The organism is Agromyces terreus, from assembly GCF_009749465.1.
Lineage (GTDB): Bacteria > Actinomycetota > Actinomycetes > Actinomycetales > Microbacteriaceae > Agromyces > Agromyces terreus.
This window is the reverse complement of record NZ_WBIS01000001.1, coordinates 171,283-226,507: the sequence shown is the minus strand read 5'-3', so window position 1 is coordinate 226,507 and position 55,225 is coordinate 171,283. Positions and strand designations below refer to the sequence as shown.

Annotated in this window: 55 protein-coding genes and 2 tRNA genes (2 of these 57 running past the window's edge); 29 read left to right on the top strand and 28 right to left on the bottom strand. The window is 71.6% G+C overall.

Annotation, left to right across the window (positions count from 1 at the left end):
- A protein-coding gene (locus tag GQQ92_RS00990) for an aldo/keto reductase (protein ID WP_156997379.1) crosses the window boundary here: on the bottom strand, positions 1-798 show its 5' portion. The gene continues 39 nt to the left of window position 1, outside the view; 798 of the gene's 837 nt are visible here — the first part of the coding sequence; the start codon lies at positions 796-798; its stop codon lies beyond the left edge, outside the window.
- A gap of 67 nt (positions 799-865) precedes the next feature.
- Between GQQ92_RS00990 and hrpA the strand changes: the two genes are divergently transcribed.
- The 9 genes from hrpA to GQQ92_RS00950 all read left to right on the top strand — a co-directional run bounded on the left by hrpA (position 866) and on the right by GQQ92_RS00950 (position 12,846).
- A complete protein-coding gene (gene hrpA, locus GQQ92_RS00985) occupies positions 866-5,032 on the top strand; it encodes an ATP-dependent RNA helicase HrpA (protein ID WP_156997378.1) in 4,167 nt (1,388 codons plus the stop codon).
- Between the two features lie 180 nt (positions 5,033-5,212).
- Complete coding sequence (locus GQQ92_RS00980) at positions 5,213-6,421, top strand: MFS transporter (protein ID WP_156997377.1); 1,209 nt, start codon at positions 5,213-5,215, stop codon at positions 6,419-6,421.
- An 11-nt stretch (positions 6,422-6,432) separates the two neighbouring features.
- Positions 6,433-7,269: an aldo/keto reductase gene (locus tag GQQ92_RS00975; RefSeq protein ID WP_156997376.1), complete on the top strand. Its 837-nt coding sequence runs from the start codon at positions 6,433-6,435 to the stop codon at positions 7,267-7,269.
- A 337-nt stretch (positions 7,270-7,606) separates the two neighbouring features.
- Positions 7,607-8,683 (top strand): DUF4349 domain-containing protein, encoded by a 1,077-nt coding sequence (locus GQQ92_RS00970; RefSeq protein ID WP_156997375.1) that lies wholly within the window; start codon positions 7,607-7,609, stop codon positions 8,681-8,683.
- Positions 8,684-8,722: 39 nt separating this feature from the next.
- Positions 8,723-9,880, top strand: coding sequence for an acyl-CoA dehydrogenase family protein (locus GQQ92_RS00965; protein ID WP_156998104.1), 1,158 nt, complete (start codon positions 8,723-8,725; stop codon positions 9,878-9,880).
- A 94-nt stretch (positions 9,881-9,974) separates the two neighbouring features.
- Positions 9,975-10,151, top strand: a complete 177-nt coding sequence (locus GQQ92_RS16455) for a hypothetical protein (RefSeq protein ID WP_197738020.1) — start codon at positions 9,975-9,977, stop codon at positions 10,149-10,151.
- A gap of 9 nt (positions 10,152-10,160) precedes the next feature.
- Complete coding sequence (locus GQQ92_RS00960; RefSeq protein ID WP_156997374.1) at positions 10,161-11,033, top strand: metal-dependent hydrolase; 873 nt, start codon at positions 10,161-10,163, stop codon at positions 11,031-11,033.
- A 108-nt stretch (positions 11,034-11,141) separates the two neighbouring features.
- Positions 11,142-11,636 carry a cation:proton antiporter regulatory subunit gene (locus GQQ92_RS00955; RefSeq protein ID WP_156997373.1) on the top strand — a complete coding sequence of 165 codons (495 nt, stop codon included), beginning with the start codon at positions 11,142-11,144 and terminating at the stop codon, positions 11,634-11,636.
- Between the two features lie 16 nt (positions 11,637-11,652).
- Positions 11,653-12,846, top strand: a complete 1,194-nt coding sequence (locus GQQ92_RS00950) for a cation:proton antiporter (RefSeq protein WP_156997372.1) — start codon at positions 11,653-11,655, stop codon at positions 12,844-12,846.
- 6 nt (positions 12,847-12,852) lie between these two features.
- On the opposite strand, the gene GQQ92_RS00945 is transcribed toward GQQ92_RS00950, so the two are convergent.
- Positions 12,853-13,974: an LLM class flavin-dependent oxidoreductase gene (locus GQQ92_RS00945; protein ID WP_156997371.1), complete on the bottom strand. Its 1,122-nt coding sequence runs from the start codon at positions 13,972-13,974 to the stop codon at positions 12,853-12,855.
- Between the two features lie 153 nt (positions 13,975-14,127).
- Between GQQ92_RS00945 and GQQ92_RS00940 the strand changes: the two genes are divergently transcribed.
- From GQQ92_RS00940 to GQQ92_RS00930, 3 genes are all read left to right on the top strand, one after another.
- Positions 14,128-14,787: an NADPH-dependent F420 reductase gene (locus GQQ92_RS00940; protein WP_197738019.1), complete on the top strand. Its 660-nt coding sequence runs from the start codon at positions 14,128-14,130 to the stop codon at positions 14,785-14,787.
- Positions 14,788-14,860: 73 nt separating this feature from the next.
- Positions 14,861-16,213 (top strand): M20/M25/M40 family metallo-hydrolase, encoded by a 1,353-nt coding sequence (locus GQQ92_RS00935; protein WP_156997369.1) that lies wholly within the window; start codon positions 14,861-14,863, stop codon positions 16,211-16,213.
- Between the two features lie 140 nt (positions 16,214-16,353).
- Positions 16,354-17,841, top strand: coding sequence for an MFS transporter (locus GQQ92_RS00930; protein ID WP_156997368.1), 1,488 nt, complete (start codon positions 16,354-16,356; stop codon positions 17,839-17,841).
- 9 nt (positions 17,842-17,850) lie between these two features.
- Here GQQ92_RS00930 and GQQ92_RS00925 read toward each other — a convergent pair whose 3' ends face one another.
- The 5 genes from GQQ92_RS00925 to galU all read right to left on the bottom strand — a co-directional run bounded on the left by GQQ92_RS00925 (position 17,851) and on the right by galU (position 22,198).
- Positions 17,851-19,329, bottom strand: a complete 1,479-nt coding sequence (locus tag GQQ92_RS00925; RefSeq protein ID WP_156997367.1) for an MFS transporter — start codon at positions 19,327-19,329, stop codon at positions 17,851-17,853.
- Positions 19,330-19,458: 129 nt separating this feature from the next.
- Positions 19,459-19,534, bottom strand: a tRNA-Ala gene (locus GQQ92_RS00920).
- Between the two features lie 58 nt (positions 19,535-19,592).
- Complete coding sequence (locus tag GQQ92_RS00915) at positions 19,593-20,582, bottom strand: hypothetical protein (RefSeq protein ID WP_156997366.1); 990 nt, start codon at positions 20,580-20,582, stop codon at positions 19,593-19,595.
- A 51-nt stretch (positions 20,583-20,633) separates the two neighbouring features.
- Positions 20,634-21,296, bottom strand: a complete 663-nt coding sequence (locus GQQ92_RS00910; RefSeq protein ID WP_156997365.1) for a GNAT family N-acetyltransferase — start codon at positions 21,294-21,296, stop codon at positions 20,634-20,636.
- Positions 21,297-21,298: 2 nt separating this feature from the next.
- Positions 21,299-22,198, bottom strand: a complete 900-nt coding sequence (gene galU / locus GQQ92_RS00905) for a UTP--glucose-1-phosphate uridylyltransferase GalU (protein ID WP_156997364.1) — start codon at positions 22,196-22,198, stop codon at positions 21,299-21,301.
- A gap of 94 nt (positions 22,199-22,292) precedes the next feature.
- On the opposite strand from galU, the gene GQQ92_RS00900 reads away from it, so the two are divergent.
- The 3 genes from GQQ92_RS00900 to mscL are packed head-to-tail and all read left to right on the top strand — an operon-like array spanning position 22,293 to position 23,702.
- Positions 22,293-22,871, top strand: a complete 579-nt coding sequence (locus GQQ92_RS00900; protein ID WP_156997363.1) for a 5-formyltetrahydrofolate cyclo-ligase — start codon at positions 22,293-22,295, stop codon at positions 22,869-22,871.
- 31 nt (positions 22,872-22,902) lie between these two features.
- Positions 22,903-23,235 carry an FmdB family zinc ribbon protein gene (locus tag GQQ92_RS00895; RefSeq protein ID WP_156997362.1) on the top strand — a complete coding sequence of 111 codons (333 nt, stop codon included), beginning with the start codon at positions 22,903-22,905 and terminating at the stop codon, positions 23,233-23,235.
- A gap of 29 nt (positions 23,236-23,264) precedes the next feature.
- Complete coding sequence (gene mscL, locus GQQ92_RS00890) at positions 23,265-23,702, top strand: large conductance mechanosensitive channel protein MscL (protein WP_156997361.1); 438 nt, start codon at positions 23,265-23,267, stop codon at positions 23,700-23,702.
- Positions 23,703-23,741: 39 nt separating this feature from the next.
- Here the strand turns inward: mscL and GQQ92_RS00885 are convergent, their stop codons facing one another.
- Together GQQ92_RS00885 and GQQ92_RS00880 are read right to left on the bottom strand one after the other, a co-directional pair.
- Positions 23,742-23,948, bottom strand: coding sequence for a hypothetical protein (locus tag GQQ92_RS00885; protein ID WP_156997360.1), 207 nt, complete (start codon positions 23,946-23,948; stop codon positions 23,742-23,744).
- A complete protein-coding gene (locus GQQ92_RS00880) occupies positions 23,945-27,628 on the bottom strand; it encodes an AAA family ATPase (RefSeq protein ID WP_197738018.1) in 3,684 nt (1,227 codons plus the stop codon). Before GQQ92_RS00880 ends, GQQ92_RS00885 begins: the two co-directional genes overlap by 4 nt.
- A 240-nt stretch (positions 27,629-27,868) precedes the next feature.
- Here GQQ92_RS00880 and GQQ92_RS00875 point away from each other — a divergent pair, with 240 nt between their 5' ends.
- Positions 27,869-28,177 carry a rhodanese-like domain-containing protein gene (locus GQQ92_RS00875; RefSeq protein WP_156997359.1) on the top strand — a complete coding sequence of 103 codons (309 nt, stop codon included), beginning with the start codon at positions 27,869-27,871 and terminating at the stop codon, positions 28,175-28,177.
- A 96-nt stretch (positions 28,178-28,273) separates the two neighbouring features.
- Here GQQ92_RS00875 and ald read toward each other — a convergent pair whose 3' ends face one another.
- The gene (ald, locus tag GQQ92_RS00870) at positions 28,274-29,374 is read right to left on the bottom strand and encodes an alanine dehydrogenase (protein WP_156997358.1); all 1,101 of its coding nucleotides are present in this window, start codon (positions 29,372-29,374) and stop codon (positions 28,274-28,276) included.
- Between the two features lie 129 nt (positions 29,375-29,503).
- Between ald and GQQ92_RS00865 the strand changes: the two genes are divergently transcribed.
- The gene (locus tag GQQ92_RS00865) at positions 29,504-30,007 is read left to right on the top strand and encodes an Lrp/AsnC family transcriptional regulator (protein WP_156997357.1); all 504 of its coding nucleotides are present in this window, start codon (positions 29,504-29,506) and stop codon (positions 30,005-30,007) included.
- 58 nt (positions 30,008-30,065) lie between these two features.
- Here the strand turns inward: GQQ92_RS00865 and GQQ92_RS00860 are convergent, their stop codons facing one another.
- Positions 30,066-31,130, bottom strand: coding sequence for an ATP-dependent DNA ligase (locus tag GQQ92_RS00860; protein ID WP_156997356.1), 1,065 nt, complete (start codon positions 31,128-31,130; stop codon positions 30,066-30,068).
- A 241-nt stretch (positions 31,131-31,371) separates the two neighbouring features.
- Here GQQ92_RS00860 and GQQ92_RS00855 point away from each other — a divergent pair, with 241 nt between their 5' ends.
- A complete protein-coding gene (locus GQQ92_RS00855) occupies positions 31,372-31,644 on the top strand; it encodes a hypothetical protein (protein ID WP_156997355.1) in 273 nt (90 codons plus the stop codon).
- Between the two features lie 56 nt (positions 31,645-31,700).
- On the opposite strand, the gene GQQ92_RS00850 is transcribed toward GQQ92_RS00855, so the two are convergent.
- A tRNA-Arg gene (locus GQQ92_RS00850) sits at positions 31,701-31,772 on the bottom strand.
- A 97-nt stretch (positions 31,773-31,869) separates the two neighbouring features.
- Between GQQ92_RS00850 and GQQ92_RS00845 the strand changes: the two genes are divergently transcribed.
- Positions 31,870-32,907, top strand: a complete 1,038-nt coding sequence (locus GQQ92_RS00845) for a lactonase family protein (RefSeq protein ID WP_156997354.1) — start codon at positions 31,870-31,872, stop codon at positions 32,905-32,907.
- Between the two features lie 29 nt (positions 32,908-32,936).
- On the opposite strand, the gene GQQ92_RS16905 is transcribed toward GQQ92_RS00845, so the two are convergent.
- The 5 genes from GQQ92_RS16905 to GQQ92_RS00825 all read right to left on the bottom strand — a co-directional run bounded on the left by GQQ92_RS16905 (position 32,937) and on the right by GQQ92_RS00825 (position 37,025).
- Positions 32,937-33,065: a hypothetical protein gene (locus GQQ92_RS16905; protein WP_269149144.1), complete on the bottom strand. Its 129-nt coding sequence runs from the start codon at positions 33,063-33,065 to the stop codon at positions 32,937-32,939.
- Between the two features lie 137 nt (positions 33,066-33,202).
- Entirely contained in the window at positions 33,203-34,156 is a 954-nt protein-coding gene (locus tag GQQ92_RS00840) for a CHAP domain-containing protein (RefSeq protein WP_156997353.1), read from the bottom strand.
- 131 nt (positions 34,157-34,287) lie between these two features.
- Positions 34,288-34,785, bottom strand: a complete 498-nt coding sequence (locus GQQ92_RS00835; RefSeq protein WP_156997352.1) for an HNH endonuclease — start codon at positions 34,783-34,785, stop codon at positions 34,288-34,290.
- A gap of 389 nt (positions 34,786-35,174) precedes the next feature.
- Positions 35,175-36,029 carry a C40 family peptidase gene (locus GQQ92_RS16450; protein WP_232057420.1) on the bottom strand — a complete coding sequence of 285 codons (855 nt, stop codon included), beginning with the start codon at positions 36,027-36,029 and terminating at the stop codon, positions 35,175-35,177.
- Between the two features lie 297 nt (positions 36,030-36,326).
- On the bottom strand, positions 36,327-37,025 hold the full coding sequence (locus GQQ92_RS00825; protein WP_156997351.1) for a metal-dependent transcriptional regulator: 699 nt from the start codon (positions 37,023-37,025) through the stop codon (positions 36,327-36,329).
- A gap of 71 nt (positions 37,026-37,096) precedes the next feature.
- Between GQQ92_RS00825 and serC the strand changes: the two genes are divergently transcribed.
- Positions 37,097-38,212 carry a phosphoserine transaminase gene (gene serC / locus GQQ92_RS00820; RefSeq protein ID WP_156997350.1) on the top strand — a complete coding sequence of 372 codons (1,116 nt, stop codon included), beginning with the start codon at positions 37,097-37,099 and terminating at the stop codon, positions 38,210-38,212.
- 5 nt (positions 38,213-38,217) lie between these two features.
- Positions 38,218-38,505, top strand: a complete 288-nt coding sequence (locus GQQ92_RS00815; RefSeq protein WP_156997349.1) for a DUF2530 domain-containing protein — start codon at positions 38,218-38,220, stop codon at positions 38,503-38,505.
- A 6-nt stretch (positions 38,506-38,511) separates the two neighbouring features.
- Here the strand turns inward: GQQ92_RS00815 and GQQ92_RS00810 are convergent, their stop codons facing one another.
- On the bottom strand, positions 38,512-39,315 hold the full coding sequence (locus tag GQQ92_RS00810) for a DUF3027 domain-containing protein (protein ID WP_197738017.1): 804 nt from the start codon (positions 39,313-39,315) through the stop codon (positions 38,512-38,514).
- A complete protein-coding gene (locus GQQ92_RS00805) occupies positions 39,308-39,688 on the bottom strand; it encodes a cold-shock protein (RefSeq protein ID WP_156997348.1) in 381 nt (126 codons plus the stop codon). The genes GQQ92_RS00810 and GQQ92_RS00805 overlap by 8 nt, the downstream gene beginning before the upstream one ends.
- Positions 39,689-39,794: 106 nt before the next feature.
- On the opposite strand from GQQ92_RS00805, the gene GQQ92_RS00800 reads away from it, so the two are divergent.
- Genes GQQ92_RS00800 through GQQ92_RS00790 form a run of 3 tightly spaced genes read left to right on the top strand, consistent with a single transcriptional unit; the run spans position 39,795 to position 43,649 of the window.
- Positions 39,795-40,070 (top strand): multidrug ABC transporter ATPase, encoded by a 276-nt coding sequence (locus tag GQQ92_RS00800; RefSeq protein WP_156997347.1) that lies wholly within the window; start codon positions 39,795-39,797, stop codon positions 40,068-40,070.
- A 9-nt stretch (positions 40,071-40,079) separates the two neighbouring features.
- Positions 40,080-41,948 carry a helicase-associated domain-containing protein gene (locus tag GQQ92_RS00795; protein WP_156997346.1) on the top strand — a complete coding sequence of 623 codons (1,869 nt, stop codon included), beginning with the start codon at positions 40,080-40,082 and terminating at the stop codon, positions 41,946-41,948.
- A gap of 57 nt (positions 41,949-42,005) precedes the next feature.
- Complete coding sequence (locus tag GQQ92_RS00790; RefSeq protein ID WP_156997345.1) at positions 42,006-43,649, top strand: DNA repair helicase XPB; 1,644 nt, start codon at positions 42,006-42,008, stop codon at positions 43,647-43,649.
- Positions 43,650-43,690: 41 nt separating this feature from the next.
- Here the strand turns inward: GQQ92_RS00790 and GQQ92_RS00785 are convergent, their stop codons facing one another.
- Genes GQQ92_RS00785 through GQQ92_RS00775 form a run of 3 tightly spaced genes read right to left on the bottom strand, consistent with a single transcriptional unit; the run spans position 43,691 to position 46,499 of the window.
- Positions 43,691-44,410, bottom strand: a complete 720-nt coding sequence (locus GQQ92_RS00785) for a pyrimidine reductase family protein (protein ID WP_156997344.1) — start codon at positions 44,408-44,410, stop codon at positions 43,691-43,693.
- Positions 44,407-45,270 (bottom strand): dihydropteroate synthase, encoded by an 864-nt coding sequence (folP, locus tag GQQ92_RS00780; RefSeq protein ID WP_156997343.1) that lies wholly within the window; start codon positions 45,268-45,270, stop codon positions 44,407-44,409. The genes GQQ92_RS00785 and folP overlap by 4 nt, the downstream gene beginning before the upstream one ends.
- Positions 45,267-46,499, bottom strand: a complete 1,233-nt coding sequence (locus GQQ92_RS00775) for an NAD(P)/FAD-dependent oxidoreductase (RefSeq protein WP_156997342.1) — start codon at positions 46,497-46,499, stop codon at positions 45,267-45,269. The genes folP and GQQ92_RS00775 overlap by 4 nt, the downstream gene beginning before the upstream one ends.
- A 134-nt stretch (positions 46,500-46,633) precedes the next feature.
- Between GQQ92_RS00775 and GQQ92_RS00770 the strand changes: the two genes are divergently transcribed.
- From GQQ92_RS00770 to GQQ92_RS00760, 3 genes are all read left to right on the top strand, one after another.
- Entirely contained in the window at positions 46,634-47,329 is a 696-nt protein-coding gene (locus tag GQQ92_RS00770; protein ID WP_156997341.1) for a response regulator transcription factor, read from the top strand.
- Between the two features lie 31 nt (positions 47,330-47,360).
- Positions 47,361-49,136 (top strand): sensor histidine kinase, encoded by a 1,776-nt coding sequence (locus GQQ92_RS00765; protein ID WP_156997340.1) that lies wholly within the window; start codon positions 47,361-47,363, stop codon positions 49,134-49,136.
- A gap of 112 nt (positions 49,137-49,248) precedes the next feature.
- Positions 49,249-49,539, top strand: coding sequence for a WXG100 family type VII secretion target (locus GQQ92_RS00760; RefSeq protein WP_156997339.1), 291 nt, complete (start codon positions 49,249-49,251; stop codon positions 49,537-49,539).
- Between the two features lie 196 nt (positions 49,540-49,735).
- On the opposite strand, the gene groL is transcribed toward GQQ92_RS00760, so the two are convergent.
- From groL to GQQ92_RS00735, 5 genes are all read right to left on the bottom strand, one after another.
- Positions 49,736-51,355: a chaperonin GroEL gene (groL, locus tag GQQ92_RS00755; protein ID WP_156997338.1), complete on the bottom strand. Its 1,620-nt coding sequence runs from the start codon at positions 51,353-51,355 to the stop codon at positions 49,736-49,738.
- A 132-nt stretch (positions 51,356-51,487) separates the two neighbouring features.
- Positions 51,488-52,543, bottom strand: coding sequence for a DUF3048 domain-containing protein (locus GQQ92_RS00750; protein ID WP_156997337.1), 1,056 nt, complete (start codon positions 52,541-52,543; stop codon positions 51,488-51,490).
- A 146-nt stretch (positions 52,544-52,689) separates the two neighbouring features.
- On the bottom strand, positions 52,690-52,893 hold the full coding sequence (locus GQQ92_RS00745) for a cold-shock protein (RefSeq protein ID WP_156997336.1): 204 nt from the start codon (positions 52,891-52,893) through the stop codon (positions 52,690-52,692).
- Between the two features lie 204 nt (positions 52,894-53,097).
- On the bottom strand, positions 53,098-53,643 hold the full coding sequence (locus GQQ92_RS00740; protein ID WP_156997335.1) for a LytR C-terminal domain-containing protein: 546 nt from the start codon (positions 53,641-53,643) through the stop codon (positions 53,098-53,100).
- A gap of 25 nt (positions 53,644-53,668) precedes the next feature.
- A complete protein-coding gene (locus tag GQQ92_RS00735) occupies positions 53,669-53,968 on the bottom strand; it encodes a DUF3263 domain-containing protein (protein WP_156997334.1) in 300 nt (99 codons plus the stop codon).
- 180 nt (positions 53,969-54,148) lie between these two features.
- Between GQQ92_RS00735 and msrB the strand changes: the two genes are divergently transcribed.
- Both msrB and GQQ92_RS00725 read left to right on the top strand, forming a co-directional pair.
- Entirely contained in the window at positions 54,149-54,550 is a 402-nt protein-coding gene (gene msrB / locus GQQ92_RS00730) for a peptide-methionine (R)-S-oxide reductase MsrB (protein ID WP_156997333.1), read from the top strand.
- Positions 54,551-54,552: 2 nt separating this feature from the next.
- Positions 54,553-55,113 (top strand): nitroreductase family protein, encoded by a 561-nt coding sequence (locus GQQ92_RS00725; RefSeq protein WP_232057419.1) that lies wholly within the window; start codon positions 54,553-54,555, stop codon positions 55,111-55,113.
- Here the strand turns inward: GQQ92_RS00725 and GQQ92_RS00720 are convergent.
- Positions 55,097-55,225 carry the final stretch of a DMT family transporter gene (locus GQQ92_RS00720; protein WP_156997331.1) on the bottom strand. It continues 927 nt past the right edge of the window, so the window shows 129 of its 1,056 coding nt (coding positions 928-1,056); the start codon falls outside the window, past its right edge; the stop codon is at positions 55,097-55,099. The two genes, GQQ92_RS00725 and GQQ92_RS00720, sit on opposite strands and share 17 nt — an antisense overlap.

The window sequence follows — 55,225 nt, the reverse complement described above, 5'->3', positions numbered from 1 at the left end:
GCGTTCGAGGCCCGTGATGGCGGCGACCTCGTCTTCGCTCAACTCGAAGCCGAGCACGTCGAAGTTCTCGGCCATGCGCTCGCGACGGTTCGACTTCGGGAACAGGATGTGCCCGCGCTGCAGATGCCAGCGGATCACGACCTGCGCCGGGGTCACGTCGTGGGCGGCGGCGGCGCCCGTGATCTCGGGCAGGTCGAAGAGCGGGTACTTGCCCTGCCCGAGCGGCCCCCAGGCCTCGATGCGGATGTCGTGCTCGTCGGCGAACGCGGCCGTCGCGGGCTGCTGGTGGTACGGGTGCAGCTCGATCTGGTCGACCGCGGGCACGACCTCGGTCTCGGCGAGGAGCCGTTCGAGGTGATGGGTCAGGAAGTTCGACACGCCGATCGAGCGCACGCCGTCGGTCTCGCGGAGCTGCTCGAGGGCCTTCCAGGTCTCGACGTAGCGGTCGCGCGCGGGCGACGGCCAGTGGATGAGGTAGAGGTCGACGTAGTCGAGCCCGAGGCGCTCGCGGCTCTGCTCGAACGCGACGCGCGCCGACTCGGCGCCCTGGTCGTCGTTCCAGAGCTTGGTGGTGATGAAGAGCTCTTCGCGCGGAATGCCGGAGGCTGCGATCGCACGCCCGACCCCCGCCTCGTTGCCGTAGATGCGGGCGGTGTCGAGGTGCCGGTAGCCGACCTCGAGGGCATCGCTCACGATGCGCTCGGTCTCGTCGGGATCGACCTTGAACACGCCGAACCCGAGCTGCGGGATCGAGTAGCCGTCGTTGAGCTGGACACGGGGTACGAGCTGATCGGTCATGGCTCCATCCCATCACGCGCCTGCGACACACGACAGGGGGTTGCGCCCGACATACGATGGAGGGCTGATGACCGCGCCTTCGCCGATCCCCGTGATCACGTATCCCCCCGAGCTGCCCGTCTCCGGGCAGCGCGAGGAGATCGCGCGCGCCCTGCGCGAGCACCAGGTCGTCATCGTCGCCGGCGCGACCGGGTCGGGCAAGACCACGCAGCTGCCGAAGATCTGCCTCGAGCTCGGCCGGGAGTCGATCGCGCACACGCAGCCGCGTCGCATCGCGGCCCGCACCATCGCCGAGCGCATCAGCGACGAGCTGGGCGTCGAGCTCGGCGGGCTCGTCGGCTACCAGGTGCGCTTCACCGACCAGGTGAGCGACGCCACGCGCATCAAGGTGATGACCGACGGCATCCTGCTGAACGAGATCCACCGCGACCGCGACCTCCGCAAGTACGACACGATCATCATCGACGAGGCGCACGAACGCAGCCTCAACATCGACTTCCTGCTCGGGTACCTGAAGCGCCTGCTCCCCCGCCGCCCCGATCTCAAGGTGATCGTCACGAGCGCGACGATCGATCCCGAGAGCTTCGCGCGGCACTTCGCGAGCGAGACGGATGCCGCGGGCGCGCCGCTGCCCGAACCCGTGCCCGCCCCCGTGATCGAGGTGTCGGGGCGCACGTACCCCGTCGAGGTGCGGTACCGGCCGCTCGTGGCGGAGGGTCTCGAGACGCGTCCTCCTTCGTCGGGCGCTCCTCGACCGGCGGAGGACAGCGACGACGAGGGCGCCGCAGCCGACGACAAAGACGTGCAGCGCGGCATCCTCGACGCCCTCGACGAACTCGACCGCGAGTCATCCGGCGACGTGCTCGTGTTCCTCTCGGGTGAGGGCGAGATCCGCGACGCCGAGGCCGCGGTGCGCGCGCACTACGGGGTTTCGACAGGCTCAACCGGCAGACGAGGCGAGACCGAGGTGCTGCCGCTCTACGGCCGGCTCTCCTCGGCCGACCAGCACCGGGTGTTCGAGCCCTCGAGGGTCGCGGGCCTGCGCCGACGCGTCGTGCTCGCCACGAACGTCGCCGAGACGAGCCTGACCGTGCCCGGCATCCGCTACGTCGTCGACGCCGGCACGGCGCGCATCAGCCGCTACTCGGTGCGCTCGAAGGTGCAGCGCCTGCCGATCGAGGCGATCTCGCAGGCCTCGGCGAACCAGCGCTCCGGCCGGTCGGGGCGCACGAGCGACGGCATCGCGATCCGCCTCTACTCCGAAGACGACTTCGAGCGCCGCCCCGAGTACACCGACCCCGAGATCCTGCGCACGAACCTCGCGGCCGTCATCCTGCAGATGGCCTCGCTCGGTCTCGGCCCGATCGAGGAGTTCCCGTTCCTGACCCCGCCCGACGGGCGCGGCATCCGCGACGGCCTCGATCTGCTGCGCGAGCTCGGCGCCCTCGAGGACGACCGCGGCGACCGGGCCGGACGAGCGGATCGGGCAGGGCGAGCGGATGCCGCGGCCGCACGCGGTCCCCAGCTCACCCGCATCGGGCGCCAGCTGTCGCGGCTGCCGATCGAGCCCCGCTTCGCGCGCATGGTGCTGGAGTCCAAGACGCAGGGCGTCTCGCGCGAGGTGCTCGCGATCGTCGCCGGACTCACCGTCCAGGACCCGCGGGAGCGCCCGCTCGAGCGGCGCGAGCAGGCCGACCAGTTCCACGCCCGGTTCGTCGATCCGACGAGCGACTTCCTCAGCCTGCTGAACCTCTGGAACCACCTCGAGGCCAAGCAGCGCGAGCTCTCGGGCAGCGCCTTTCGGCGCATGTGCAAGAGCGAGTACCTCAACTACCTGCGTGTGCGCGAGTGGCAGGATCTGGTGCGCCAGCTCGTGCGGCTCGCGAAGCCGCTCGGGCTCCACGTCGCGAAGGAGGCGGGCGAGCCCAACGGCGACGGCATCCACCGGGCGCTGCTCGCAGGCCTGCTCTCGCACATCGGCCTGCGCGACGACAGCAAGACCTCGAGCGGGCGCGGCGGCGCCGGCTCGGCTCGCGAGTCCGAGCGCAAGGGACGCCGCCAACAGGCCGAGTTCGTCGGCGCGCGCAACGCGAGGTTCGTGGTGTTCCCCGGATCCGCGCTCGCGAAGAAGCCGCCGGCCGCGATCATGAGCGCCGAGCTCGTCGAGACGAGCCGGCTCTTCGCCCGCACGAACGCGGCCATCGATCCGGCGTGGGCCGAGCAGCTCGCCGGTCCGCTCGCCAAGCGCTCGTTCAGCGAGCCGCGCTGGGAGCGCCGCCAGGGTTCGGCCGTCGCCGACGAGAAGGTGACGCTCTTCGGGGTGCCGATCGTCGCGAAGCGCCGCATCCTGCTCGGCCGCGTCGACCCGGCGCTCGCGCACGAGCTGTTCATCCGGCATGCGCTGGTCGAGGGCGACTGGGACTCCGACCGGCTCGACCGCCGCGTGTTCGGCTTCCTGCGGGCGAACGCGGCGCTCCGCCGCGAGCTCGGCGAAGTCGAGGAGCGCACACGCCGCCGCGACCTCCTCGTCGGCGACGAGACCGTCGTGCGCTTCTACGAGGCGCGGGTGCCGGCGGATGTCTCGGACACCCGTTCCTTCGAGCGCTGGTGGCGAGGCGAGCACCGCAGCCGCCCCGACCTGCTCACCATGACGCGCGCCGACCTGCTCGACGAGGACGCCGTGGCCGACACGGGCGACGCGTTCCCCGACCGCTGGCGGCAGGGCGACCAGACGTACTCGCTGTCGTACCGGTTCGAACCGGGCACCGAGGACGACGGCGTCACGGTGGTCGTGCCGATCGTGCTGCTGCCGCGCATCAGCGCCGCCGGCTTCGACTGGCAGGTGCCAGGCCTCCGCGACGAGCTCATCACCGCGCTGCTGCGCACCCTGCCGAAGGTCATCCGCCGTCAGGTCGTGCCGGCCGCCGAGTGGGCCGCGAAGATCGCCGCCGAACTGCCCGCGGGCCCCGAGGGCGGTGAAGATCGCGACCCGTTCCCGCTCGCCGTCGGACGCATCATCCGCGCGCTCACCTACGCGACCGTCGACCCCTCCGACTTCGACCTCGAACGCGTGCCGCCGCACCTTCGCGTCACCTACCGTGCGGTCGACGAGCGCGGCCGCACCCTCGGCGCCTCGAAGGACCTCGGCGCCCTGCAGGCCTCGCTCGCCGACCGCACGCGCGAGGCCGTCGCGAAGGCGGTGACCTCGATCCCGGATGCCGGTGGCCGCCGTGACGCCGCCGGTCGAGGAGGCCGCCCCGACGCCGCCGGTCGAGGAGGCCGCCCCGACCCCGCCGGTCGAGGACGCCGCCCGTGGCCGTCTCGAGACCACTCCGACGCACCCCCCGCCGCCGCAAACCCCGCCCTCGCCGAGCGCTCGGGCATCACCGCCTGGGAGTGGGACGATCTGCCCGCGCACCTCGACACCCGGCAGGCGGGCAACGTGATCCGCGCGTATCCCGCGCTCGTCGACGAGAAGGCGGGGGTCGCGCTGCGACTCCTCGCCACGGCGGAGGAACGCGACCGCGCGTCGCGCCGCGGCATCCGTCGTCTGCTCGTGCTCGCCACCCCCACGCCCGTGGCGTACGTGCAGGAGCACCTCTCGAACGAGGAGAAGCTCGCGCTCGCCACGAGCAGCTACCCCGGAACGCGCGCCCTGCTCGACGACTGCGTCGCGGCCTGCGTCGACGCCGAGCTCCGAGCCCGCCACCCCGACGGCCTGCTGCGCACGCGCGCCGAGTTCGAGGCCGTGCGCGACGCGGTCGCGGCGTCGATCGTGGACCGCATGTTCGCGACCGTGGCGCTCGTGGCCCGTATCCTGCGCACGGCGCGCGAGGTCGACCGGGCGATCGCGAAGGCGTCGAACATCCAGCTCATGTCGGCCCTCGGCGACGCGCGCGCGCAGCTCGAGGGACTCGTGCCGGCGGGATTCGTCTCGGCGACGGGCCTCGAGCGGCTGCGGCACCTGCCCCGCTACCTCGACGCGCTCGTCGCACGCCTCGGCAAACTCGTCGAGAACCCTGGTCGCGACCGCCAGGCGATGAACCAGTTCGAGCCGTCGCTCGAGGCGTTCGAGGCGGCCGGCGGCCGGATCCCGATCGACCCCGAGGCGCCCGAACGGCTCGTGCGCGTGCGCTGGATGCTCGAGGAGCTGCGCGTCAGCCTCTTCGCGCAGGAGCTGCGCACCGCCGAGCCCGTCTCGCCGCAGCGCATCGCGAAGGCGCTCGCCGCCTGAACCGGTCGGCGCGACGCCGGTCGAGGAGCGGCGCCGGTCGAGGAGCGACGCCGGTCGAGGAGCGACGAAGGAGCGTCTCGAGACCCGCGAACCCGCCCGCCCGAAGGTCTCGAGACGGCGCTGACGCGCCTCCTCGACCGGCATCCGCCCGCGGCATCCCATCGATAGAGTGGTGCCACCGTGGGAAGCTACACCGACCTTCTGAAAACCTCGGGCGTCGCTCGCATCATCGCCGCCCAGCTCACTGCGCGCTTCCCGTCGGGCATGCTCTCGCTCGCGTTCCTGCTGCACGTCGAACGCGAGACCGGCTCCTACGGCTCGGCCGGCCTCGTGCTCGCCGCGACCTCGATCGGCCAGGCCATCGCGGGCCCCCTCACGAGCCGGCTGATGGGCCGCCTCGGCATGCGCCCCGTGCTCATCATGACGACCGCCGTGTGTGTGGCGGGCATCGTCTCGATCGGCGTGCTCCCGCTGACGGTGCCCCTCTACATGCTCGTCGGGTTCATCACCGGGCTGGCCACGCCGCCCGTGCAGCCGGCGGTGCGCACGATCTACCCGAAGATGGTCAACTCCCGCCAGCTCACCCCGCTGTTCTCGCTCGACGCCTCGGCGCAGGAGATCATCTGGGTCGTCGGCCCCGTGATCACGACCCTCGTCGCGACCCAGGTCGGCACCGTGTGGGCGATCATGCTCGCCGCGGCGCTCATGGTCGTCGGCGGCGCGTGGTTCATCAGCTCGCCCGAGCTCGGCCGGGTCCGCATCCCCCGCTCCAAACGCAAGTTCGGCGTCGTGCTCGCGCGCCCGGCCGTGCTGCTCGCGACCGTCGTCGGGTTCCTGCTCATCGGCGCATGTGCTGCGGTCGAGGCGGGCGTGGTCGCCGTGTTCGGCCACGACGGGCCCGAAGCCGGCATCGTGCTCGCGATCTTCTCGGTCGGCAGTCTCGCGGGCGGCCTGCTCTTCGGCCACATCCCGATCGGCCCGTGGGCGACCGCGCGCCGCATGTTCATCGTCTTCGCCGGCATGGCGCTCGCCGCGTTCGTCATGGACTTCTGGTGGCTCTCGGTCACGCTCTTCGTCGCGGGCATCGGCATCGCCCCGGCACTGGCGGTGCTCTTCTCGATCGTCTCGTCGAGCGTCAAGTTCTCCGACACGGCCGAGGCCTACGGCTGGGTCGGCACCGGGCAGCTCATCGGGGCGGCGCTCGGTTCGGCCCTCGCGGGCTTCTCCATCGACGGGTACGGCGCGCAGGGCGCCTTCTGGATCGCCGCCGGATTCGCGCTCGTCGGCGTGCTCGTGCCGACGTTCGGCCGGCGCTGGCACCCCGACCTGCGCGGGCGCGACGCGAGCCCGATCCCCGACACCGAACCCGTCCCGTTGCAACCGAGCTGATCGGAAACGCCTTGACCGACGCACCGCTCCCCCTCGCTCCGAGCCTCGACCTCGCCGACGGCGCCCGCATCCCGCAGCTCGGCTTCGGGCTCTACAAAGTGCCCAGGGCGGATGCCGCGGGGCTCGCGCTCTCGGCGATCGACGCCGGCTACCGGCACCTCGACACGGCGGCGTTCTACGAGAACGAGGCCGAGGTCGGGCAGGCGGTGCGAGAGACGGATGTCGCGCGCGACGAGCTCTTCGTGACGAGCAAGGTCTGGAAGGACGACAACGGGTACGACCGGACGCTCCGCGCGTTCGACGCGTCGATGGGCAGGTTCGGGCTCGAGTCGCTCGACCTGTACCTCATCCATTGGCCGGTGCCGTCGACCGACTGGTACGTCGACACGTGGCGGGCGCTCGTGCGGCTGCAGGCCGAGGGTCGCGTGCGCTCGATCGGCGTCTCGAACTTCCACGTGCACCACGTCGACCGCATCGTCGCCGCGACCGGCGTGGCCCCCGTCGTCAACCAGGTCGAGCTGCACCCGTGGCTGCCGCAACGCGAACTGCGCGCCGATCACGCGGCACGCGGCATCCGGGTCGAGGCCTGGTCGCCCCTCGCCCGCGGACGCGTGCTCGACGACCCGACGCTCGCCCGTCTGGCTGCGAAGCATGAGCGCTCGCCCGCGCAGATCGTGCTGCGCTGGCACGTGCAGCAGGGCGTCGTCGCGATCCCGAAGGCGTCCTCGCCGCAGCGCCAGCGCGAGAACCTCGACGTGTTCGGCTTCGCGCTCGACGACGACGACCTCGCCGCGATCGCCGCCCTCGAGAGCGGCGAGCGCACCGGCCGCGACCCCGACCTCGACTGACGGCTCCGCCCCTGGCCGCGCCGCCGGCGCGCGGGGCCGACGCGCCCGCGGGCGGCACGGGGCCGACGCACCCGCGATCCGCGACGTGCGACCCGCGTCTCACGACCCGCGTCGATCCGGAATTCAGGAGATCGGGCCCAACGGCACCTACTGGCGGCGCATGCCGCAGGATCTCCTGAATTCCGCGATCGAGGGTTGGCAGGGAGGCGGCCGAACGAGTGGCCCGCGCCGTTCGTTGGGGCCGTTCGACGACTCACAGCCAACCGGAATCCGATCGTGACCGCACTCCCAGCCGGGCCCCAGACATCGGCATCCGGCCCGGCCGTAACGTGAGCGCATGAGAGCCTCGCAGCGCAGCAACCGCCCGGGAGTCGAGCGTCAACAGCACCCCGCATCGGAGGTCGGCGACCACCGGCATCCGCTCTCCAGACGTCGAAACGTCGTCGTCCCGCTCGCCGGCGCGGCGCTGCTGGTCGCCATGCTGGCCGGATGCAGCGCCGGCGGCTCGGCGATGTCGGAGCAGGCACCGGCGGCCGGCGGCTCGGCCGACGGGTCGGCGCCCCGGCCGCTCTCGGGCGAGGTCGCGCTCTCGGACGGGGCGGCGCCCGATGCCGCCGAGGGCGCTGATGCCGAAGGGACCGACGTCGAGCGCAGCGTCGTCACGACAGGCGACGTGTACGTCACGGTCGACGACCCGGTCGAGGCCGCGGCCGACGCCGTGCTGATCGCGGAGCAGGCCGGCGGACGGGTCGACCACCGCACCGAGAACCCCGGCAGCGAGGTCGAGCCCGCGTGGGCGTCGCTCACGCTGCGCATCCCCGCCGACCACCTCGACGCCGTGCTCGACGACCTGCGCGAGCTCGGCGATGTCACCTCGGTCTCGATGGACGCCTCGGATGTCACGCAGCAGCATCAGGACCTCGACGCGCGCATCACCGCGCTGAAGACCTCCGTCGGGCGCATGACCGCGCTGCTCGCAGAGGCGAAGGACCTCGGCGACCTGATCGCGATCGAGTCCGAGCTCACGAGCCGGCAGGGCGAGCTCGACGGACTCGTGCAGCAGCGCGAACAGCTCGACGACCGGATCGCGTACTCGACGCTCTCGGTCGGATTCGCGACGGTCGACGTCGCGCCCGCCCCGGCGCCCGACGGCTTCTGGGGCGGCCTCGTCGCCGGATGGAACGGCCTGCTGCTGTTCCTCGGATGGCTGGGCCTCGCGGTCGGCGTGATCCTGCCGTGGGTGGTCGCGGGGCTCGCGGTCGCGGCGATCGTCGTCGCCATCGTGCGGCTCGCGCGGCGCCGCGACGATCGCCCTCCCGCCGACCCCGGCGACCCGGGCGCGGCCCCCGGAGCCGATGGCGGCGCTCAGGAGGCGCCCGTCGCGCCGGCCCACGACCCCGCGACGCGGGCGTAGTCTGGCGGCGTGACCGCGACCTCCGATGCTCCCGACACCGTGACCCCCGAGGCCCTGCTCGACGACGAGCTGCTCGAGCGCTTCCGCGAACGGGCCGCACGCTACGACCGCGAGAACGCGTTCTTCGACGAGGACCTCGCCGAGCTCCGCGAGATCGGCTACCCGCGCGCACTCGTGCCGGTGGCGCACGGCGGACTCGGCTGGGGCCTCGACGACGCCGTGCGCGGCCAGATGCGACTCGCGGGCGCCGCGCCGGCGACGGCCCTCGCGGTGAACATGCACCTCGTGTGGACGGCGGTCGCGAAGATCCTCGCCGACCGCGGCGACGACGCGCTCGCGTTCCTCCAGCGGGAGGCGGGCGCCGGCGAGGTGTTCGGGTTCGGCATCAGCGAGGCCGGCAACGACCTCATGCTGTTCGGCTCGCGCACCGTGGCAGATCCGCAGCCGGGCGGCGGCTACCGCTACTCGGGCCGCAAGATCTTCACCTCGCTCTCGCCCGCCTGGACCCGGCTCGGCACGATGGGCCTCGACGAGACCTCGGCGGATGCCCCGAAGCTCGTCTACGGCTTCATCGACCGCGAGGACCCGGACGTGAAGATCCTCGACGACTGGAACACGCTCGGCATGCGCGCCAGCCAGAGCCGCACGACCGTGCTCGACGGCGCGTACGCCGCGCCCGACCGCATCGTGCGCCGCCTCGACCCGGGCCCGAACGCCGATCCGCTCGTGTTCGGCATCTTCGCGAGCTTCGAACTGCTGCTCGCCTCGGTCTACGCGGGCATCGGCGCGCGGGCGCTCGACCTCGCCGTCGCCGCCGCGCACCGACGCACCTCGATGAAGGCGGGCGGTGCGCCGTACGCGCACGATCCCGACATCCGCTGGCGCATCGCGGATGCCGCGCTCGCGCAGGACGCCCTCGAACCCCAACTGCTCGCGATCGCCCGCGACCTCGACGGGCTCGTCGACCACGGGTCGAAGTGGTTCGCCAAGCTCGTGGGCGTGAAGATCCGCTCGACCGAGACCGCGAAGCAGGTCGTCGACCAGGCCGTGCGGGTGTCGGGCGGGTCGAGCTACTTCGCGGGGTCCGAGATCGGGCGGCTGTACCGCGACGTGCTCGCGGGCGTGTTCCACCCGTCCGACGACGAGTCGGCGCACGCGACCGTCGCGAACGCGTGGCTCGGACCCGTGCCCGAGTGACCCCTCGAACGCGCGGCATCCGCCCGGGGCATCCGCTCGCTAGACTGGCGGGGTCAGCGGCGGCCGGGAGCCGCCAGATCTTGGGAGTTGAGGCATGACCGGCATCGCGTTCATCATTTCGATGGCCATCTTCGTCTTCGGCATGTGGCTGATGGGCAACGCCACGCACATCGCCGGGTTCGAGGCGATCGTCTTCTTCGCCGGCATCCTCTGCGTCGCGATCGCGGTCGCGATCCCGATGAACGTCCTCGGTCGCAGCGACAAGGCCTGAGCCCGAGCGATGACGCTGCCGACCCAGGACACCCGCGTCACCTACCCCGTCGGCGAACTCGTGCAGCCCGCACGGGTGCTGCACGTCGAGCCGGTCGACGGGCGACTCGTGGTCGTCACCGACGTCACCAGCTTCCACCCCGTCGACGCCGCCTGGCCCGACCAGCCGGCCGACACGGGTGTCATCGAGGCGCACGGCGTGAGCCTCACCGTGCATGAGGCCGTCGTCGCGGCCACCGACGGCGCAGCGCTCCATCTCGGCGCCGACATCCCGGTGCGCAAGGGCACCGAGGGCTGGTCGTTCGCGGTCGCCCACCTCGTCGACGGCGACGCCGCGATCGCCGAAGGCGACCCGGTCGCGATCACGGCGGATGCCTCGGCGCGGCGCGCCCTCTCCCTCGGGCACACGGCCTGCCACGCGGCATCCCTCGCCCTGAACCTCGCCCTCGCGTCGCGCTGGTCGAAGCCCGCACGCCCCGACGCGCTCGGCAACCCCGACTTCGACGGCATCGCCATCACCTCGAGCCGCATCGAGCCCGGCGGTTCGCTCGACCGCTACCGGCTCAACAAGTCGCTCCGTCGCGCCGGGTTCGACGTCGCGGGCCTCCTCGAGGCAGACCTCGACGGCCTCGCCCGAACCGTGGGCTCGACCGTGCAGGACTGGGTCTTCGCGAACGCGGCGGTCCGCATCGACCGCGACGGCGACGGTCTCACCGACCGCCGCACCTGGGTCGCCGAGCTGCCCGTCGGCACGGCGGCGATTCCGTGCGGCGGAACCCATGCCGACTCGCTCGGCGAGCTCGGCGACGCCCGGGTGGCCCTGCAGCTCGTCGACGACGCCGGCACGCCCGTGCTCGAGATGCGCACCGGCGTCACGGTCTGACGACCCGGCGCACGGCCTGACGGCGCACGGCGCGCCCGACGCACCCCGCGCACGCCCGGCCGGGCGGGTCAGGACGGCGGCGGCCCCGGCGGGGTTACGATATCCGCTGTGGGTATTCGCATCGAAAAGGTCGACCTGCCGGGCATCGGCGTGCGTCACGACCTCATCACCGAAGGCGGGCGGCGCATCAGCGTGGTCTCGCACCGAGACGGCGAGCGCGACCTCGGCGTCTTCGACCGCGACGACCCCGATGCCTGCCGCGATTCGGTGCAGCTGAACGACGACGAGGCGGCGGCGCTCGCCGACGTGCTCGGCGCCTCGGTCATGCTGAGCCGTCTCACGAGCCTCAGCGACGAGACGGCCGGCCTCTACACCGAGCAGATCGCCCTGCCGACCGACTCGCCGTACCTGAACCGCACGCTCGGCGACACGAAGGCGCGCACCCGCACGCATGCCTCGATCGTGGCGATCGTGCGCGACGGCGCCATCATCCCCTCCCCGACGCCGTCCGAGAACCTGCGGGCGGGCGACGTCATCGTCGTCGTCGGAACACGCGAAGGACTCGACGGAGTAGCCAAGCTGCTCGCCAACGGCCCCGACTGATCGCCGGGCGCCGCCGATGCACGACACCACGCTGCTGCTGATCGAAGTCGGCGCCCTCCTGCTCGTGATGAGCCTCGCCGGGCGTCTCGCCGCGCGCATCGGCATGTCGCCCATCCCGTTCTACCTCGTCATCGGCCTCGCGTTCGGCGAGGGCGGCATCGTGCCGCTCGACGCGAGCGCGGAGTTCCTGGAGGCCGGCTCCGAGATCGGCGTGATCCTGCTGCTCGCACTGCTCGGACTCGAGTACACCGCGAACGAGCTCTTCGACAGCCTGAAGTCCACGCGCGCCGCCGGACTGCTCGACGCGCTGCTGAACGCCGTGCCGGGCGCCCTCGTGGCGCTCATGCTCGGATGGGGGCCGCTCGCCGCGGTCGCGCTGGCCGGCGTCACCTGGGTCTCCTCCTCCGGCGTCGTCGCCATGCTGCTGCGCGACCTCGGCCGACTGTCGAACCGCGAGACGCCGGCCATCCTCGGGGTGCTCGTGATCGAGGACCTCGCGATGGCCTTCTACCTGCCGGTGCTCTCCGCGCTCGCGGTCGGCGCGACGTTCCTCCAGGGCGCCGTGGGCGTGGGCATCGCGGTCGGCGTGGTCTGCATCATCCTGTTCGTGGCCCTGCGGCACGGGCATCTCGTCTCGCGCCTGTTCCCGGCCGACCAGTACGAGCCGCTGCTGCTCGGCGTGCTCGGGCTCACGATGCTCGTCGCCGGGCTCGCCGCGCAGGTGAACGTGTCGTCGGCGGTCGGCGCGTTCCTCGTCGGCATCGCGCTCTCGGGCCGGGTCGCGGCGAACGCGAGCCGGGTGCTGACTCCGCTCCGCGACCTGTTCGCGGCGACGTTCTTCGTGTTCTTCGGCATCACGTCCGACTCGTCCGAGCTGTGGCCGATGGTGCTGCCGGCCGCGCTGCTGGCCGTCGTGACCATCGCCACGAAGGCCGTGACCGGTGCCTTCGCCGCCCGCAGGGCCGGGGTCGGCACGCTCGGTCAGTGGCGCGCGGGCTTCACGCTCGCGCCTCGCGGAGAGTTCTCGATCGTCATCGCGGGCATCGCCGTCGCGTCGGGCGCGGCGCCCGGACTCGCGCCGCTCGCCACCGCGTACGTGCTCATCACGATCATCGCCGGCACGTTCCTGGCGAGGGTTCCGGATGCCGCGTGGTTCCGCGCGATCGTCCGGCGCCGAGCCGATCGAGTCGCTGCCGCCGCCCGGAGCTGAGCGGCGCTACGCCCGATCGTGCGGCTCGACCGCGGCATCCGCCCGGTCCTGCGCGGCGAGCGCTCGCGAGGCCTCGAGATCGGCGTCCACGTCGTCGTCGGCCGCGAGCAGCTCGCGCACGCGCGGCACGACCTGTGTGGCGTACCGTTCGATGCTGCCCATGATCGCCTCGTGCGAGAGCCCGCCGTTCGAGACCTTGAGGTCGAAACGGGTCGCGCCGGTGACGCGGAGCGCGTCGGCGATGCGGTGCGCGACGCGCTCGGGCTCGCCCGCGTAGAGCGCGCCGCCGGCGGCCTCGCCCTCGAAGTGTCCTCGGCTCGTCGGCCCCCACCCGCGCTCGGCGCCGATCTTGTCCATCATCGCCCGGTAGTGCGGCCAGAGCGTGTCGAGCGCCTCGTCGTGGGTGTCGGCGATGAAGCCGGGCGAGTGCATCGCGATGGGCTGGGGCGCCTTGCCGAACTGCTCGAGCGCGCGGCGGTACAGGTCGGCGAGGGGTGCGAAGCGGGCCGCGCTGCCGCCGATGATCGCGAGCACGAGCGGGAGCCCGTAGTGCGCGGCCCTGATGACGGACTCGGGGCTTCCGCCGACGCCGATCCAGGTCTTCAGGGTTCCGTGCTCGACGGGCGGGAAGACGAGCTGGTCCTCGAGCGCGGGGCGCAGTTCGCCCGACCAGGTGACCGGCTCCTGGGTCAGGAGCGCCGCGAACAGGTTGAGCTTCTCCTCGAAGAGCTCCTGGTACTGGTTCAGGTCGTAGCCGAACAGGGGGAACGACTCGATGAACGAACCGCGACCGAGGATCACCTCGGCGCGCCCGTTCGAGATCCCGTCGAGCGTCGCGAAGCGCTGGAACACCCGCACCGGGTCGTCGCTGCTCAGCACGGTGACCGCGGAACCGAGACGGATGCGCTCGGTGCGGGACGCGATCGCGGCGAGCACGACCTCGGGCGCCGAGACGGCGAACTCGTGCCGGTGGTGCTCGCCCACGCCGAAGAAGTCGAGCCCGAGCCGGTCGGCGAGCACGCCCTCCTCGACGACGTTGCGCAGCACCTGGGCGTGCGTCAGCCTCGTGCCGTCGGCGTCGAGGGTGACGTCGCCGAACGTGTCGACGCCGAACTCGTACTGGGTCATCGTGCTCCGCCTCTTCGTTCGCGATTCGCATGCGTTCGCATGTGTTCGCATGTGTTCGCACTGGTTGAACCGCCCTCGGGTCGACCCTATTCCCCGACGCGGGAATGCGGCATCCGCTCGGCCCGTTGCATCCAGGCGGGTGAGAATGGAGGCATGCACGTGGCAGAACGGCCGACGATCGGCATCTTCGGAGCGGGCAAGGTGGGCACCGCGCTCGCCCGGCTCCTCGTCGGCGCGGGCTACGACGTCGTCATGACCGGTTCGCCTCGGCAGACCGCGCTCGCACTGCTCGTCTCGGTGGTGGCTCCCGGCGCACGCGTCGCCACGCCCGAAGAGCTCGTCGAGCAGGCCGACGTCGTCATCCTGTCCGTGCCGTTCGGCAAGGCCGCGACGCTGCCGTGGCCGGCCTTCGACGGCCGAATCGTCGTCGACGCCATGAACTACTGGCCGCCGGTCGACGGCCACATCCGCGAGGTCGATGACGACGAGCGTTCGACGAGCGAGATCATGGCCGCCCGCAACCCCGCTGCGCGGGTCGTGAAGTCGCTCAACCACGTCGGCTACCACGAGATGGAGGACGACAGCATGGATGCCGGCTCGCCGCTGCGTCGCGCCATGGCCGTCGTCGGCGACGACGCAGAGGCCCGCACCGTGCTCGCCGGCATCATCGACGATCTCGGCTTCGACCCCGTCGACGGCGGCCCGATCGCCAACGGCCGGGCACTCGAGCCCGGGCACCCCGCCTTCGGCCGCGAGCTGGGCGCCGCAGAACTCGCCGCACTCCTGACGCCGAGCGAGGACCTCGCGGCCTGAGCCGGCCCGAACCGCCGGCCGCGCGGGCGGCCCGCGGCACGCGGCATCCGCTGCTCGACGTACGCTGGTTCGCATGCCCGAAACCCCCACCGTCCGCCCGGGCGCGCCCGAGCGCCTCTCCCGCATGGTGCGGCTCGCGACCGTGTCGGCCGAGCTCGACGAGCGCGGCATGGCCGACTTCGACGCGTTCCGCGACCTGCTCGCCGAGCTCTACCCGCTCGTGCACGAGCACCTCGAGTTCGAGCAGCCGCATCCGCTCGGCCTGCTGTTCCGCTGGGCGGGCACGGGCGATGCCGACCCCCTCGTGCTCATGGCGCACTACGACGTCGTGCCGGCGCTCGAGGCCGACGGCTGGACGTTCCCGCCGTTCGAGGGCCGCATCCACGACGGCTCGGTGTGGGGTCGCGGCACGCTCGACGACAAGGGCCCCATGCTGGTGCTGCTCGAGGCGGTCGAGAACCTGCTCGCCGACGGGTTCGTGCCGGCGCGCGACGTGTACCTCTCGTTCGGCGGCAACGAGGAGGACCACGGCAGCGCGGGCCGCGCGATCGCCGACCTGTTCCAGGAGCGGGGCATCACGCCCTGGCTCGTGCTCGACGAGGGCGGCGCCGTCGTCACCGCGCCGTTGCCGTTCATCTCCGCCCAGGCGGCCATGGTCGGCGTCGGCGAGAAGGGCCTCGTCTCGCTGAAGCTCGAGGCGACGAGCAAGGGCGGCCACGCCTCCGCCCCGCCGAAGGCCACCCCGACCGATCGGGTCGCGCGCGCCGTGCATCGGCTGCACCCGAACCCGTTCCCGAAGCGCGTCCCCGTCTCGGCGCGGGCGATGCTGCGCAGCTTCACCCCGCACACCTCCGGCGCGAACCGGCTGCTGCTGCGCGCGCTGACCGCGATGCCGTGGCTCACCGCTCGGGTCTTCGCCCGGCTGGGCGGCGAGCCGGCGGCGATCGTGCACACCACGGTCGCGACGACCATGCTCTCGGGCGGCACCGCGCACAACGTGCTGCCGTCGCAGGCGGCGGCCGTGCTGAACCTTCGCATCGCGCCGGGCGAGACCGTCGAGGGCACCGCCGAGAGGGTGCGCCGCGTCATCCGCGACCGCGAGGTCACGGTGACCGTGCTCGACGGCAACGACCCCTCCCCCGAGTCCGACGTCGGCTCCCCCGCGTTCCAGGCGATCGAGGCCGCCGTCGCCGCCTCGTACCCCGAGGCGATCACCGCGCCGTACCTGGTCATGGCCGCGACCGACTCGCGCTGGTTCCACCGGTTCGCGCCGTCCGTGTTCCGCTTCGCCCCGCTCGCGATGAGCGCCGCCCAGCGCGCCGCGATCCACGGCGTCGACGAGTCCGTCACGTTCGACAGCCTCGAGCGCGGCGAGCGCTTCCACCGGTCGCTCATCGAAGGGCTGCCGGCTTCCGACCCGAGATGAGCCGAGCGGATGCCGCGGTGCGGGCGTGATCGAAGCGTGATCCGGGTGTGATCGAAGCGTGATCTGCCGGCGGCCCCGACGGCCCTCGGGCGCCCCGACGAGGGCTTAGGGTGATTCCACCCCAACCCGAAGGAGTCCCGATGTCGCGTGCCACGAGGCTCGGCCCGGTCGCCGCGATCGTCGGATTCCTCGCGTTCGTCGAGTTCACGAGCGGCATCATCCAGGGCTACTACACGCCGCTGCTCACCGACATCGCGCGCAACCTCGGCATCCACGACGCCGACGTGAACTGGCTCGAGGGCACCCAGCTCATGCTGTCGGCGCTCGTGGTGCCCGCGTTCGCGAAGCTCGGCGACATGGTCGGACACAAGCGCATGCTCGTGTGGTCTACGGCGATCACGGCGATCGCGTCGATCTCGCTGGCGTTCACCGACCAGTTCTGGGTGTTCCTCGTCGCCTGGGCCCTGCAGGGCTTCTACGTGGTGTGGCTCCCCCTCGAGATCGCGCTCATCTGGTCTCGCAGCCGCGGCTCGGCCCATCCCGCGGCGATGACCCGCACGGCCGCCGGCCTGCTCGTCGCCGCCCTCGAGCTCGGCGCCATCGCCGGCGCGCTGTCGGCGGGCGCGCTCGCCGAGGTGCTGCCGATGACCGCGCTCCTCCTGGTGCCGGCGGTCGCGGTCACCGTGTGCTTCTTCGTCGTGCTCTTCGGCGTGAAGGAGTCGCCCGACCTCACGGGCGGCCGGCTCGACACCGGCGGGCTCGTGCTCATCTCGCTCTCCCTCCTGGCGCTCACGGGCGGTCTCAGCTTCATGCGCCTGAACGGGCCGGCAGACCTCTTGAGCTGGGCGCTCGTCGTGCTCGGCGTGCTGCTCGTCTGGCCGTTCGCCCGCTACGAGCTGCGGCACCCCGACCCGCTCATCGACGTGCGCATGTTCCGCTCGCCGATGCTGTGGCCGGTGTTCCTCACCGCGGGCCTCTTCGGCGTCAGCGTGCTCGGCGCGCAGGCCCCGCTCTCGACGTTCGCGCGCACCGACCCGAGCGCCGTGGGGTACGGCCTGGGCGCCACGAGCTTCCAGACGTCGCTGCTCATCGGCTCGTACGTGCTGTCGATGGTCGTCGGCGCGATGCTGTTCCCGGTCTTCGCCAGAAGGTTCACGCCGCGGGTCACGCTCATCGGCGCGAGCTCCATGGTCGCCGTGGGCTTCCTGCTCTTCCTGCCGTTCCACGACGGGTACGGACAGGTGCTCGCCAACATGATCATCGTGGGCCTCGGTTCCGGCGCGCTCGTGGCCGCGCTCCCCGCCGCCGCGGCGGCCGCGGCCCCGCCCACGCAGACGGGCGTGGCGACGGGCCTGACGAACTCGGTGAAGACCGTCGGCGGCGCGATCGCCTCCTGCGTGTTCGGCATCGCCCTGCTCGGCAGCGCGGGCGAGGCAGTGCACGGCACCGCGGGCTCCTTCGCGGGCTACATGACCGTCTGGCTCATCTGCGGCGTCACCGCCGCGGTCGCCGCGGGCCTGCTCGCGCTCGTGCCGAAGCTCGCGTTCTCCGATCCGGTCGACGCCGAGCCGCCGGCCGATCCGACGACGGGCGGCGGCGACGTCGGGGCATCCGCCGCCGTGCGCTGAGGCCGGGCCTCACCCCTCGTCGGCGTCCGACGCCCGTCGACGGCGCGACCCGAGGTCGGCGACGCCGATGCCGAACGCGATCGCGACGAGCACGGCGACGGCGAGCATCCCGTACGCGTAGGCGTGGTGGTAGACCGTGAGGTCGGGGTCGCCGCCCGACTCCCGGAAGATCGTCGAGTAGAACAGCGAGAGCGTGACCGCGGTGCCGATGGCCGTGCCGATGCGCTGCCCGAGCTGGCCGACCGACCCGGCGAGGCCTCCCTCGCGCACGGGGATGTCCATGAGCGTCAGCGTCTGGTTCGGCGAGACCACAAGCCCGCCGCCGGCACCCGCGATCGCCATCGCGCCGGCCATCGCCCACGGCGTCACGGCGGCGGGAGTCATGATCGCGAGCAGGACGAGCAGGCCGATACCGCAGAGCAGCAGCACGAGGCCCCAGACCACGAGCGGGCGGCCGATGCGGTTCACGAGGTTGCCGCCGATCCACGAGCTGAGCGCGCTGACCAGCGCGAACCCGATGCTCACCATGCCCGCGAACACCGCCTCGAGGCCGAGCCCGTCCTGCAGGTAGAGCGTGGTGAGCAGGAACATCGACGGCATCGCGGCGAAGTACACGCTCGCGAGCGAGATGCCGTTGCGGAACGACGCCGTGCGGAACAGCTCGAGCGGCACGAGGGGCGATCGGCCGGATGCCGCGTAGCGGCGCTCCCACGCGAGGAACGCGGTGATCGCCAGCACGAAGACGACGAGCACCCACCACCGCGCGGGGTTGTCGCTCGGGGAGCCCGTGGTGAACAGGAACGGCCACATGAGCGAGATCACCGTCACGGCGAACAGGATGAGCCCCACCGGGTCGAGCGAGAGCGGCTCGCCCGACGGTCGGCGCGTCACGGGCAGGAACCAGATCGCGAGCACGAGGGCGACGACCACCAGCGGCACGTTGATGAGGAAAATGCCGCGCCAGCCGTCGGTCGGCCCGCCGACGGCGATCATGAGTCCGCCGAGCGTCGGCCCGAACGCGGTCGCGAGGCCGATGACGGCCCCGAAGAGCCCGAACGCCTTGCCCCGCTCGGGGCCGCGGAAGAGCTCCTGGATCATGCCCATGACCTGCGGCATCTGGATGCCGGCCGCGACGCCCTGGAGCAGGCGTGCGACGAGCAGCACGGTGATGTTCGGCGCGAGGGCCGCGACGAGGCTCGTGACGAGGAACAGGCTGAGTCCCACGACGAACAGGGTCTTCCGCGACCGCTGGTCGCCGATGCGACCCGCCGGCACGAGCGCCAGGCCGAAGGTCAGCACGTAGCCCGCGACGATGAGCTGCAACTGCGTCGGCGATGCGTCGAACGCGGACTCGATCGACGGCAGCCCGACGTTCACCTTCGAGAGATCGAGGATGGTGAGCGCGGCGACGCCGACGCAGATCCAGTAGGCGCGCCACCGGTGCCCCTCCGAGACGGGGAGCGATCGGGTGGCCGGCTGCTGCGTCATCCACGCCAGACTATGCGGTCGGCGGCGGATGCGGTCCGGCCTGGGCCGGGGAATGCCCCGATTCGCGATCGAAGGCGAACTCGCCCGAAAACGAGAGAAGCGCCCGCGAGGGGCGCTTCTCTGCCGTGGTGGTGGACCCAGGGGGATTCGAACCCCCGACCTTCTCATTGCGAACGAGACGCGCTACCAACTGCGCCATGGGCCCGAGCGAGTACGAGCCTATCATCTCCGAACGGGTGGTTCGGACCATCGGATGCCGCGGCTCAGCCCGCCTGGCGACGGCGCCGCAGCACGGCGTCGAGGTCGTCGAATCGCCGTTGCGGCGACCCGATCACGCCCATGCCGGCGTACGGGCTGAGGGGCTCGGAGGCGCCCGTCTGCTCGGGCTCGGCCGGCGCGGATGCCGCGGGCGCGATCGACGGCATGGGGGTCGCGATCTCCTCGATGCGCTTGGCGCGTTCCGCCTCCTGCGCGAGCCGCTGGAGTTCCGCCGCCGCCTCGATCGACGCCATCGCCGTGGCCGCGATCGTGCCGCGCGAGAGCGTGAGCGGCCGGGGCAGCGGCTGCGGCACCCATCCCTCGTGCACGGCCTCGGCCTCGTCGAGCTCGACGGGTTCGAAGGCCTCGGCGACGACGTCCTGCTCGGCTTGCACGACCGGTGCCGGCACGCGCCGGCGGGCGAGCACGACGAGGCCGCCGAACGCCACGAGCATCACGATGCCGCCGACGGAGGCGAAGACGACCGCCGCGACCGAGGCGGAGAACGCGAGCATGGCGCCGCCGACGATCGCGATCACGAGTCCGGCGAGGAACGTCAGCGAGCACCGCGCACGGCGCCGACGCAGCGCCGGCCGGCTCGTCTTCTGCGCGGCGGCGGGCCGCGGTTCGACGGCGTCGCGTCGCGATGCGCGCTCCGCCTCCGCCGCGACCTCGGCCGCGGCATCCGCATCGGCCTGCGCGTTGCGCCGCTCGGCGATCGCGAGCCGCTCGCTCGCCTGCGCGCTCAACCGCGCCGCGCGCTCGCGCTCGTGCAGCACACGCTGCTGGGACGCGACCTGCCTGGCGGTCACGTCGAGCACGACCGGCTCGGGCGTCTCGGCGGTCTCGGCGAGGATGCGCAGCGTCTGCTGGAGCCGCACCGCATTGCGCTCGGTCGCGAGGTACTGACGGCGTCGCAGCCAGACCGGCATGAGGTACGCGAGCCACAATGCCGCGGCCACCGCCACGAGCAGCCCCCCGCCGATCACGCTCATGCGACAACGCTAGGACACGCGGCCCGGAAGCGGCGCCGCGGGGCGGGCGTGTCAGCGATCGGACACCCGCAACGACTGCGCGGCGGCCGCCCGGTCCTCGGGGTGGACGCGCGCGGCGTCGGCCGGGGCGCGCCCGTCGCGCCAGCGGCGCAGCACTCCGCCGGGCACCTCCTCGGCGACGAGGGCGAACGCGAAGTGGTCGCACCAGGCGCCGTCGATGTGGATGAAGCGGCGTCGCAGCCCCTCGTAGCGGAAGCCGAGCTTCTCGACCACGCGCAGCGAGGGGCCGTTCTCGGGACGGATGCAGATCTCGACGCGGTGCAGGCGCAGGGTGCGGAAGCAGTAGTCGGTCGCGAGGGCGACGGCGGTGGGCGTGATGCCCCGGCCGGCCGCGCCCTGCGCGACCCAGTACCCGATCGAGGCCGACGACAGCGATCCGTGCGTGATCGACGAGACGTTCAGCTGCCCCACGATCTCGCCGTCGACCTCGAGGAGGAAGGGCAGGGCTGCGCCGTTCCGTGCGTGCGCGAGCAGGTTGCGGATGCTCGCCTTCGTGTCGATGGCGGTGCCGCCGCCGGGATAGGTCGCCTCCCAACGCCGCAGCCAGGCCCGGTTCTCGAGGAGCACCCGTTCGAGCTGCTTCGCGTCGCGTGCACGGATGGGGCGCACGATGAGGTCGCCGTCGCGAAGGGTCGGGATCCCGGCGGCGGACATGGTCAGTCGCGTCCGAGGCCGGCGACGTACTCGGCGAGCCAGGGCTTGAGCTCGGGCCCGAGGTCGTCTCGGTCGGCCGCCAGCTGGATGACGGCCTTGATGTAGTCGAGCTTGTCGCCCGTATCGTACCGACGGCCCCGGAAGATGACGCCGTAGACGCCTCCGGTGCCCTCGACGTCGGCCGCCATCTCCATGAGCGCGTCGGTGAGCTGGATCTCGCCGCCCTTGCCCGGCTGGGTGTGCTCGAGCACGTCGAACACGTCGGGCTTCAGGACGTAGCGCCCGATCACGGCGTAGTTCGAGGGCGCGTCTTCCTTCGCGGGCTTCTCGACGAGCCCGGTGATGCGCACCACGTCGTCTTCATCGGTGGCCTCGACGGCCGCCGCGCCGTAGAGGTGGATGCTGTCGGGGTCGACCTCGAGCAGTGCGACGATCGAGGCGTTGCGGGCGATCTGCTCCTCGAGCATGCGCGCAAGCAGCACGTCGCGGGCGTCGATGATGTCGTCGCCGAGCAGTACCGCGAACGGCTCGCGACCGACGTGCATCTTCGCGCGGAGCACCGCGTGGCCGAGACCGAGCGGGTCGCCCTGGCGCACGTAGTGCATGTCGGCGAGGTCGGTCGACTGGTTGACCTTCTCGAGCTTGGCGGTGTCGCCCTTCGCGACGAGGGTCGCCTCGAGCTCGGCGACGCGGTCGAAGTGGTTCTCGAGGGCGTTCTTGTTGCGGCCCGTGATCATGAGCACGTCGGTCAGGCCCGCCTCGACGGCCTCTTCGACGACGTACTGGATCGCCGGCTTGTCGACGACGGGGAGCATCTCCTTCGGCATCGCCTTCGTGGCGGGGAGGAATCGCGTGCCGAGGCCGGCCGCCGGGATCACAGCCTTCGTGATGCGTTCAGTCATGCGCATCAGCGTATCCGGCCGGGCGCCCCGGCGCAGACTCGGCGCCGCCTCGGCACCGCCTCCGCGCCACCGCGATCGCCATAGGATGAATCCCATGTCCGACGATCCGTCCGTCCAGAAGCGGATTCTGCGAGCCGAGCTCCGCGAACGTCGCCAGAACATGCCCAACCACGAGCGCCGCATCGCGACCGAGGGCTTCACCGCACGCCTGGAGGAGCTCGTCGGCTCGACCGGAGCGGCTTCCGTCTCCTGCTACCTCTCGATGCCGAGCGAGCCCGACACCCGTCCCTTCGTCGAGTGGGCCGAGGCCCGCGGCATCCGCGTGCTCTTCCCCGTGACCCGCGACGACGGGCTGCTCGACTGGACCGTCGGCGAGAGCGAGGACGAGATCCTCGGCCTCCACGGAACGCCCGAGGCGGTCGGCGAACTGCTCGGCCCGATGGCCATCAACGACGTCGACCTCATCCTCGTCCCGGCCGCCGCGATCGACGCGACGGGCATGCGCCTGGGCTGGGGGCGGGGCTATTTCGACAAGACCCTCGGTTCGATGGGAAAATGTCCTCCGGTGTACGCCGTGGTGTTCGACAACGAGTTCGTCGAAGAGGTTCCACGCGAGGTGCACGACCAGCCGGTGAACGGCGTCGTCACCCCGACGCGCATCCACGCGTTCTAGCAGCGATGCACCCCCGAACCGAAAGAGCTCCATGCCCACCTACTCCTACCGTTGCACCGTCTGCGACAACGCCTTCGACATCCACCAGGCCTTCACCGACGACACCCTCACGACGTGCGAGGCGTGCGGCGAACCGCTCCGCAAGCTCTTCAACACGATCGGCGTGACGTTCAACGGCTCGGGCTTCTACCGCACCGACTCGCGAAGCGGCGGCTCAGCCGGCGGTTCGTCGGCGTCGAAGGGGTCGTCGAACGGGTCGGGCGACGCCTCGAAGGGCTCGTCGAAGGGTTCCTCCGGCGGGTCCTCCTCCTCCGGCGGCTCGGCCGGTTCGTCTTCGGGCGGATCCGCGGCTAGCGTGGCATAGACCTGATCGACGAGACAGCAGGGGGCAAGGTGCTCAAGGGCTTCAAGGAGTTCATCCTCCGGGGCAACGTGATCGAACTGGCCGTCGCGGTCGTCATCGGCACGGCGTTCACGGCCGTGGTGACCTCGATCGTGAACAATCTGATCAACCCGCTGATCAGCGCGGTCTTCCGCGCCGACAGCCTCGACACGGCGCTGGTCCTCCAGATCCCCACGCTCGACGGCGGCACCTCCGACGTCAAGTTCGGCGCCGTGATCGGCGCGATCATCACGTTCCTCATCGTCGCCGCGGTCGTCTACTTCGTGTTCGTCCTTCCGATGAACACCATCAAGGAGCGCGCCGAGGCGAAGCGCAAGGCCGGCGTGCCCGATCCCGCCGCACCGGAGTCGGAGCTCACCCTCCTCTCCGAGATCCGCGACCTGCTCGCCGACCGCCCGACCGGCGAGGGCCACCAGCCCAAGCACTGAAACCGCGTCGGGCCGGCGTATCCGCTGCGCGAGGGCGCATCAGCCCCAGTGCGGCGGCTTCTCGCGTCGCAGGCGTTCGTCGTCGGGATGAGCGGATGCCGCGCGGCCGGCGTCCTCGTCGTCGGCGACCGGGTCGCGGGGGCGAACCGGTGCCTCCGGCGTCGGGTCGGTTCCGGGTGCCGGCGTCAGGCGGGCCCGCCGTGCACGGCCCTTCGCGCGCTCCACGTGCTGGCGTTCGCCGTTCATTCGGACGCGTCGGCGGGCAGCACGGGCGGCTTGCCGAGCAGCGTCGCGACGCGGTCGGCGACCGCCTCGGGGTTGCCGAACAACTCGAAGCTGTGCACGCGCAGGTAGTGCCAGCCGAGCCGGCGGAGCACGTCGGGACGGAGGCGGAGCGATTCGCGCAGGCTGAAGCCGGTGAGCACCTCGTCGGTCTCGACCACGACGGCCTTCCCGGCGTTGGCGGCGGCCAGCGCGAGACGGCCGCGGTGACCGGGAGCGACGCGGATGCCGCGGCGTTCGAGTCGGACCGCGAGGTCGTCGAGCATCGCCGATCCGCTCGTTCCCTCGGCGCGCTCGGCGGCGCGCTCCTCGGTCTGGCTGAGGATGCTCGCGAGCGCCAGCACGCCGTGCGACTGCCGGTCGGCATCGATGTCGTCGGGCCGGAACGCCGACACCAGGTCCATCGACCGCCGGGCGCGGGTCATGCCGACGGCCAGCAGGCGGTCGCCGCCCGGCTCGCCGAGCGAGCCGAAGTTCGAGAGCAGGCGGCCGTGCGGCGTGCGTCCGTAGCCGACCGAGAAGATGACCCGATCGCGACTCTGCGCGACCGACTGCTCGAGGGTGAGCACGGTGAACGGCTCGGCCCGGTCCTTGAGGATGAAGTCCGAGAGGTCCGTGCGCTTCGCGAACGCGGCGAGCACGGCCTGGTGCACGCGAGCCGCGTGCCGAGCACTCGCCGTGATGACCATGAGCGATTCGCGCGGCCGCTTCACGGCGTGCTCCATGACGAGTTCGACCACCTTGGCGACCTCGGAGTCGATCGACTCGACCGTGCCAGTGACCTGGTCGGGCAGGCCGTTGCCGCGCACGTAGTGCAGGCCGAGGCTGCCGTGCCCGAGGAAGCTGCCCGCCCACGGCAGCGACTCGATGCGTCCGCCGTAGAACCGGCGGTTCACGAGCTCGGCGAGGTCTTCGCCGCCCGCGCGATAGCTGCGGGTGAGCGTCATGGTCGGCAGGAGCTCGCCGAGACGCGCGAGCGCGGAGTCCGCGTGCAGCGCGTCGACACCGTCTGCGTCGATCTCGACCTCGGCCGCGTCGCCGATCACGTCGGGGTCGTCGAGGCCGGTGTCGAAGAGCGTGGGCGTCTGGGTGACGGGGTCGCCGAACGCCACGACCTGCCTGGCCCGCTTGATGGCGCCGAGGTTCTCGGCCATGGTGGTCGATCCTGCGTCGACGAGCACCACGGTGTCGAACGTGATCGACGGGTCGATGCGGGCGACGTCGTAGGGCGAGGAGAGCCAGACCGGTGCGAGGGCCCGGAAGAGGTGCGGGGTGTCGCGCTGCAGCGAACGGCCGTCGACCCGATCGCCGCGGAGCATGCGCTTCAGCAGCTCGGCCTCGTCGGGGTGGTCGACGAGCGCGACCTTCCAGCTCTCGCCGAGGTGCCATGCGAGCTGCGGGCCCGCTGACGACGCGTGCGCCTCGTCGACGAGCCGGAAATCGCCCTCGAGCCGGTCGAGCAGCGCGGTGTCGGCGCCGAGCAGCGCGGTGTCGGTGGCGAGCATCTGCTCGAGCACCGACTGCCACCAGGCCAGTTCGAGTTCGGAGGCCACGACCTGCTCGGGCACGTGACGCTTGGCGAGGTCGACGAGCAGCGGATCGAGGCCGAGCTCGCGCAGGCTCGCGAGCAGCGCGGTGCGCTCCTGCAGGTTGGCGAGCACCTCGGACTCCGCCGCGAGGCCGGTGAGCATCGTCGTGAGGTCGCGCACCGGGCGCGCGGCGAGGCGACGCGGCGTTCCGGCCAGCCCGAGCGGGGTGTCGAGCACGGCGAGATCGCCCTCGACCGAGCGGTAGGCGACATGGACGTCGTCGAGCCCGACCGGCACCGCCGGGATCGAGCCCGCCTCCGAGTAGCGCTGCCAGAGGGTGCGCTGCTGCTGGATGCCTCGGAGCGCCGCGTTCAGGTCGGTGACGTGCACGCCGGGGCGCACGTACTCGAGCGCATGGCGTCGCAGACGTCGCCGGTTCGCTCCGGACATGCCGGGCGAGTCGCGCCGGGGGGCCGTCGCCGAGATGAGCTCTCCGAGCGGTCGGTCGAAGACCGACGGCCGGAAGCGGTCGAGCGTCTCGCGCACGTCGAGCAGGAGCCGCAGGAACACGCCGAGCTCGGCCACCGACTCGAACGTGCGCAGGCGGGTCTGGGCGATGAGCGTGCGTCCGCGGTCGATGAGGCGGGGCACATCGGCCGTGCTGAGTCGCTTGGCCAGCTCGTGGGCCGTCGTCGCCTCCTCGGAGGACGTGAACGAGGCGCCGTACCAGGGCGAGTCCCCGGGGCCGTACTTGAACTCGCCGAGGGCGGCCGCTCTCACGAGATCGCGGGAGACCGCGTCGCGACCCTCGGCGAGGGCGGTGAGCGAGGCGGGAGAGAGCCGTGCGGTGGTCGCGGGGGCCTGCGGGCGGAGGGCGAGCCCGGCGAGCTCGCCGAGGGCCTCGAGCACCGAGACGTGCAGCGCGGGATCGCGCCGGGTGAGGGCGGAGCGGTAGTCGACGAGCGCCTTGCGCAGCCGCACGAGCGCGTCGTCGACGTCGGCTACCCTCGGCCGCTCGACCTTCTCGTTGCGTGAGATCGAGGCGATCAGGTCGCGCCGCAGGGCTGCGGTCGTCACGGCGGCGCCGCCGAGGCCGACCTGTCCGAGCCGGTGGGCGATGCCGTCGAGGCTGGCTCGTCGGGCGCCCACGACGAGCACCCGCTGGTCCTTCGCGACGAGCGAGCCGACGACGTTCACGATGGTCTGCGTGCCGCCCGTGCCGGGGAGCGTCTTCACGACGAGGGAGGTGCCCGCCTCGATCTCGGCGATCACGCGTTCCTGCTCGGGGTCGGCGTCGAGCAGCAGGGTGTCGGTCGAGGGCGGGCGCTCGTCCTGCGGCACCGGGCGGGCACGGCGTCCGGAGTCGGCGTAGCGCGCCTTGGCGCTCGGGTTGCCGGCGATGGCGTCGATGAGGGGATGCTCGAGGTTCGCGGCATCCGCGGCCATCGAGGGGCCGGCCTCGGCGAAGGAGGAGACCACGAGGCGCGGCGCGACCTGGAACCAGGGCAGATGGCTGGTGAGCCCCCGCAGGCGGTCGATGACCGGCTGCGGCTTGAAGACGCCGTTGGTGATCGCGAGCGCGACGAACGCGTCGGCGTCGAGCGTGATCTGGAACTGCTCGCGGAGTTCGCGGGCGAGCGCCGGGTTGAGGAAGGGCTGGCCCTTGAGCTTGAGCTCGAAGTCTCGCCCGTACCGACGGATCGCGAGGGGGCGCAGCAGCACGGGGGCCAGGAACTCCTCGCCCGCGTTGCGCCACGATGCGAGGCCGATCGCGAGGTGCACCGACTCGATGCCGCGGACGGAGCGGAGCTCGACGCCCTTCTGGGTGATCTCGGCGGCGGCGAGCTTCGCGTTGCGCAGCGCGAGCTCGTCGCGGATGAGGCTCGAGAGCAGGGTGGACCGACCGGTGATGAACTGCGGCAGCCCGCCCGGGTGGGTGGTCGAGAGCTCGATGCGGGTGCGGGGCGTGTCGACGAAGCGCACGAGCGGCGAGCGGCCGCCGACGCGCTCGAGTTCGCGCTGCCAGCGGTGCCAGGCGGGTTCGGCGACGTTGCCCGCGACGAGATCTGGATCGCCGAGGCTCAGGCTGTGCGGACTCGTGAGGTTCTGTGGCATGGCTTCCGGGGTGAGTGCGTCGACGGCGGCATCGGGCTCAGCGCCGAGGAGCACATCCTCTTCTTCGTTCCGATCGAGCCGCCGCACACGGACACGATAAGGCCCGAAGTGCCGTTTCGTGGGATGCAGCGCCGTCGGATGCCGGTTCCGATACCCCCGTGGGTACCGTGGTAGCGTCGACGCCTGCCCTGCGCTGCACCCGTTCCGCGCAGCGCATCGACCGAGAAGGAGCCGCCCGGCATGCAGGAGATCACCCCCGCGGAGCTCGCGGCCCTCGACGACGCGTTCATCCTCGACGTGCGCGAGCCGCACGAGCTCGAGCAGGCGCGCCTCGAGGGCGCGACGCACATCCCGCTCGGCGAACTCGTCGCGCGCATCGACGAGGTGCCCCGCGACACGACCGTCTACACGCTCTGCCACGTCGGCGGGCGCAGCGCGCAGGCGACCGTCTACCTGGAGAGCCTCGGCGTGGACGCCGTGAACGTGTCGGGCGGCATCCTCGAGTGGTACCGCCAGGGGCTGCCGATCACGCTCGGCGGCGCGGAGTGACCGGCGGCGCCTGAGGCCCGCCGGGCTCCCGGGCGCGGGCCGCTTCCCGCGGGCCGCTGCCCGCGGGCCGCTCCGCCCCGGGCCGCCGGCCGCGGCTCAGCCGGCGGTCTGCAGTTCGAGCCCGTGCGCGAGCGCCACGCCCTCGTTCGTGAGGCGACCGGCCGTGGCGTTCAACCCCTTCGCGAGCGCCGGGTCGGCGCCGAGGGCGGCCTCCCAGCCGAGGTCGGCGATGCGCACGGCATACGGCAGCGTCGCATTCGTGAGCGCCGGGGTCGACGTCGCGGGAACGGCGCCCGGCATGTTCGCCACGCAGTAGTAGATGGCGTCGTGCACGCGGAACGTCGGCTCGGCGTGGGTGGTCGGGCGCGAGCCCTCGAAGCATCCGCCCTGGTCGATGGCGATGTCGACGAGCACGGAGCCCGGCTTCATGCCCGCGACCATCTCATCGGTCACGACCTTCGGCGCCGCGGCGCCGGGCACGAGCACCGCCCCGACCACGAGGTCGGCGTCCTTCAGCTGCCGAGCGATCTCGTACGGCGAGGACGCGAGCGTCTTGATGCGGTGGTCGTATCGGGCGTCGAGCTCGCGGAGCTTCGGCAGCGAGATGTCGAACACGGTGACGTCGGCTCCGAGGCCGAGCGCGGTCGCGGCTGCCTGCTCGCCCGCGACGCCGCCGCCGATGACGACGACCTTCGCCGGAGAGGTGCCGGGAACGCCCGCGAGCAGCACGCCGCGGCCGCCCTTCGAGGCGAGCAGCTCGGCCGCGCCGACCTGGGGCGCGAGGCGGCCGGCGACCTCGCTCATGGGGGTGAGCAGGGGCAGCGACCGGTCGGCGAGCTGCACGGTCTCGTAGGCGATCGCGGTGACGCCCGAGTCGAGGATCGCCCGCGTGAGCGGCAAATCGGCCGCGAGGTGCAGGTAGGTGAAGAGGGTGAGGTCTTCGCGGAGGAACCCGTACTCGGCCTCGATCGGCTCCTTCACCTTGAGGACGAGCTCGGCCGACCACGCCTCGGCGGCGGTCGCGACGATCTCGGCGCCCGCGGTCGCGTACTCCTCGTCGGTGAATCCGGCGCCGATGCCGGCGCCGGCCTGGATGGCGACGCGGTGGCCGTGCTGCACGAGCGTGTGCACGCCGGCCGGCGTCATGGCGACGCGGAACTCGTTGTTCTTGATCTCAGCAGGTACGCCGATGTACATGGGGTGCTCCGAACGAAAGTTGGTGGGTCCCTCCATGGTCGACCTTTATTCGTTCGAGCGGAAGAAGCTCCGCACAGTATTCGGTAGAGTCGAGGCATCCGCTTCAATTGTTCGAAAGGATGCCCCGCCATGGCCGATGCGCCGCAGATCAGCGCGAAGGGCCCCGCCGTGCTCGACGACCTCGATCGGGCGATCATCGCCAGGCTGCACGACAACGCCCGCATCCCGAACATCGATCTCGCGCGGGCGGTCGGCATCTCGGCCTCCACCTGCCTCGCACGTGTCCGCTCGCTCCGCGAGCGCGGCGTCATCGTGCGCTACACGGCCGAGATCGACCCCGTCGCACTCGGATTCACGCTCCAGGCGCTCGTGAGCGTGCGCATCCGCCCCGGCGCTCGGCATCTCATGGAGCAGATCTCGACCGAGCTGCGTCGCGAGCCGGAGGTCGCCCAGCTGTTCTTCCTCGGCGGCACCGAGGACTTCCTCATCCACGTGCGCGTGCGCGACAGCGAGCATGTGCGGCAGTTCGTGCTCGAGAATCTCTCCGCGAACCCGGCCGTCGCGCTCACCGAGACCAATCTCGTGTTCGAGCACCACACCGCGCTCTCCGCGGGGCTCCGCGCGGTCATCTGAACGGCGGATGCCCCGGCCGACCGGCTCCCGGCCGACCGGCCACCTTCCGGCCGCCTCGTCAGCCCACGGGCAGGATCTGCGACAGGTCGAGCCCGTCGGGCGATTCCAGTTGCGCATACGTGCACGAGGCGGCATCCCGATCGGGGCGCCACCGCTTGAACTGCGCGGTGTGGCGGATGCGGTCGCCCTCCATCTGGCTGTACCCCACCTCGACCACGAGCTCGGGCCGCAGCGGCACGAACGAGAGGTTCTTGCCCGCCGACCAACGGCTCACCGCACCGGGCAGGCGCGACCCCGCGTGCGCCTCGGGGTCGGCCCATTCGCCCCATGGATGCCGCGACAGGTCGTTCTCGACGTAGGGCTCGAGCTCGGCGACGAGGCTCGCCCGCCGCGCCATCGGGAACGACGCCGCCACGCCCACGTGGTGCAGGCGGCCGTCGTCGTCGTACAGCCCGAGCAGCAGCGACCCCACGATGCCGCCCGTCTTGTGCCAGCGGAACCCGGCGACCACGCAGTCGGCCGTGCGCTCGTGCTTGACCTTGAACATCGTCCGCTTGTCGGGCAGGTAGGCGCCGTCGAGCGGCTTCGCGACGACCCCGTCGAGGCCGGCGCCCTCGAACCGGGTGAACCAGTCCTGCGCCTCGGCGAGGTCGGCCGTGGCCGGCGTGACGAAGACAGGGTCGGATGCCTCGGCGAGCGCCTCGACGAGGAGTGCCCGCCGTTCGCCGAACGGTCGCGGCATGAGGTCGTCGTCGCCGAGGGCGAGCAGGTCGAACGCGACGAACGACACCGGGGTCTGCTCGGCGAGGAGCTTCACGCGCGACGCGGCCGGGTGGATGCGCTGCTGCAGCGCGTCGAAGTCGAGCCGCCCGTCGCGCACGAGGATGATCTCGCCGTCGACCACGCACCGCTCGGGCAGGTTCGCCCGGAGCGCATCGACCAGTTCGGGGAAGTACCGGGTCATCGGCTTCTCGTTGCGGCTGCCGAGCTCGATCTCGTCTCCGTCGCGGAACACGATCGTGCGGAATCCGTCCCACTTCGGCTCGACGTGGCCGACATCGGGGATCGCCTTCACGGCCTTCGAGAGCATCGGCGCGATCGGCGGCATCACGGGCAGGTCCATCAGTCCATCATGGTGCCGCGGCGCGCCTGACACCATGGGCGCGCATCCGCAACCCCTGCGGCCGTCCAGCTTCGTGGCGTATGGTCGTTGACGGTCGACCCCGACGAAGTGGCGACCAGAACGAGGAACACACCATGCAAGCCCACTGCACCCCCGCAGTCCACCGCGCCGCGACGACGCTCGCAGCGACCGCCGCCTCCCCCGGCGCAAGGCCCGTCGCATCGCGTCGGAGGCCCGTCCGATGAGCTCCGTGATCGACCAGCCCTCACGCTCCCCCGGGCGTCGCCCGTCCAGGGGACTCCCGCCGATCGGCACCTGGTGGACCCTGCTCGACCGCGGTCTCCAGCGCGAGATCCTCGCCGACCCCGGCGCGCCGCTGCGCCCCTTCGTCGTGCGCCGCGTCTTCGAGATCTGCGGCTTCGACGTCGAGTCCGCCCCCACGGCCTCGCTGACCCTCGGCGCGAACGAGCGCGCCTACATCGCGGGCTGGTCGCACGCCGTCGACTGGACCTGAGCGAGCGCCGCCGATCGCGTGCTCCGTTGCCGCGGCTCGGCCCCGACCTCGACCGGTGCCCCTGGAGGGACTCGAACCCCCAACCTGCTCCTTAGGACGGAGTTGCTCTTCCATTGAGCTACAGAGGCTGACCGCAGCAGTCTACCCGTCCGCGATAGCCTGTCCGACGGCGCACCCCCGCGCGACGACGCGTCGCCGGCACGCCCCACGACGGAATGGAGCACCATGGGCGACGGCACGAGATTCTGGGTCGGCGCGTCGACGGTCGGCGCGCTCGGCTCGGCGGCCGGAGGCATCCGCCCGCTCGACATCGCGCCCGACGGCGCCTTCGAGCTCGGGGATCCGGTCGACGTCGGCGAGAACCCGATGTACCTCGCGGTCTCCCCCGCCGGGGTGCTCGGCGTCGTGCACGAACTGGCCGAGGGCCGTCTCTCGACGTGGTCGATCGACGGCGACGCACTCACGCCCGCGGCGCCCGCCGGCGCGACCGGGGCCGGCGACCCGTGCCACCTCGCCTTCGACGCCACGGGCGACTGGGCGTTCGCCGCGAACTACTCGGGCGCGCAGGTCTCCGCGCACCGGATGCGAACGGATGCCGCGACCGACGTCGTGCTCTCGGCGGCGTTCACCGGGTCGGGGCCCGATGCCTCGCGGCAGGAGTCCCCGCACCCGCACCAGGTCGTGCTCGACCGCGCCCGATCCCGTCTGCTGGTGCCCGACCTCGGATCCGATCGCATCCGCGTCATCGGCCTCGACGCGCTGCCCGATGCGCTCGGACGCGCGGCGGGCGACGCCGGCGACCTCGTCGTCCATGCCGGGGCAGGTCCGCGCCATCTCGTGATCGCGGGCGACCTCGCGGTCGTCGCGAACGAACTCGACCGCACGGCGAGCGTCTTCGACCTCGTGGACGGCAGCGAGGTCGCGTCGTTCCCCGTCGACGAGCGCGTCGCGTCGCGGGGCATGGGGCTCTCGGCGATCCGCCTCACGGCGGCGGGCACGGTGCTCGTCGGCGATCGCGACGCCGACGCCCTCGTCGCGCTGCGGCTCGACGTGGCGAGCCGCACCCTCGAACGGGTCGCCTCACTCCCGACCGGCGGCCGGCACCCGCGCGATCTACACGTCACGCACGACGAACGTCACGCGCTCGTGGCCGATCAGGCGTCGGACTCCATCGCCGTGATCTCGCTCGACGCCGGAGTGCCGACCGCGGTGGTCGCGACGATCTCGACGCCGGCTCCCGCGTGCCTGGCCCGCATGCCCTGATCCGCGCCGATGCGGGCGGAGCGAGCGCCTCAGTTGTAGCCGAGGACCACGATGGCGGAGGTCGACGGCGAGAGTTCGTCGACGAAGACGATCTCCTCGACTCGCCGCTCGTCGGACGTTCTCGTCTCGAGGACGAACGTCTCAAAGGGCTGCGTCATCGCGGTCACCTGCCTCTGCGTGGGGAATGGCCTCCAACGCTACGGGAGGCCCGCCGACGGGGCATTGGCCGCCGTGTCCAATTTCGGGCGAGGTTTTCGCCACATCGTGAACAGTCGCGCGGCGCGGCCCGCCGCGCTCAGGCCGGCGGGTACAGGTACAGCGCGTCCCCCGCGCCGATCGTGCGCCGATGATACGAGTGGTCGGAGTTCTGGTTGTACTCCTCGATGTTCACGCTGCCGTCGGAGTTGATGGACTGCACGTAGGCGACGTGGTTGTACGGGAACCAGGCGACGGCGCCGACCACGGGCACGTCGCTCGTCGGCCAGCCGTGCGAGACCCATTCGTCGGCCCACGCGTAGGCACTGCCGGAGGCGAGGTTCGACCAGTCCCACTTCCAGGGGGCGCTCGTCACGCCCGCATCCCGATTCAGCCGCCAGGCGACGAAGTCGACGCACTCTCGGTAGTAATACCGGAGCGGCGAGAGCCCTCCGCCGTAGTCGTCGGGGATCTGATCCCACCACGGGTAGTCGTCGCCCTCGGCCTTGACGGTGTAGATCGCGTACGCGCCCGAGCCGCGCGAGGCGAGTTCGGCAGCCCAGGCCGCCTGCGCCTGCTCTTCGGCGGTGCGGGCCGCCTCCTCGATCTCGGCCTTGGTCGTGACGGAGTACGCGTCGGTCGACAGCGGTGCACCGGACGCCTGCGCCGAGACGTCGAGCGCCTGCGCCTCGGCGACGGCGAAGCTGAACGCTCCCGAGGCTTGGAACAGCTCGCCGGACGGCATCAGGGCGTATGCGGGCATCGCGACCGTGCCCACGATGGCCGGCACGACGAGCACCGTGGCGACGACGCGGAGCGGGCCGACACGGCGGACGGTGGCCGAGGGCCGCGGCGCGCGCGCCGTCGACTCGGCGGCATCGGTTCGCTGCGCGGCGGGAGTCGCGGCCGCCGCCTTCGCCCGACGCGAGGGCCAGCCCTCGGAGCGCTTGCCCGCGCGCGGCCGTTCAGCGGGTGCGGTACGTCGGGATCGCGCGGACTCGGCCGCTCGCAGCTCCGAGCGCGTCGGCTGCTCGGCGTTCTCGCCCTCGTGCAATAGTCGATCCTCCGGACACCGGTCGAGGCCGCGTTCGGGCCGTGATCGGGTGACGTGCGTCGTCGCATCGGCCGGTTCGTCCGGCGACTGGATCCACCATAGGGCAACCGCGCAGCGAAGTCACTCCGGGCTCACGCCACGTTCGCGAGATACTCGTCCCACTGCGGCGATGGGCGTTCGAAGCCGCGCACGACCCAGCTGCGCCCGTGCGGCATCCGTGGGGTGAATCGCAGTTCCCACCCCATCTCGGCCGGCGTGTGGTCGCTCTTCTGGTTGTTGCACCGCAGGCAGCACGCGACGAGGTTTTCCCAGGTGTCGCGGCCGCCCCGCGAGCGCGGCAGGACGTGATCGATCGTCGCCGCCGAACGCCCGCAGTACGCGCACCGGTGCTCGTCGCGCCGCAGCACGCCGCGTCGGCTCACGGGCACGGCATGCACGCGGGGGGTCCGGACGTACCGGGTGAGCACGATGACGCTCGGCCGTTGCCACGATCCGCTCGCGGCGCAGACCGGATTGCCCTCGTCGTGCTGGATCACGGTGGCCTTCTGGTTCATGACCAGCAGGAGCGCCCGCTTGAAGGAGACGACGGCGAGGGGTTCGTAGCCCGCGTTCAGCACCAGAGTGCGCATGGAGTGCCTTTCGATCGGGGCTGGATGGCTTCCAGCCGCGTGAACGGATCGACGCTCCGGCGACCGCGAGGTCGCGTGGGGCCGTGGGAGGGGCGGATGCCGCGGGCCGACCTCGAACCGCCCCGAGAACGCAGAACGGGCACCGTCATGAAGACAGTGCCCGTCGAATGCTCGGCTCGGCTGGTGATCGGCTGACTGCTGCGCCGTTGGTGGAACGCTCGCCGTTGGCGGAATTGCGCGCGCGCATCCGTGGAATGGATGCTGCGCGTGCGAACCATCGGCGTCCCCTCGCCCGGATCTCGGATCGTCAGGGCTACAGGTTACGGCATGAACGACACGCCGAGGCATCCCGGCGTGTCGTTCATCGGCGACGTCACCCGATGTTCACCTCAGATGCCGATGCGCACGATGTAGTAGTCGCTCGTCCAGATGGGCTGCACGCGCACCGAAGCGCCTTCGTACGGTGCGTGCAGGATCATGCCGTTGCCGGCGTAGAAGCCGTCGTGCCCGTCCATGATGACGAGGTCGCCGGGCTGCGCGTCGGCTTCGGAGATGCGAGTTCCCATCGCACCCTGTCCGGCGGACGAGTGGGGCATGCCGATGCCGAACTGGGCGAACACGTACATGACGAAGCCGGAGCAGTCGAAGCCGGCGGGCGTGGCGCCGCCGTAGACGTAGGGGGTGCCGATGTACTGCGTCGCGACGTTGTAGACGCTGCCGAGGTCGTAGCTCGGGTAGGCCGGGTTCGCCAGGAAGTCGCCGGCCGAAGGGCCGTCGTACGACGCGGCGTAGGAGGCCATCTCGGCCTCGGCGGCGACGCGCGCGGCCTCGGCGGCCTCCGCCTGGCGCTTCGCCTCGGCCGCGGCCTCGATCTCGGCGGCGGTGACCGCCTCGAAGCCGTCCTTCGTGACGGGCGCGGCGATCACGTCGTCGGCGACCTCGACGGACTGCGCCTGCGCCTTCGTGAGCTCGGTCTCGGCGCTGGTGCCGAACTGCGGCAGGTTGCTGCCCGGGGCGAAGGCGTAGGCCGGGATCGCGAGCGTGCCGACGATGCCGACCGCGAGGGTCATGACCGCGACGTTCGCGACCGCGCCGCGACGCAACGGTCGCGTCGAGGCGAGGGGCTTCGCGGCGGCCGTGTCGACCGACGGGGTCACCGCACGGTCGCGGGACTTGCGGGCGACCGCCTTCTTGGTGTTCCTCTTGAGCTGGGCGTTGGGACGACGGGGGGTGAATCGAGCCAAATCGGGTTCCTCCACCGCCCCACGGAAACCTGCTCCGTCCCACCTGGTGCGCTCGAGGCGCGTCTTCGTCCTGGGCCGGGCGGTGGGTGCTGAGAGGCGATCCCGGTCCTGGTCCGGCGACCGGCTTCGTGCCGTCGGACTCGACCGAGGATACGCGAGGGTCGGCCGAATGTCACATTCTGATCACGGTCCGTCGGGATTGCTTGCGCGATGACCCCTGAATGGGGGACAGATCCGCGCCGGCCCGAACTTCGGAACCGGGGCCATCAGGCCAAGGTCCTCGAGGCCCCGAATCGGCTACACGCCGATGAAGATGTGGCCCGCGACATCCGTCGGCAGCTCGAGGCCGCCCTCGACGCCGTCGACCTCGACGAGCACGTACCCGCCGTTGCGGGCGAACCGCGCGGCGGCACCCGGGAGGATGCCCGCCTGCTTGAGCTGCAGGAGCAGCTCGGGGTCGAACTGCACGGGTTCGCCGAGGCGGCGCACGACGCCGCGCACCTCGGCCTCGTTCTCGCGCTCGGCGAGGGCGTCGGTGACCCGGACCACGCCGGTCATGAACGGAGCCGCCGGCTCGAGGCCCAGCTCGTCGAGCCCGGGGATCGGGTTGCCGTACGGGGAATGCGTGGGCTCCCCGAGGATCTCGACGAGGCGCCGCTCGACCTGCTCGCTCATGACATGCTCCCAGCGGCATGCCTCGTCGTGGACGAACTCCCACTCGAGGCCGATGACGTCGGCGAGCAGACGCTCGGCGAGGCGGTGCTTGCGCATGACGTGCACGGCCTTGCTGCGGCCCTCGGGCGTGAGCTCGAGGTGACGGTCTCCGGACACCACCACGAGGCCGTCGCGCTCCATGCGCGCGACCGTCTGCGAGACCGTCGGGCCCGAGTGGCCGAGACGCTCCGAGATCCTGGCGCGGAGGGGCACGATGTGCTCCTCTTCGAGGTCGAGGATCGTGCGAAGGTACATCTCCGTGGTGTCGATGAGATCCGTCATCAGCAAAGCCCTCCCTGTCGCAGCCCGTCATCAAGCCTAGCCCGATGCGCGGCCTCGGTAGACTCACGTGCATGCCGAGCCTCGTGATCCCCAGCGACCTCCTGCCCGCCGACGGACGATTCGGCTGCGGCCCGTCCAAAGTCCGCCCCGAGCAACTCGCCCACCTCGCGGCAGAGGGTCCGGCGCTGCTCGGCACGAGCCACCGGCAGGCGCCCGTCAAGAACCTCGTCGGTCGCGTGCGCAACGGCCTCTCCGACCTCTTCGCACTGCCCGACGGCTACGAGGTCGTGCTGGGCAACGGCGGCTCCACCGCGTTCTGGGATGCCGCGGCATCCGGCCTCATCGAACGTCGCGCGCAGCTCTGCTCCTTCGGCGAGTTCGGCCAGAAGTTCGCGGGCGCGGCATCGGCGCCCTGGCTCGAGGCGCCCGACGTGCGCAAGGCCGCCCCCGGCACCCGCTCGAACCCCGAGGCGGTCGCCGGCGTCGACGTCTACGCGTGGCCGCACAACGAGACCTCGACGGGCGTCATGGCGCCGGTGCGGCGGGTCGCGGGCGACGAGGGCGCGCTCACGGTCGTCGACGCGACGAGCGCGGCGGGCGGCGTGGCGGTGGACCCCACCCAGTTCGACGTCTACTACTTCGCGCCCCAGAAGAACTTCGCGTCCGACGGCGGCGTCTGGTTCGCGCTGTTCTCCCCCGCCGCGATCGAGCGCGTCGAGCGCATCGCGGCATCCGACCGGTACATCCCCGAGTTCCTCTCGCTCAAGAACGCGGTCGACAACTCGCGCCTGAACCAGACGCTGAACACGCCCGCCCTCGCGACCCTGCTCCTGCTCGAGAACCAGCTCGACTGGATGAACGCCTCGGGCGGCCTCGACTGGGCCGACGCCCGCACGCGCGAGTCCTCCTCGGTGCTCTACGACTGGGCCGAGCGCACCTCGGTCGCGACGCCCTTCGTCGCCGACCCGGCCGACCGCTCGCAGGTGGTCGTCACCGTCGACTTCGACGACACGACCGACGCGGCGAAGATCGCCGCCGTGCTGCGCGAGAACGGCATCGTCGACACCGAGCCGTACCGCAAGCTCGGCCGCAACCAGCTGCGCGTCGCGACGTTCACGGCGATCGAGCCCGACGACGTCCGCGCGCTCACCGCCTCGATCGACTACGTACTCGAGCAGATCGGCTGACGCGCATGCGGCTCTGGCTCCCCGAGTCGGAGCGCCGTCCGGATCCGGCGCCCGCCCGCGCCGACGCGCGCAAGGCGGTGCTCGCCGGAACCGCCCTGTGGGGCCTCGCGCTCGTCGCCTGCGTCGTCGCGCGCGCGACGATCGGCGACGCCTCGCTCGACCCGCTCGTGTGGACCTGCGCGATCGGCACCGCGATCGGCGTGGTCGCGCTGGCCGCGGTGCAGGTGATCAGGCGGAGGGCGTCGGCCGCTGACCCGACGCATCGGCGCACGACCGGTCAGACCTCGCGCTGACCCGGGTCAGTCGTCGCGGTCGTCGTCGACGTCGAGGTCGTCGTGCGCGTCGTCGTCGGCGTCGACATCGACATCGACATCGACATCGAGGTCGTCGTGGTCCCCGTCGAGCCCGTCGTCGTCGTGATCCTCATCGTTTTCGTCGTCGACTTCGACGTCGTGATCGTCATCGTCGTGATCGTCATCGTCGTGGTCGTCAGCGTCATTGTCGAACGCGTCGTCGGCGACGATCTCGAGCTCTTCGGAGGCGTCGTCGAGGTCGTCGCCCTCGCCGTGGCCGTCGGCGGCCTCGCGCGCGGCCGCGGCCGCGGCCGCCTGCGCCGCACGGTAGTCGGCGAGCCGTTCGGACCACGGGATCCACGCGGGGGCGAGCAGCGCCCGTTCCCCGGGCAGCAGCTGCGTCTCGACGATCGTCGGCTCGGCGTCCTCGACGCGCACGAGCGTGACGCTCCAGTGCCACCCCGGATAGCCGGCGAGGTCGGAGGCGAAATGCAGGGTGAGCACATGCTCGTCTTCGACCACGTGGCCGAGGACCGACCCGACGGTCTCGGGCGCGGTCGTCTCGAGCAGGGCCCGGCGCGCGAGGTCGACCGACGCGAGCAGCACGGGGTCGGGCTCATGGGCTGCGGGCGCGTCGGCGACCTCGGTCGCCTCAGCACCGTCCGTCGCGTCAGCACCTTCCGTCGGGTCCGCGGCCTCGGTCGCGTCCGCGGCCTCCGTCACGTCGGCGTCGAGCGTCTCGACGGGCGCCGACGCCTCGACGTCGGTCGGGGCATCCGCTCGGATCTCGGAATCGGGAAGCTCAGGCATCCAGGTCGTCAGCCACCTTGCGCAGCACGGCCGCGACCGTGCGGGCCTTCGACTTCTCGGGGTAACGGCCCCGGCGGAGGTCGGCCCCGATGCCGTCGAGCACCTTCACGACGTCTTCGACGATGATCGCCATGTCGTCGGCGGGCTTGCGGTTGAGCTTGGTGAGGCTGACGGGCGCGTCGAGCACCCGCACCGAAAGCGCCTGAGCGCCGCGCTTGCCCTCGGCCACGCCGAACTCGAGGCGAGAGCCCGCACGCACGGTCGCGCCGGCGGGAAGAGCGGAAGCGTGGAGGAAGACCTCCTGGCCGTCATCTGAGCTGATGAAGCCGAACCCCTTCTCCTCGTCGTAGAACTTGACCTTGCCGGTGGGCATCGTGTGAACCTCGCTCATGTCGGAGGCGCGCCGAATGCGCGCGCCCTGCAACGACCAGTCTAGAGTCCCGGCCCCCCGCGAGACGCCGCTGCCGTATCCTTGAGGAGTGAGTGAACCCCGGCAGGCCGACAGTCAGCGTCTCGAACGCATCCTCGCGTACATGTTCACCGCGATGGTGCTGCTGTCCGTCGCCGCGTTCATCGCCGTGATGGTCGGCACCATGGCGGGTGCGGCCGAGAACGACGGCTTCAGCCAGGGCCTCTGGCCCGTCGTCATCATGCTGCCGTGGTTCGCGCTTCCGCTGGGCTTCCTGCTGCTCATCTCCCTGCTCATCGTGCACGCGGTGAAGCGCGCCCGATCCACGCGCCCTCGAACGAACTGATCGGAGACGATGCTCGAACTCGCCGCGCGACTCCGCGCGCTGCCCCGACCAGACCTCGCGGCCGCGCTGCAGACGCGCGAGTTCGACACGACCGGCATCCGAGACCTGTTCGATCTCGCCGAGGTGCTCCTCGCGCCCGACTCGCTCGACCACGCCATCTCCCGCCTCGACCGCCCGCGCCTCGCGACGCTCGCGGCGGCCGCCGAGCTGACCACCGCCGACCATTCCGACACCACCGTCGACGCGATCGCCGTCGAGCTCGGCCGGCTCGGGGCATCCGCTGACCTGACCGCCGCGGTGCCCGAACTCGTCGGCCGGCTGGCCGAGATCCTGCTGCTCGTCCTCGACGGCGAGCGCGTCCACCTGCCGGGCGCGGTGTCGAGCCGCCTCGCGGTGCGCATCGGCCGCGACGTCCCGGATGCCGCGGAGCTGGCCGCGCCCGCCCCGCCCGTGCTCGTCGGGGTCGACGAGGTCGATCGCACGATCCTCGACCGCCGTGCGTCCGAGACGGCGTACGCCACCGTCGCCGCCACCGCCGAGCTTCTCGCGGCCCTCGGCGTGCAGCCCGCGCGGGAGCTCGCGAAGGGCGGCCTCACGCTGCCCGATTCGAAGCGGCTCGCCGAGGTGTGCGGCATCGACCTCGAGGCGCTCCCGCGGCTCTTCCACCGCGCCGACGAGGCCGGACTCGTGCTGCGCGACGGTGCATACTGGCTCGAGTCCGACGTCGGGGCGGCGTGGACCCAGTGCAATGCCGCCGATCGGTGGCAGCGTCTCGCCGAGCAGTGGCTCAGCCGCATCCCGCCGATGCTCCGCGAGCTCGTCGCGCGTCGCAGCGAGACCCTCTCGTCGACCGACCTCCGCGACGACGTGCGGTGGCTGTACCCCGCGGGCGGCCGCTGGCTCGACGACGGGCTCGACCGCCTCGTCGACGACGCCGAGGCGCTCGGCCTCGCCGTGGCGGGCGAACCGGTCGAATCGGGGCGGCTCGTGCTCGCCGGCGAGGTCGAACGCGCCGCCGCCATCCTCTCGGCCCACTTCCCCGCCGAGGTGTCGAGGGTCTACCTGCAGCACGACCTCACCGTCGTCGCCCCCGGCCCCCTCGAGCCGGCGCTCGACGCCCGGCTCCGGGGCTTCGCCGAGGTCGAGGCCCGCGACCTCGCCTCGACGTATCGCGTCAGCGCGGCATCCGTGAACCGCGGCCTCGCCGCCGGCGAATCGGCCGAGACGATCCTCGAGTTCCTGCTCGAGATCTCCCTGACGGGCATCCCGCAGCCGGTGGCGTACCTCGTCGAGGAGGCGTCCAAGCGGTTCGGCAGCGTGCGCGTGGCATCCGCCGACGACGCCGAATTTCCGGCCCGCACCGTCGTGCGCTCCGACGACGAGCAGCTCGTGCGCACCCTCGCGGTCGATCAGGCGCTCAGCGCCATCGGGCTGCGACAGGTCGGCCCGCACCGCCTGCTCTCGCGCTTCGCACCCGACGTCGTCTTCTGGGCACTCTCCGACGCGAGGTACCCCGCCGCCGCCGAGGACCGCGAGGGCGCCATCCTCCGGCTCCGCCGCCACCACCTCGCGCAGTCCCCCCCGGCGCCGCCCGCGACCGACCCCCTGGGCGCGCTGCTCGACCGGGTGCTCGTCGTGGCCGACGACGACGCCACCGAGGTCGCCTGGCTCGCGCGACAGCTCGAGGCCGCAGCGCGCGCGAAGGAGACCCTGACCGTCACCGTGCGCATGCCGGGCGGCACCACGGCCGACTACCTGCTCGCACCCGCGAGCGTGGCGAACGGGCGGCTCAGGGCGCGCGACCGCAAGGCCGACATCGAGCGCACGCTGCCGCTCTCCGCGATCGCCGCGGTCGTGCCCGCACCGTCGAACGTCTGAGGTCGATCCCGCCCCGAGCGGCCGCCCTCACATGATCCGGGCGTAGACTCGACGGTTATGTCAGACGGCCCCCTCATCGTGCAGAGCGACCGCACCGTGCTCCTCGAGGTCGCGCACCCCCTGGCGGAGGACGCGCGGCACGACCTCGCGATCTTCGCAGAACTCGAACGCGCACCCGAGCACGTGCACACCTACCGCATCACGCGCCTCGGGCTCTGGAACGCCAGAGCCGCGGGCCACACCGCCGAAGACATGCTCGGCACGCTCGAGAAGTACGCCAAGTTCCCGGTGCCGCAGACCGTGTCCGTCGACATGCGCGAGACCGTCGCGCGATACGGGCGGCTCGTTGTCGATCGCACCGACGACGGCGCACTCCGCCTGAGGTCCGACGACCTCGCCGTGCTCACCGAGGTCGCCGGTGCGAAGCGCATCGCCCCCCTGCTGCTCGAGCGCATCGACGAATCCGGCTTCCTCGTCGACGCCTGGGCGCGCGGCGCGCTGAAGCAAGAACTCGTCAAGCTCGGCTGGCCGGCCGAGGACCTCGCCGGGTACACGCCGGGCACGCCGCATCCGATCGCGCTCGACGAGTCGGGCTGGCAGCTTCGCAGCTACCAGCAGAAGGCGGTCGACAACTTCTTCGACGGCGGCTCGGGCGTCGTCGTGCTCCCCTGCGGCGCGGGCAAGACCCTCGTCGGCGCAGGGGCGATGGCCACCGCGAAGACGACCACGCTCATCCTCGTCACGAACACCGTGTCGGCACGCCAGTGGCGCGACGAACTGCTGAAGCGCACCTCGCTCACGTCCGAGGAGATCGGCGAGTACTCGGGCCAGACGAAAGAGGTCAAGCCCGTCACCATCGCGACCTACCAGATCCTCACCGCGAAGCGGAAGGGGGAGTACGCCCACCTCGCCCTCCTCGACGCCCTCGACTGGGGACTCGTGGTCTACGACGAGGTGCACCTGCTGCCCGCGCCCGTGTTCAAGCTCACCGCCGAGCTCCAGGCCCGCCGCCGTCTCGGCCTCACGGCGACGCTCGTGCGCGAAGACGGTCGCGAGGGCGACGTGTTCAGCCTCATCGGCCCCAAGCGGTTCGACGCCCCCTGGAAGGAGATCGAGGCGCAGGGCTTCATCTCCCCCGCGGCCTGCTACGAGGTGCGCATCGACCTGCCCGCCTCCGAGCGGCTCGCGTACGCGGCATCCGCCGACGACGAGCGCTACCGGCTCGCCGCCACCGCGCCCGCGAAGCTCGACGTCGTCCGAGAGCTCGTCGAGAAGCATCGCGGCGAGCGCATCCTGGTCATCGGCCAGTACCTCGACCAGATCGACGAGCTCGCCGAGGCGCTCGACGCCCCGCAGCTGACGGGCGCGACGCCCGTCGACGAGCGCGAGCGCCTCTTCCAGGAGTTCCGCGACGGCACCACGCAGGTGCTCGTCGTGTCGAAGGTCGCGAACTTCTCGGTCGACCTGCCCGAGGCGACGGTCGCCATCCAGGTGTCCGGATCCTACGGCTCGCGGCAGGAGGAGGCCCAGCGTCTCGGCCGGCTGCTGCGCCCCAAGGAGTCCGGCCTCACCGCGAACTTCTACACGCTCGTCTCGCGCGACACGGTCGACCAGGACTTCGCGCAGAACCGGCAGCGGTTCCTCGCCGAGCAGGGCTACAGCTACACGATCCTCGACGCGCACTCGCTCGAGGCCGCCTGACCGGTCGCCGACAGGTCTCGATCACGCCGGACCCGCCGGGCTCAGTCGCGCGCGTAGCGCAGCAGCACGAGATCGCCCGCGGGCATCGCGTGCACCAGTCGCATCGGACGTGCGCGCTCCTGGGCGCCCTGCGAGATGCGGCGTCCGGCGCCGCCGACGAGGGTCGGCGAGAGGCTCAGGCACACCTCGTCGACGAGTCCCGCGTCGAGGAGGCTGCCGAACAGGTGGGGACCGCCTTCGCAGAGCACCTGGGCGAGGCCCTGGTCGGCGAGCATGGCCAGCATGCGGGCGGGGTCGACCTCCTCCTGGCCGCACACGTGCACCTCGGCGACCTCGGCGAGCGCGTTCCGCTTCTCTTGTGGAGCGGCGGCGTGGGTCACGACGATCGGCCGCACGACCGACTCGGCGAACAACGGATGCCGCGGATCGAGGTCGAGCCGAGAGGATACGACGGCGATCTTGGGCTGTTCGCCGAGGCCCTCGGAGCGCCGCCATGCGGCATCGGCCTCGTCGACGGCGAGTCCTCCGTAGCCCTCGGCGCGCACCGTTCCCGCTCCGACGAGCACGACGTCGGCCATCGCACGCAGGACCTGCATGGTCAGCCGGTCGCTCGCATCGCCGAGTCCGCCGCTGCGGCCGTCGAGCGTGGCCGACCCGTCGATGCTCGCGACGAAGTTCATGCGGACGCGCGGCACCGATCGGTCGCGGAGGGCGTAGGCCTCGAAGAGCGTCGCGCGTTCGACGGCGGCTCGGTCGCTCATCGGTTGTGCTCCAGGAAGGCGGGCTGCCGCCAGCCCTCGATCGCTCCGACCATGCGCATCGCGTCGACGGTCTCGCGAACGTTGTGCACCCGCACGATGCGCGCGCCCCGCATCACCGCGTAGACCGCGGCGGCGATGGACCCCTCGACGCGTTCGCCGCGATCACGGCCCAGGCTCTCGCCGATGAAGTCCTTGTTGGAGAGCGCGACGAGCGTGGGATACCCGATGGCCACGATCTCGTCGAGGCGGCGCGTCAGCTCGAGCGAATCGAGCGTGTGCTTGTTGAGGTCGTGCCCGGGGTCGACGATGATGCGGTCGGACCGCACGCCGGCCGCCTCGGCACGCGCCACGCGCTCTCGCAGGAACGCCGCCACCTCGCCAACGACGTCGTCGTAACGCGGCGAGGGGTACGGCGTGCGCGGCGGCGCCAGGCTGTGGGTGACGACGACGGCGGCCCCGGTCTCGACGAGCACCGCGATCATGTCGGGATCGCTGAGCCCGGTGGTGTCGTTCACGACGTGGGCGCCCGCCGCGATCGCCGCCCGTGCGACCTCGGCGTGGAACGTGTCGACCGAGATCACCGCACCCGACCCGGCGAGGGCGGCGACGACCGGGACGACGCGATCGATCTCCTCGGCGACGGGGATCGGCGGACCCGGCGCGAACTTCGCCCCGCCGATGTCGACCCAATCGGCACCGTCGACGATCGCCCGTTCGGCCGCGGCGACCGCTGCGTCGAGGGCGTCGGTGCGCCCGCGATCGTAGAACGAGTCGGGCGTGCGGTTGACGATGGCCATCACGGCCGCCTCGCGGCCGAAGTCGAACGTGCGGGCACCGAGGCGCATGAGGCCGTCGCTCATACGGGGATCAGGCTCTCGAGCGGCACGGCCGGGTCTCGGAGCATCTCGGGATCGACGGTCGCCCCGGTGCGGATCAGGGTCTGCACCGTCTCGTTCACGTCCCAGACGTTCACGTTCATGCCCGCGACCACCCGGTGGTCGCGCACCCAGAACGCCAGGAACTCGCGCCCCGCCACATCGCCTCGGAACACCACGCTCGCGTCTGCCGCGAGCGGCCCGTAGCCCGAGTACTCCATGCCGAGGTCGTACTGGTCGGTGAAGAAGTAGGGGATCTCGTCGTACACGAGGTCGGCCCCGGCGAGGACGCGGCCGACCGCCCGGCCCTGGTTCTCGGCGTTCGCCCAGTGCTCGACGCGCAGGTGTCGCTCGAGCACGGGATGCCGCACGTTCGCCACGTCGCCCGCGGCGAACACGTCGGGCGCGCTCGTGCGGAACCCGGAGTCCGTCACGATGCCGTCGTCGATCGTCAGACCCGCGGATGCCGCGAGCTCGGTGTTCGGCACGGCACCGATGCCCACGACGACGAGGTCGGCGTCGAGCTCTTCTCCGGTGCCGAGGATCACGCCGTCGACCCGGCGCCGCCCCCGGACGGCGGTCACCGCGGCGCCCATGCGGAGCACGACCCCGTGCTGCTCGTGCAGCCGTGCGAACACGGCGCCGACCTCGGGCCCGACGGCCGAAGCCAGCGGTACCTCGCCCGGCGCGACGACCGTCACCTCGTTGCCGTACCCGCGCGCCGCCGCCGCGACCTCGAGCCCGATCCATCCGGCGCCCATGAGCACCACCCGGCGCCCGCCGTCCTTCAGCGCCGTGCGCAACCGGGTCGAATCGGGCAGCGTGCGCAGCGTGTGCACGCCCGTGAGCTCCGCGCCCGGTCCGGTGAAGCGACGCGGCCGTGCACCGGTGGCGAGCAGCAGACGGTCGTACGCCACGGCATCGGCGCCGATCGTCACGGCGTGGGCCGCGACGTCGAGGGCCGTCGCCGCGGCATCCGTTCGGAGCTCGACCTCATGCTCGCGGTACCACCGCTTCGTCAACGGGATCGTGCTCGCCGGGTCGTCGGTGCCGAGCAGGTAGCCCTTCGAGAGCGGAGGCCGCTCGTAGGGCGGTCGCCCCTCCGCGGTGGCGACGAGCACCTCGCCGTCGAAGCCCTCCGCCCGGAGCTGCTCGACCGCACGCGCCGCGGTCAGCCCCCCGCCGATGATCACGATGCGCTCAGCCACTGCCATGCTGCGAGTCTCGCACGGCCGACCGACGCTCGGAAGGCCGGCCGACTCGACGGCGCGCGGGGTGCAGCAACCGCCCCGGCTTCTGTCGCAGTATTCTCAGCCGGCATTCAGCGAACCTGCAGCACACTGAAAACATGGCTGACGGACCCAGAATCCTCATCGTCGACGACGAGCCCAACATCCGCGATCTGCTCACCACGAGCCTCCGCTTCGCGGGCTTCGCGGTGCGTGCCGTGAGCAACGGCGCGCAGACCATCTCCGCGGTCCTCGAAGAAGAACCCGACCTCATCATCCTCGACGTGATGCTGCCCGACATGAACGGCTTCGGCGTGACCAAGCGCCTGCGTTCGGCGGGCTACACGGCGCCGATCCTCTTCCTGACGGCGAAGGACGACACCGAAGACAAGATCACCGGCCTCACGGTCGGCGGCGACGACTACGTCACCAAGCCATTCAGCCTCGACGAGATCGTCGCGCGCATCAAGGCGATCCTGCGCCGCACCATGCACGCCGAAGAAGACGCGGTCATCCGCACGGGCGAGCTCATGATGGACCAGGACACGCACGAGGTCCTCGTGGGCGACGTCCCGGTCGAGCTCTCCCCCACCGAGTTCAAGCTGCTGCGCTATCTCATGCTGAACCCCAACCGCGTGCTGTCGAAGGCGCAGATCCTCGATCACGTCTGGGAGTACGACTTCAACGGCGACGCCGGCATCGTCGAGAGCTACATCTCCTACCTGCGCCGAAAGCTCGACCAGCACTCGGCCGAGCCGCTCATCCAGACCAAGCGCGGGTTCGGGTACATGCTGAAGTCCTCCTCCAAGCCCTGACTCAGGCTTCGCCGCCTAGACTCGCTCCGCTATGCATCAGACGATCTCCGAGCGGTGGAACCGCATCTCGCTGCGCACCAAGATCACCGGTGTGACGGTGCTGATGCTGACCCTCGGTCTGCTCGTCTCGGGCATCGGAACGGCGGCCATGCTGCGTTCCTACGTCGAGGACCAGATGGCGGCCAAGCTCGCGAGCATCGCGAGCGGCACCCTCGACCGGTACTTCATCGACGAGAGCTCGGGCGACGGCTCCTCCGACGCCGACACCCGCAAGTTCTCCGAGAGCGACCAGGTGTTCGTCGCGGTCTACGACGAGGAGACGAACACCCTCGAGGCCACCAACTGGGACGGCCGGGCACCCGAGAACCTGCCGCACGTGCCCGCCACGCTCACGCGCGGCGAGGTCAACGCCCTCAACTCGAAGGGTTCCGGGTACACGACGTTCCAGCTCGAGGACGCGAACGGCGACAAGACGTTCCGCGGGGTCGCGGCCCTCATGGTCGCCGACAGCCACGGCAACCTCACGCCGATCATCATCGCCATCTCCTCGAAGGACACCGAGTCGCTGATCGCGGTGTACCTCACGATCTTCCTCGGCTTCGGGGTGGGCGTCGTGCTCGTCGGCGCGCTGCTCACGCGCATGCTCGTCACGACGACGTTCACCCCGCTCCGCGAGGTCGAGGCCACGGCCGCCGCCATCGCCGACGGCGACTTCAGCCAGCGACTCGGCGGCGCGACCCCGAACACCGAGGTCGGCCGGCTCAACCGTTCGCTGAACACCATGCTCAACCGCATCGATCGGGCGTTCCGCGACCGCGCGCGCACCATCGACCAGATGCGCCGATTCGTCGGCGACGCCTCGCATGAGCTCAGGACCCCCCTCGTCTCGGTGCGCGGCTACGCCGAGCTGTACCGCATGGGCGCGCTGCAGACGCCCGACGACGTGGCACAGGCCATGGATCGCATCGAGAAGGAGGCCATCCGCATGGGCGGCCTCGTCGAGGACCTCCTCGCCCTCGCCCGGCTCGACGAGGCGAAGCCGCTCGAGCTCGCCGAGGTCGATCTCGTCCCGCTGGCCCGCGACGCCGCGCTCGACGCCATGGCCGCGCACCCCACCCGCACGGTCACCGTCATCACCCCCGACGACGTGCGGGCAGCGGATGCCGCGGGCGCCCCGCTCGGCTCCCTCCCGTCCTCTGCCGACCACACGCCCGGCCGGCCGTCGACCGGGGCGATCTCGTTCGCCGGGGCGACGCTCGCGCGGCTGCGCGGTCGACGCCCTCGCACGGAGCCGAACGGCGCCGGCGCGCGTCGGGGCGGCTCGACGGGCACGCAGCCCGCGGGGGCCGCGGCCGAGGCATCCGCCCCCGATCAGGCGCCCGAGGGCGCGCAGACGCCGCCGACCGGGCCCCAGGCGGTCGTGCTCGCCGAAGAGAACAAGATCCGCCAGGTGATCACGAACCTCATGGGCAACGCGGTGCGTTTCACGGCCCCCGACAGCCCCATCGACATCCGGGTCAGCGCCGACGCCTCGACCGAGCGCGCGATGATCGAGATCGTCGACCACGGCGAGGGCATCCCGCCCCAGATCCGCGAGAAGATCTTCCAGCGGTTCTGGCGTGCCGACACGTCGCGCACCCGCGAGACGGGCGGTTCGGGCCTCGGCCTGGCAATCGTGTCGTCCATCGTCGCGGCGCACAACGGCAGCGTCGACGTGGTCGAGACGCCCGGCGGCGGCGCCACGTTCCGGGTGCAGCTGCCCCTTGCAAACAGCGCCGCGGCCCCCCAGTCCGTGACCACGGCCTGACCGCTCCTCCACAGCACCGCCCACGGGTCTGCGGACCCTCGCCGATCCCCGGGAGGCCCCGACGGTCACCGCGCGCGCCTAGCGTGACGTCATCACCGATCGAAGGGATCCCATGTCCAGTTACCACGTCGATGCCGCTCAGGTCTCGGCCGCCACCCAGACCGTGAAGGGCACGATCGGGCGCATCCAGTCCGAGGTCTCCTCCCTGCTCGGCCAACTCACCGGCCTGCAGTCCTCCTGGTCGGGCCAGGCGGCGAGCGCGTTCCAGGGCGCCGTCGCCGACTGGCGCGAGACGCAGTCGAGGGTCGAGCAGAGCCTCGACAGCCTAAACCAGGCGCTCTCGCTCGCCGCGACGCAGTACGCCGAGGCCGAACAGGCGAACGCGAGGCTCTTCCTGCGCTGAAAGCCTCGGGCCGACGGGGCCGGCTGTCGGCCCCGTCGCGGCCGTCGGTCGGCCCGGTCGCGGCCGGCAGTCGGCACGGTCGTGGCCGGCCGGTCGGCCCGGTCGACACCGGCCGATCCGGGAACGACGAAGGGCGCCTCCATCAGGAGGCGCCCTTCGCGCTGATCAGGCCGTGACGGCCGAGGATCGGGTCGGACTAGAAGTCCATGCCGCCCGTGGGGTCGCCGACCGGAGCCGGGTTCTTCTCGGGCTTGTCGGCGACGACGGCCTCGGTGGTGAGGAAGAGGCCGGCGATCGACGCTGCGTTGAGCAGGGCCGAACGGGTCACCTTCACCGGGTCGTTGATGCCGGCGGCCAGCATGTCGACGTACTCGCCGGTCGCGGCGTTGAGGCCCTGGCCGACCGGGAGGTTGCGCACGCGGTCGACCACGACGCCCGGCTCGAGGCCGGCGTTGAGGGCGATCTGCTTGAGCGGGGCGTCGATCGCGACACGCACGATGTTGGCACCGGTCGCCTCGTCGCCCGAGAGCGACAGCTTCTCGAAGGCGGTCTTGCCGGCCTGGATGAGGGCGACGCCACCACCGGCGACGATGCCCTCTTCGACGGCTGCCTTCGCGTTGCGCACGGCGTCCTCGATGCGGTGCTTGCGCTCCTTGAGCTCGACCTCGGTGGCCGCGCCCGCCTTGATGACGGCGACGCCGCCCGCGAGCTTCGCGAGACGCTCCTGGAGCTTCTCGCGGTCGTAGTCGGAGTCGGTGTTGTCGATCTCGGCGCGGATCTGCGCGACGCGACCGGCGATGCCCTCTTCGTCACCGGCACCCTCGACGATGGTCGTCTCGTCCTTGGTGATGATGACCTTGCGGGCCTGTCCGAGCAGGTCGAGGGTGACGTTCTCGAGCTTGAGGCCGACCTCCTCGGAGATGACCTGGCCGCCGGTGAGGATCGCGATGTCCTGGAGCTGCGCCTTGCGACGGTCGCCGAAGCCGGGAGCCTTGACGGCGACCGACTTGAAGATGCCGCGGATCTTGTTCACGATCAGGGTCGCGAGCGCTTCGCCGTCGACGTCCTCGGCGATGATGAGGAGCTGCTTGCCGGTCTGGATGACCTTGTCGACGATCGGGAGCAGGTCCTTGATGTTCGAGACCTTGCCGTTGACGATCAGGATGTAGGGGTCTTCGAAGACCGCTTCCTGGCGCTCGGGGTCGGTGACGAAGTACGCCGAGAGGTAACCCTTGTCGAAGCGCATGCCCTCGGTGAGCTCGAGCTCGGTGCCGAAGGTGTTCGACTCCTCGACGGTGACGACGCCCTCCTTGCCGACCTTGTCGATGGCCTCGGCGATCAGCGCGCCGATGGTCTCGTCGGCGGCGGAGATGGAAGCGGTCGCGGCGATCTCCTCCTTGGTCTCCACCTCCTTGGCGTTGGCGATGAGCTCGGTCTCGACGGCCGCGACGGCCTTCTCGATGCCGCGCTTCAGCGAGATGGGGTCGGCGCCTGCGGCGACGTTGCGGAGGCCCTCGCGCACGAGCGCCTGAGCGAGCACGACCGAGGTCGTGGTGCCGTCGCCGGCGACGTCGTCGGTCTTCTTGGCGACCTCCTTGACGAGCTCGGCGCCGATCTTCTCGTACGGGTCGTCGAGCTCGATCTCCTTGGCGATCGACACGCCGTCGTTCGTGATGGTGGGGGCGCCCCACTTCTTCTCGAGCACGACGTTGCGACCGCGCGGGCCGAGGGTCACCTTGACCGCGTCGGCGAGCGTGTTGAGGCCACGCTCGAGACCACGGCGGGCCTCCTCGTTGAAAGCAATGATCTTTGCCATGTGTGTTTCTCGTCCCTTCTCGGACGTCTCAAAGATTCGTGTTTAGCACTCGATTCGGATGAGTGCTAAGACGATTCTGGCACTCGACTGCCACGAGTGCAAGCGAGCACGGCCCCTTCTCAGGGCGTTCGCTCACGGCGCGAACGTCACCGATCCGCCCACGGGCACGAGTTCGATCCAGGTGTTGCCGGGAGCGAGCGGCAGCGGCCCCCCGTCGTCCGCCGTGAGCACGATGGGAGAGGTCGCGGCGTCCTTCGACCAGGTGCCGTGCGCGGTGCGCCCGCCCACCGAGGCCCAGGCCTCGCCGTCGCCGATCAACGTCGTCTTCGGCACCTCTCCGTACCGCCAGTCGATGGCGACCCGCAGCGTCACGACATTGACGGCGTGCACGCGCTCGCCGGACGCCTCCATGTCGGGCTGCCCCTCCTGCGAGCGGAGCCACGCCGAGCTCGCGGCATCCCAGGTCCACGACGGGTACCGCTCCTCGGAGAACACCTGCGAGATGCTCGAGGTGGGCGCCGCCGCGAACGCGGGGTCGGCGAGCGGGTCGGCGCCGCCGTAGGCGAAGTGCACCTGGGGCGGCGGGAGCTCGGCGTAGCGGCCGACCGCCTCCGTCGAGTCGAGGATCACGTCGTGGGGGCCGGGCCGGTCGTCCGCCCGCGTGAAGAGCCCGGTGTCGTCGTAGTCGAAGACGAGGTTCACGACCGGCGCGGCCTGCATCATCGCCACGAACTGATCCTGTCCGCCCGAGTAGGCGACGATGCCGCCGAGCGGCGACACGATGTCGGGATCCATCGGGCGGATGGAACGCACGGGGCCGATCTCGGCGGGGATGTCGGAATGCCACACGGCGACGTACCTCGTGAGACCGCCCTCGACGAGTTCCTCGAACACGAGGTCGGTGCGATTCAGGGCGATCTGCGGCCGCGCCTCCTCGTGGTCGTCGATCTTCGCCGCGAGCGCCGGGTGCTGCATCGCCGCCCAGTCCGCGCGGGTCCCGCGCAGCGGGGCGAAGGCGACCGCGGCGGGCACGGACGAGGTGCCGATCGGCCGGGCTTCGGGGGTCTCAGTCACCGGCGGCGGGTCGGCGGCCGTCGGGCCGGTGCATCCGGCCAGCAGGATCGCGGATGTCACGAGCAGCACCCCGAGCGCCCGCACCCCTCTGGCCGAATGATCGCCCCTCGCCATGCCGACAGCAAACCACCGCGGGGGCCGGGGAACGCCGCGACTCGCCGGGCGCCGAACGCGGGACGCGGCCGTGTGGAGTCGAGGTGCGCGGCACGGAAAACGAAGCACCGCCGGTCGGAGGACCGGCGGTGCTCGCACGCTGCGACTCAGGCGGGACGGACCGCCTCGGCCTGGGGGCCCTTCGATCCGGTGCCGACCTCGAACACGACGGCCTGCCCCTCTTCGAGGACCTTGTAGCCGGCCATGTCGATGGCGGAGTAGTGGACGAAGACGTCCTGCCCTCCATCGTCGACGGTGATGAATCCGTAGCCTTTTTCAGCGTTGAACCACTTGACGGTTCCGTTCGCCATGCGTTGCTCCCATGTTGCTGTGTGTCGATCAGCACGTGCCTGTCGCCTGTACCGGGCCTCTGACGCGTGCCGACTGGGACCACTGCTGGTACCGGCCCTCACACGGGTTCGAGCGGCCAATTCCAGATAGTAGCGACGGCGATACGGCGAAGAAAAGGGGTTGGAAGCACCGCAATGTCGCGGATTGGCAACGATTGGCGCCGGTCAGCCCTCGGAGCTCTCCTCGGCGTAGTCGGAGCCGACCACGAGCACGAGCGGCGTGCCGATCTCGCCGAACTTCGGGTCCATTCTCACGTCGGTGCCGGGGATCGCGCCGGCGACGCCGCGTGCGGCGCCCTCGAGGTCCTCGCTCGCGTAGTACACGACCGTCTCGGTGAGGTCGTCCTCGCTCGCGTTCGCGGTCGCGCTGACCGGGATGCCGGCGGCAGTCAGCGTCTCGGCGGCGGCGGCGGCCAGTCCGGACGTCGGCGTGCCGTTCAGTACCGTCACCGGCACATCGGCGGCGATCGTCGGCTCCGCCGTCACGACGGGCGTCGCGGGAGCCGACGGCGACGCCTCCGAGAAGTCGAGCCGATCGTTGACCACGACGACGCCGACGATGCCGATCGCGGTGAGCACCGCCGTCGCGAGGGCGGCCCATCCGAAGGCGATCCACTTCGCGCCGCGGCGCTGCGGGGCGCGGTGCGCGCCGACGCGCTCGATGCCGTGCGGGATGGAATCGAATCGGTCTCGTGGATAGTTCTGCGCCATGGGTCCAGTCGGGTTCGGGCCGGGCTCAGCCGAGCGGGCGGGGGTTCGTGAGGGAGCGTCGGGAACGGTCGGCGGCGCGCGCCTCCCGCATGCGCAGGAGCCGCTTGACGAGCATGGGATCGTGGCGGAGCGCTGCCGGCGAGTCGATGAGCTCGCCGAGGATCCGATAGTAGCGAGCCGCGGAGATCCCGAACTCGTCGCGGATGCCCTCGGCCTTCGCTCCCCCCTGCTGCGAGGAACGCGCCTCAAAGGCGAGCACGCGCGCGGCGAAGTCGTCGAGCGCCTCGCCTGCGTCGGAACGCGCGTGCGCATGCTCGGCGCCCATGTTCCTCCTCGAGATCTCGTCACGGCTCGGCCTCGGCCCGGTGCACCGGGCTTCGCTTCGCTGACATCCTAGGGATCCGCAGCCGTGAGGGAGCCGAGCGCGCGCGGCGTGTGCGTGCGGGCGGCGGCCCTCCGGCGACGTGCGACGATGGAGGGACCCGACAGTTCTGGAGGAACCGCGATGACGTATCGAGTCGAGAAGTCCGAAGGCGAGTGGCGCGAGCAGCTCGGCGACGAACAGTTCGCCGTGCTCCGCGAGGCATCGACCGAGCGACCCTGGACGGGTGAACTGCTCGACGAGGAGCGCGCGGGCGTCTACGCCTGCGCCGCGTGCGGTGCCGAACTCTTCAAGAGCGGCACGAAGTTCGACTCGGGTTGCGGCTGGCCGAGCTTCTACGAGTCGGTCCGCCCCGAGGCGGTCGAGCTCATCGAGGACACCTCGCTCGGAATGGTCCGCACCGAGGTGCGCTGCGCCGCATGCGGCTCGCATCTGGGCCACGTGTTCCCCGACGGCTTCGGCACGCCGACCGGCGATCGCTACTGCATGAACTCGATCGCGCTCGACTTCACGCCCGAGTCCTGAACGTGCGGCCGGTCCGGGCCGCGGTGACCGCGCGGCGCTCGGTCTCGAAGGTGACCGGCGACGCGCCGGGCGATGCCGAGCTCGTCGAACTCCTCGAGGCGGCGGGTCGGGCTGCCGATCATGCGGGACTGCGTCCGTGGCGCATCATCGCGCTCCGGGGTGCCGCCCGCGAACGCCTCGGCGCCGCGCTGGTGGAAGCCGCCGGGCTCGAGCCAGCTGACCGTGCCGCCGAGAAGCTCGCCGGCAAGCCGCTGCGTGCGCCGGTGCTCCTCGCCCTCGTCGCGGTGCGCACGCCCGACCACGAGAAGGTCCCGGCGTGGGAGCAGGATGCCACGGCCGCGGGCGTCGCCCATCTGCTCAGCCTGCTGCTCGACGAAGCCGGGTGGGGCGTCATGTGGCGCACCGGGCCGCACACGCGGCATCCGACCGTCTCGGCGATGCACGGACTCGGCGAGCACGAGCGCCTGCTCGGCTGGCTCTACGTGGGCGGGAGACCCGAGCGATGGCGGCCAGAGCGCCGGCGCACCGGCGACGCCGCGTCGAGGTTCACGACGTTGGACTGACCTCGTCGGCCTCTGGCCGGGCGGCGTGCCGGCTCCCCCTCCAGCGCACGCTCGCGATGACGACCGCGACGAGCGCGAGCAGCGTTCCGGCGATGGTCGCCAGGTCGACGGT

Coding starts and splice junctions, on each gene's coding strand:
- GQQ92_RS00935 (WP_156997369.1), top strand. CDS start 14,861: ATGCCCGAAACCCCCACCGTCCGCCCGGGCGCGCCCGAGCGCCTCTCC.
- GQQ92_RS00790 (WP_156997345.1), top strand. CDS start 42,006: ATGTCAGACGGCCCCCTCATCGTGCAGAGCGACCGCACCGTGCTCCTC.
- GQQ92_RS00880 (WP_197738018.1), bottom strand. CDS start 27,628: ATGCCACAGAACCTCACGAGTCCGCACAGCCTGAGCCTCGGCGATCCA.
- GQQ92_RS00760 (WP_156997339.1), top strand. CDS start 49,249: ATGTCCAGTTACCACGTCGATGCCGCTCAGGTCTCGGCCGCCACCCAG.
- GQQ92_RS00900 (WP_156997363.1), top strand. CDS start 22,293: ATGTCCGACGATCCGTCCGTCCAGAAGCGGATTCTGCGAGCCGAGCTC.
- GQQ92_RS00785 (WP_156997344.1), bottom strand. CDS start 44,410: ATGAGCGACCGAGCCGCCGTCGAACGCGCGACGCTCTTCGAGGCCTAC.
- GQQ92_RS00765 (WP_156997340.1), top strand. CDS start 47,361: ATGCATCAGACGATCTCCGAGCGGTGGAACCGCATCTCGCTGCGCACC.
- GQQ92_RS00860 (WP_156997356.1), bottom strand. CDS start 31,130: ATGGACCTGCCCGTGATGCCGCCGATCGCGCCGATGCTCTCGAAGGCC.
- GQQ92_RS00875 (WP_156997359.1), top strand. CDS start 27,869: ATGCAGGAGATCACCCCCGCGGAGCTCGCGGCCCTCGACGACGCGTTC.
- GQQ92_RS00970 (WP_156997375.1), top strand. CDS start 7,607: ATGAGAGCCTCGCAGCGCAGCAACCGCCCGGGAGTCGAGCGTCAACAG.
- GQQ92_RS00795 (WP_156997346.1), top strand. CDS start 40,080: ATGCTCGAACTCGCCGCGCGACTCCGCGCGCTGCCCCGACCAGACCTC.
- GQQ92_RS00735 (WP_156997334.1), bottom strand. CDS start 53,968: ATGGGCGCCGAGCATGCGCACGCGCGTTCCGACGCAGGCGAGGCGCTC.
- GQQ92_RS00895 (WP_156997362.1), top strand. CDS start 22,903: ATGCCCACCTACTCCTACCGTTGCACCGTCTGCGACAACGCCTTCGAC.
- GQQ92_RS00915 (WP_156997366.1), bottom strand. CDS start 20,582: ATGAGCGTGATCGGCGGGGGGCTGCTCGTGGCGGTGGCCGCGGCATTG.
- GQQ92_RS00740 (WP_156997335.1), bottom strand. CDS start 53,643: ATGGCGCAGAACTATCCACGAGACCGATTCGATTCCATCCCGCACGGC.
- GQQ92_RS00930 (WP_156997368.1), top strand. CDS start 16,354: ATGTCGCGTGCCACGAGGCTCGGCCCGGTCGCCGCGATCGTCGGATTC.
- GQQ92_RS00770 (WP_156997341.1), top strand. CDS start 46,634: ATGGCTGACGGACCCAGAATCCTCATCGTCGACGACGAGCCCAACATC.
- GQQ92_RS00775 (WP_156997342.1), bottom strand. CDS start 46,499: ATGGCAGTGGCTGAGCGCATCGTGATCATCGGCGGGGGGCTGACCGCG.
- serC (WP_156997350.1), top strand. CDS start 37,097: ATGCCGAGCCTCGTGATCCCCAGCGACCTCCTGCCCGCCGACGGACGA.
- folP (WP_156997343.1), bottom strand. CDS start 45,270: ATGAGCGACGGCCTCATGCGCCTCGGTGCCCGCACGTTCGACTTCGGC.
- GQQ92_RS00925 (WP_156997367.1), bottom strand. CDS start 19,329: ATGACGCAGCAGCCGGCCACCCGATCGCTCCCCGTCTCGGAGGGGCAC.
- msrB (WP_156997333.1), top strand. CDS start 54,149: ATGACGTATCGAGTCGAGAAGTCCGAAGGCGAGTGGCGCGAGCAGCTC.
- GQQ92_RS00885 (WP_156997360.1), bottom strand. CDS start 23,948: ATGAACGGCGAACGCCAGCACGTGGAGCGCGCGAAGGGCCGTGCACGG.
- GQQ92_RS00910 (WP_156997365.1), bottom strand. CDS start 21,296: ATGTCCGCCGCCGGGATCCCGACCCTTCGCGACGGCGACCTCATCGTG.
- GQQ92_RS00750 (WP_156997337.1), bottom strand. CDS start 52,543: ATGGCGAGGGGCGATCATTCGGCCAGAGGGGTGCGGGCGCTCGGGGTG.
- GQQ92_RS00855 (WP_156997355.1), top strand. CDS start 31,372: ATGAGCTCCGTGATCGACCAGCCCTCACGCTCCCCCGGGCGTCGCCCG.
- GQQ92_RS00945 (WP_156997371.1), bottom strand. CDS start 13,974: ATGACCCAGTACGAGTTCGGCGTCGACACGTTCGGCGACGTCACCCTC.
- GQQ92_RS00835 (WP_156997352.1), bottom strand. CDS start 34,785: ATGCGCACTCTGGTGCTGAACGCGGGCTACGAACCCCTCGCCGTCGTC.
- GQQ92_RS00810 (WP_197738017.1), bottom strand. CDS start 39,315: ATGCCTGAGCTTCCCGATTCCGAGATCCGAGCGGATGCCCCGACCGAC.
- GQQ92_RS00745 (WP_156997336.1), bottom strand. CDS start 52,893: ATGGCGAACGGAACCGTCAAGTGGTTCAACGCTGAAAAAGGCTACGGA.
- GQQ92_RS00805 (WP_156997348.1), bottom strand. CDS start 39,688: ATGCCCACCGGCAAGGTCAAGTTCTACGACGAGGAGAAGGGGTTCGGC.
- GQQ92_RS16455 (WP_197738020.1), top strand. CDS start 9,975: ATGACCGGCATCGCGTTCATCATTTCGATGGCCATCTTCGTCTTCGGC.
- groL (WP_156997338.1), bottom strand. CDS start 51,355: ATGGCAAAGATCATTGCTTTCAACGAGGAGGCCCGCCGTGGTCTCGAG.
- GQQ92_RS00950 (WP_156997372.1), top strand. CDS start 11,653: ATGCACGACACCACGCTGCTGCTGATCGAAGTCGGCGCCCTCCTGCTC.
- GQQ92_RS16905 (WP_269149144.1), bottom strand. CDS start 33,065: ATGACGCAGCCCTTTGAGACGTTCGTCCTCGAGACGAGAACGTCCGAC.
- galU (WP_156997364.1), bottom strand. CDS start 22,198: ATGACTGAACGCATCACGAAGGCTGTGATCCCGGCGGCCGGCCTCGGC.
- GQQ92_RS00865 (WP_156997357.1), top strand. CDS start 29,504: ATGGCCGATGCGCCGCAGATCAGCGCGAAGGGCCCCGCCGTGCTCGAC.
- hrpA (WP_156997378.1), top strand. CDS start 866: ATGACCGCGCCTTCGCCGATCCCCGTGATCACGTATCCCCCCGAGCTG.
- GQQ92_RS00815 (WP_156997349.1), top strand. CDS start 38,218: ATGCGGCTCTGGCTCCCCGAGTCGGAGCGCCGTCCGGATCCGGCGCCC.
- GQQ92_RS00960 (WP_156997374.1), top strand. CDS start 10,161: ATGACGCTGCCGACCCAGGACACCCGCGTCACCTACCCCGTCGGCGAA.
- GQQ92_RS00825 (WP_156997351.1), bottom strand. CDS start 37,025: ATGACGGATCTCATCGACACCACGGAGATGTACCTTCGCACGATCCTC.
- GQQ92_RS00845 (WP_156997354.1), top strand. CDS start 31,870: ATGGGCGACGGCACGAGATTCTGGGTCGGCGCGTCGACGGTCGGCGCG.
- GQQ92_RS00940 (WP_197738019.1), top strand. CDS start 14,128: ATGCACGTGGCAGAACGGCCGACGATCGGCATCTTCGGAGCGGGCAAG.
- ald (WP_156997358.1), bottom strand. CDS start 29,374: ATGTACATCGGCGTACCTGCTGAGATCAAGAACAACGAGTTCCGCGTC.